We start from the raw sequence: 41,299 nt of genomic DNA on the forward strand, positions 1-41,299 counted from the left end.
CCCCTAAACGGAAACGACGTGCTGCTTGGGGCTTCAGAAAAACGCGGCCAAAAAGACCAAACCCACCTGAACACCCCCGCGACATTGATGAACCTGAATCTGCCGCGCGCCATCAAACCGACGCCGGAAGCCGATCCCGGCTTTCCCCCTTGCGTGGTTTCCGACACAATCATCGTATCTACTCCAGGGCAGCGCCCCGCAGGCAATGCAAGCCTACGTCTACAAAAGCCAACGCAAGCAGGACACCTACGTCTACCTCGCCGCCCGCGATGACTTCAACGCCGTCCCCGACGCGCTGAAAGCCACGCTGGCGCCGTTTGAATTCGTGCTCGAAGTCGCCCTGACCCCTGACCGTCGCCTCGCCCTGGCCGACGTCGGGCAAGTGCGCGCCAACCTGGCCGAGCGCGGATTCCATCTGCAGATGCCCCCGCCACCGGTCGCCCCGGTGCGCGTCCCGCGTCGCCGCGATGACTGATCCCCTGCGCAGCCGCGCCATGGCCATCGCGTTCGCCGCCGGCGTCCTGCTGGCCCTGGCGGCCGCGCTCGGCGGCGTGCCTGCCGCCCTTGGCGTGGCGTTGGCGCAGCCGGCGTTCGCCCTCGGCATCGCCTGGTGGCGACGTACCCGCCCCGTGCATGCGCCCCCGCAGTTGCTGCGGCAGGACCTGCCTGCGCTGCTGGTTCCCTGGCTGGCCGGCCCGCTGCTGCTGGCCGCGCTGGTGGCCTGGCCGTTGAGCGCCCTGCACGACAGCGGCAGCCTTGCCGCCGTGCTCGGCCTGAGCGTAGCCGTCAGCGCCGCCCTGCTTGGCGTCTGGCGCACGTGGCCGCTGTGGAATGAAATCGAACGCACCGATGGCAGCCTGACCGGCCACTGGCAGGCCCTGTCCGGCCGTGACCTCAGCGCCTGGCGTGGGCTGGGCGTGGCTGCGTTGGTGGTTGCCCTCTGCGCGCTGGTGGTGCTGCCTGCCTGGCCCGGCCTGGTATCGGACGCACTGCGCTGGCCGCTGACCGCCGCCGTGGTGGTGCTGTCGCCGCTGGCGCACCTGCTGCTGCAGACCATCGCCCCGGCCACCGCGCTGGCCGTGCGCAACCCCTTCGATGTGGACGGCCACGGTGCCGATGCGCTGGCCAACCACGACGCCGAACCGCAGCCGCTGGAACACCTCGGCCAGCACGAACACCTGCCAGCGCTGTATGACGCCGCCCGCAGTGGCCGCGTCGACCGTGCGCTGCAATTGCTGGCCGCCGGCGCCGATCCGCATGGCCTGCCCGATCCGGCCTGGCGCGACCAGCGCAACCTGCCGGTGCTGGCCGCCGTGCTGCCGGACCTGCGCCTGCTGCGCGAACTGATCGCGCGCGGGGTGGACGTCAATGCACCGCACCGGGGCATGACCCCGTTGCTGGCCGCCACGCGTGACAGCTGGCACGGCCGACCCGAGGCGGTGATGACCCTGCTGGCCAACGGCGCCGATTCGCGCGCGGTCGACAGCGATGGCAACACGCCGCTGCACCACGCCGCACGCAGTTCCGATCCGGGCGTGGCCGCGCTGCTGCGCGATGCCGCCGCCGAAGTGGACGCACTCAACCAGGAAGGCTGGTCGCCGCTGGCGGTGGCCTGCCAGGTCGGCAACTGGCGATTGGCGCGGTTCCTGCTCGAGCGCGGCGCCAAGACCGAGCCGGCCGAGGGCACCCCGGTGCTGCTGGCCGCCGCCGGTACCGAAGAAGATGATCCGGCCGGCGTACAGCTGCTGCTCAAGCACAAGGCGCGCGCCGACGCGCGCGACCGCCAGCGCCGCAGTGCCCTGCACGAGGCCGCGCTGGCCGGCCATGTGGACATCATCGATGTGCTGCTGGCCGCCGGTGCCAACCTTGAATCGCGCGATGCACTTTCGCGCACCCCATGGCTGGAAGCGGCCCGGGGCGGTCGCGCGGCGGTGATCGAACACCTGCTGCCGCACCATCCCGAGCGCAATGCCGTCGATGGGGAAGGGCGCAACGCGGTGCTGCTGGCCTGCATGGCCGACAACGTGTCGCCGCTGCTGGTGCGCCGCCTGCTGGAACTGGGCATCGCCGCCGACATTCCCGATCCGCAGGGCCGTCGCGCCGTCGACATCGCCGCCAGCGCCGGGCGCTGGACCATCGTGTCGCTGCTGGACCGCAACTATCCGCTGCCGGCATCGGTCACCGACGGGCTGGTCGCGGTCGATACCGAGGCAGGCCCGGGCACGCCGTCGCTGCCGGACCGGCCGCCGCTGGACCTGCTGCGCGAAGCGCTGGGCTTCGGCAATTTCGACGGCATGGCCGCGCTGGCGCGGCTGTGCGCGCCCGACGAACTGGGTGGCCTGCTGCACGACGCCGAGCTGGCACTGGATCCGCAGGCGGTCGATTGGCTGATCGCCAACGGTGCCGCGCCGGAAGTCCTCGATGCCTGCGGCGACACGCCGATGTTCGCGCTGCTGGCGCGCGGCATCGATGCCGTCCCGGCGTTGCAGGTGCTGCTGCGCCGTGGCCTGTCCCCGGCCGGTCGTGGCGGCCTGGCCCGTCTGCTCAGCGCCTGCGCCCAACACGATCACGCCTCGCGCGGGTTGGAGCAACTGGCGCTGGAACTGCTGGAACGTGGCGCCGATCCGTTCGCGCCGTCGCCGGCCGGCGATCCGCCGCTGTCGCTGGCCGTGCGCCTGGGCTGGCTGCGGCTGCAGCATGCGCTGCTGGTGCTTGGCGTGGACCGTGAGGCGCGCGACAGCCATGGCATGACCGCCCTGCACCTGGCCACGGCGTTGGCCCGCGAAGGCTCGCTGAAACTACTGGTGCTGCAGGGCGCGTCCCCGGAAGCCCGCGCGGCCGATGGCCAGACCCCCCTGGGCGTGGCGCTGTCGATCGGTCGCCGCGACCTCGCCGACTGGCTGGACTGGCGGGTGTGGCCGCTGCCGCGACGTGCGCTGCGCGACGGCGACCTGCCGGCCGCGGCCATGTCTGGCGATGCCGATGCGGTGCGTCGCCTGATCGACCTGGGCTTTGCCGTCGACGTGGTCGACGCGCAGGGCTGCACCGCGTTGCTGCGCGCCGCGGGCGGTGGCCACCTGGCCGTGGTCGACCTGTTGCTGGCGCGTGGTGCGAACCCGCAGCACGCCGCGGCGAGCGGCGCCACGCCGCTGTCGGCAGCGGTGAGCATGCGCCAGATCGACATCGTCTCGGCGCTGCTCGATGCCGGCGCCGAACTCGAATACCGCCTGCCCGGTGGCGTCACCGTGCTGATGCTGGCCTCGGCGCTGGGCCTGCCCGACATCGTCGCGCGCCTGCTCACCGCCGGCGCCAACGTGCATGCCGGCGACGCGCAGCAACTGGGCCCGCTGCACTGCGCGGCGCTCTACGGCTTCAGCGCCCGCGACCGCTCGCGCCTGCTGGCCCTGCTAGACACCCTGCTGCTGGCCGGCGCCGAGCCCGACCAGGCCGCGGCCGGTTCGGTGACGCCGCTGTTGCTGCTGCTGGGCGCGCGCGCTGAACCGGGCACCGCCTGCGATGAGCAGGTCGTGCTGGCCGCGGTCGAGCGCCTGCTCGACGAGGACGTGTCGCTGGAGGTGCGCGATCCGCGCGGTTTCGGTCCGTTGCACCTGGCCGCCCTGCATGGGCTGCCACTGCTGGTGCAGCGCCTGCTGCGTGCCGGTGCCGACCCGGACGTGCGCGATGCCCTCAACCGCAGCCCGCGCGAGATCGCGGTCATGCGCGGTTTCATCGACGTGGCCGGCGAGTTCGAGCCGCGCGTGCCGGGCGTGTCCTCGATGGCGCGGTTCCTGCGCGACAACGGCTGATCCGGCGGACCACCCCGCGTAGCGCCGACCGTGGGTCGGCTCCCTTTCATCCCGTCGCCGCCAGCGCTTCCATCGCGCCGGTTCAACCGTGGCGGTCGCGATCCGACGCCTTTCCATCGCTCTCCGCATCGGCCTCGAACAGCTGCATCAGATCCGCGCGCGCATCGCGTGAGGTCTGGATCACCGCCGTCTCGTCGTCGTACACCAGGTACTGGTCGCGCAGCAGTTTTTCGTCATGTTCGCGGAAGCGCTGTACATGGCTGCGCGCGGTGTCCTTCGGGATGCCCAGCGCGATCAGCATCCGTTCGCTCAGCTCCAGGCTGGTGCCGAACACCTCGCGGAACGGTTCGGCGGCCATGTCCATCAACCGCCACGCGTGCTGGCGGTTGCGGGCGCGCACCAGCACCGCCGCATCGGGATAGTTGCGCCGGATCAGGCGCGTCGCGCGCATGTTCGCGTCCGGGTCGTCCAGGGTCACCACGTACACGCGGATATGCTCGCCGCCGGCCGCGCGCAGCATCTCCGGCCGGGTCGGATCGCCGTAGTACAGCTTGTTGCCGAACCGGCGCAGATCCGAGACCGTGTCCGGATTGGACTCCAACGCGACGAACGGGATCTTCTGCGCGGTCAGCAGGCGCGCCACCACCTGGCCGAAGCGGCCCATGCCGGCGATCATCACCTGCGGTGGCGCGCCGTCGGTATCCACCTTGTCGGCCGGCCGTTCGTCTGCCTGTGCCGCATCCTCGCTGCCCAGCAGCCGCATCAGCGCGATCATCAGCAGCGGCGTGATCGCCATCGACAGGCCGACGATCGCCACCAGGCGGTCGTGGTTGGCATTGCCCAGCAGGTTCGCGCGCTGCGCCTCGTTGAACACCACGAAGGCGAATTCGCCGCCCAGCCACAGTACGCTGCCCAGCATCAGCGCGTGCCGGGTACGCAGCCTGGCCAGCTTGCCGATGCCGAACAGCAGCCCGAACTTCACCACCAGCAGGATCGCCACGCCCGCGGCGATCATCGCCGGCTCGGCCACGATGCGGTCCAGGTCGATGCCCATGCCCACCGCAATGAAGAACAGGCCCAGCAGCAGCCCCTTGAACGGCTCGATCTGCGATTCCAGCTCGTGGCGGAATTCCGAATCGGACAGCAGCACGCCGGCCAGGAACGCGCCCAGGCTCGGGCTCAGCCCGGCCTCCTGCATGAACCAGGCGGTGCCCAGCACCACCAGCAGCGCCATCGCGGTGAACACCTCGGGGCTGCGCGTGCGCGCGATGATGTTGAACAGGCGGCGCAGCACGGGACGCCCGCACAGGATCACCACCGCCAGCGCACCCAGTGCCACCGCCACGTCCTGCCACTGCAGCGACTCGTTCTTGGCCCCACCCAACAGCGGGATCGCCGCCAGCAGCGGAATGGCGATCAGGTCCTGGAACAGCAGGATCGCAAAGCCCAGCCGACCGTAGTCGCTGTTGATCCCCTTGTGCTCGGACAGCAGCTGCAGGCCCACCGCCGTGGACGACAGCGCCAGTGCGATGCCCACGATCAGCGCGCTCTTCCACTGGAAATGATCGAGCAGCAACAAGCTGCCCAGCACGATCGCGCTGAGCGCCACCTGCAATGCACCGGCGCCGAACACCGAGCGCCGCATTACTTTCAGTCGTGCCGGCGACAGCTCCAGCCCGATCACGAACAGCAGCATCACCACGCCGATCTCGGCCGCGCCGAGGATGCGGTCGGCATCCTGCACAAAGCCCAGGCCATCGGGGCCCAGCACCACGCCGGCGGCCAGGTAGCCCAGCACCGCGCCCAGCCCCAGCTTCTTGAACACCGGTACCGCGATCACCGCCGCCAACAGCAGCACCAGGGCCAGCTCGAGCGCGCCGCTATGCATGGAGGGACCTGCTCATGGGAGTGTCGCCGGGCAATATCGAGGCCCATTATGCGACGCCGGCGTTGGCCCAACGTCAATCGCGGCCCAACACCGCAGCCGGCCACGGGTTGACCCGCCCTGCGCCCGGGTCCAGACTGCCCGCCGCTGCCGGCACGTCCGGCAGTACACCCTTGCGGAGTCCCCAAACCCATGTCCAGCGACAGTAGAAGTCGACCTTGCTCGACGCCAGTGATGGCCACCGCCTGACGAGGGACGGTTCGCCACTGCTGGCGTCGCGCATGGCGATCCCCACAGGCGAACCCGATGAACCAGAAAGACCTGCTGCGCCCGGTGGCCGATGCCGCCGCCCTGAGCGAACCGCTGGAGCACTTCAACACCGCCGACGCGGTGGAGTTCCTCAACACCCTGGAGCTGTCGCGCGCTGCCGACACGCTGGCGGCGTTGCCGTTGCCGCGTGCGGTGAAGATGCTCGAACAGCCCGAGCTCAACCGCAGCGGCGAGCTGGTCGGCCTGCTGCCGGTGGCCCGCGCCGCCGCCCTGCTCGGGCTGATGGCCGATGACCGCGCGACCGACATCGTCCATGAACTGGACGAAGACGAGCGCGCCCGCCTGATCCCGCTGCTCAGCGCCGAGGCACGCCACTCCATCCAGCAATTGCTCAGCTATCCCGCGCATACCGCCGGCGCGCTGATGACCACCGAGTTCGTCAGCGTGCCCGCCGACTGGACCGTCGGCCGCACCCTGCAGCACATCCGCGAAGTCGAGCGCACCCGCGAAACCGTCTACGCCATCTACGTGCTCGACCCGCACGCGCGCACCTTGGTGCAGGTGGTGACCATGCGCCGGCTGATCACCGGCCTGCCCGACGAGCCCATCCTCGAGGTGGCCCAGGTCAACCCGCCGGTCACCGTCGATGCGATGCTCGACCAGGAAGAAGTCGCCCAGCTGATCCGCCGCCACGACCTGCTTGCCATCCCGGTGGTGGACGCCCAGCAGCACGTGCTCGGCATCGTCACYGTCGACGACATCCTCGACGCCCTGATCGAGGAATCCACCGAGGACGCGCACAAGTTCGGCGGCATGGAAGCGCTCGAAAAGCCCTACATGCAGATCGGCTTCTTCGACATGATCCGCAAGCGCGCCGGCTGGCTCAGCGTGCTGTTCCTGGGCGAAATGCTCACCGCCAGCGCCATGCAGCACTACGAAGACGAACTCTCCCGCGCCGTCGTGCTTACCCTGTTCATCCCGCTGATCATGAGCTCCGGCGGCAACTCCGGTTCCCAGGCCACCTCGCTGCTGATCCGCAGCCTGGCCCTGCGCGAACTGCGCCTGCGCGACTGGTGGAAAGTCGCGCTGCGCGAAGTCCCCACCGGCCTCACCCTCGGCGCCATCCTCGGCGTGCTGGCGATGATCCGCATCGTGTCCTGGCAGCTGCTGGGCCTGCACGACTACGGCGAGCACTGGAAGCTGCTGGCCCTCACCATCGGCGCGGCGCTGGTCGGCATCGTCACGTTCGGCTCGCTGTCCGGCTCGATGCTGCCCTTCATCCTCAAACGCCTGGGTTTCGACCCGGCCAGCGCCTCGGCGCCGTTCGTGGCCACCCTGGTCGATGTCACCGGCCTGGTGATCTACTTCAGCATCGCCGCGATGATTCTCAGCGGCACGTTGTTGTAGTCCAACACGGTGAGTGCCAGCCACGCATGGCGTGGCTCTACCGGAATGCGCCGCTGTCCGCACGCGCGGCGGCATGCCCGTCGGGCACGGATGCCATTCCCGCCGGGCACGGATGCCATACGGTAGTGCCGAGCCATGCTCGGCAGAACAAAGAGGCATCAGCGAAGCCACACCAGCGCGTGGCCACACCGGAATGCGCCGGTGTCCGCACGCGCGGCGGCATGCCCCGCCGGGCACGGATGCCATTCCCGCCGGGCATGGACGCCATTCCCGCCGGGCACGGATGCCATACGGTAGTGCCGAGCCATGCTCGGCAGAACGAAGCGGCATCAGCGAAGCCACACCAGCGCGTGGCCACACCGGAATGCGCCGCTGTCCGCACGCGCGGCGGCATGCYCCACCGGACATGGATGCCATTCCCGCCGGGCACGGATGCCACACGGTAGTGCCGAGCCATGCTCGGCAGAGCGAACCGGCACCGGCGAAAACCACACGAGCGCGTAGCCACACCGGAATGCGCCACTGTCCGCACGCGCGGCGGCATGCCCCATCGGGCATGGATGCCATTCCCGCCGGGCACGGATGCCATACGGTAGTGCCGAGCCATGCTCGGCAGAACGAAGCGGCATCATCGAAACCACACGAGCGCGTGGCCACGTGCGGAACACAACGGCGCCAGTGCGTACGGCGGCGCAGTTCAAGCCGTGTCTCGGCCGGGCAGGGCGGCGCTGTCCCGCACGAGGAAAGGAACTACCGGTGGACGCGCTGTCGAGCTGCCTTGAATCTCGATCCCGCACCTGCGCCAGATCATCACACCCACCACTCCAGCCGTGTACCGTGTCACCCATGACCCGGCGACTGTGCGGCCCATGAGCACCTACCACCTGCAATCCGTTTTCCGTCCGCAATCGGTCGCCGTCATCGGCGGCAGCCCGCGCGAACGCTCCGCCGGCCGCGCCGTCATGCGCAACCTGCGCGCCACCGGCTTCCCCGGCAAGGTCGCCTGGATCAACCCGCGCTACAGCGACATCGACGGCATCCGCACCGTCAAACGGCTCAAGGATCTCGACTGGGTTCCCGAACTGGTCATCATCACCGCGCCGGCCAGCATCGTCCCCCAGGTGGTGGCCACCGCCGCCGAGCGTGGCGTCGCCGCCGCCATCATCCTCACCGCCAACCTGGGCCAGGGCCCCGGCTCGCTCGCCGCCCAGGTCGAAACCGCCGCCCGCGCCAAAGGCCTGCGCATTCTCGGCCCGCACTGCCTGGGCGTCATCGCCCCGCATGCCCGTCTCAATGCCAGCATCGCCGCCCACTTCCCGCAGGCCGGCGACCTCGCCCTGATCTCCGAATCCAGTGCGATTGCCGCCGCGCTCGTGGAATGGGGCGTCGCCCGTTCGGTCGGCTTCTCCGCCGTGGTCTCGCTCGGCGACACCCTCGATGTCGACTTCGGCGACCTGCTCGACTACTTCGCCACCGACTACCGCACCCGCGCGATCCTGCTCTACGTCGAACACATCGGCGACGCGCGCAAGTTCATGTCGGCCGCGCGTGCGGCCGCCCGTGCCAAACCCGTCGTCGTGGTCAAGTCCGGCCGCCACATCCGCATCGATCCCGACGCCGACACCCATGTGCAGGCCCTGGCCAGCAGCGACGCCGTCTACGGCGCGGCGTTCAACCGCGCCGGCCTGCTGCGCGTCAGCGCGCTGGACGAGTTGTTCACCGCCGCCGAAACGCTTGGCCGGCTCGGCACCTTCCCCGGGCGGCGGCTGGCCATCCTCAGCAACGGTGGCGGGGTAGGGCGGCTGGCGGTGGACCAGCTGCTGGCGCTGCGCGGCAGCCTCGCCGAGCTGTCGCCGGCCACCGTCGCCCAGCTCGATACGGTGCTCCCGCAAGGCTGGTCGCGCAGCAATCCGGTCGACATCGTGGTCGACGCCGACGGCGAGCGCTACGCCGCCGCCATCGACGCGCTGATGTCCGACAGCGAAAACGACGCGGTGCTGGTGGTCAACGTGCCCACCGCGTTCACCTCCTCGGCCGACGCCGCGCAGGCGCTCACCCGCACCCTTGGCCTGCGCCCGCGCCACCACCGCGACAAACCGGTGTTCGCGGTCTGGCTGGGCAACGACGACCGCGCCACTGCCACCCTCAACGCGGCACGCGTGCCGACCTATCCCACCGAAGCCGAGGCCGTGCGCGGCTTCCAGCATCTGGTGCGCTACCGCGACGCGCAGGCCGCGTTGATGGAAACCCCGCCCAGCCTGCCCGAGGATTTCGTGGTCGACACCGTCGCCGCGCGGGCGCTGGTCGAGCGCGCGCTCGCTGCCGGCCAGCAGTGGCTGGACCCGATCGCCACCCACCAGCTGCTCACCGCCTACGGCATTCCCTCGGCGCCGGTGATGCAGGCGCGCGACGCGCACGAGGCGATGGACCTGGCCCAGCCGCTGCTGGAGCAGGGCGCCACGGTCGCGGTGAAAGTGTTCTCCGCCGACATCCCGCACAAGTCCGACGTCGATGGTGTGCGCCTCAACCTCGGCACGCTGCAGGCGGTGCATGCCGCCGCCACCTCGATCATCGCGCGGGCGCATGAAAAGCGCCCGGATGCACGCATCGACGGCGTGCTGGTGCAGCCGACCATCGTCCGCCCCAAGGCGCGCGAACTGATCGCCGGCATCGCCGACGACCCGACCTTCGGCCCGGTGATCGTGTTCGGCCGCGGCGGCACCGCGGTGGAAGTGATCGACGACAAGGCGCTGGCGCTGCCGCCACTGGACCTGCGCCTGTCGCACGAACTGATCGGCCGCACCCGCGTCTCGCGCATCCTCAAGGCGTACCGTGACGTGCCGGCCGCCGACGAACGCGCGGTTGCGCTGATCCTGGTCAAGCTGGCCCAGCTGGCCGYCGACATCCCCGAGATCCGCAGCCTGGACATCAATCCGCTGCTCGCCGACCGCGACGGGGTGATCGCGCTGGACGCACGCGTGGCCATCGCGCCCTCGCGCAAGCTGCACAAGGGCCGTGGCCATCCGCGTTTTGCCGTGTTCCCGTACCCGAAGGAGTGGGAGCGCACCATTACCCTGTCCGACGGTGCGCCCGCCTTCGTGCGCCCGGTGCGCCCGGAGGACGACGCGCTGTTCCGCGCGTTCTTCGCCCGCGTCACCGACGACGATCTGCGCCTGCGCTTCTTCCAGTCGGTCAAGCATTTCAGCCACGAGTTCATCGCCCGCCTGACCCAGCTCGATTACGCCCGCTCGATCGCGCTGGTAGCCATCGACCCGCGCAGCGGCGACATGCTCGGCGCGGTGCGCCTGCATGCCGACGCCGATTACGACCGCGGCGAATACGGCATCCTGATCCGCTCGGACCTCAAGGGGCACGGCATTGGCTGGCGCTTGATGAGCATCATGATCGAGTACGCGCAGTGGCTGGGCCTGAACATCATCGAAGGCCAGGTGCTGCGCGAGAACAGCACCATGCTGGCGATGTGCCAGAGCCTGGGCTTCAAGACCCGGCTCGATCCAGACGATTCCACCGTGATGGTGGTGACCCTGCCGGTGCAGGACGTGCAGGTGCCCGTGCCGCCAGATACCGCAACGCACTGAGCCGTTGGCGGCATGGCTCGTGCACGCCGGCGGGGCGACACTATCGCCATGACCGACCGCCTCCCCCTGCTTCTCCTCCCCGGCCTGCTCAACGACGCTGAACTCTGGCGGGCGCAGATCGCCGACCTGTCCGATATCGCCGACTGCAGTGTGGGCGACCAGACCCGTGGCGAGACGCTGCAGGCGGTGGTCGATGACGTGCTGGCGCAGGCACCGGCGCGTTTCGCCCTGGCCGGTTTCTCGCTCGGCGGCTTCGTCGCCCAGCAGATCCTGCGCACGGCACCGGAGCGGGTGCTGCGGCTGGCCCTGATCGATACGTCGATCCATGCCGATTCGCCCGAGCGCGCGGCCCAGCGCCGGTCGCAGCGCGCCAGCGTGCGCCTGCCCGGCACCTTCCACGGCTTTGGCGACACACTGATGCGCAGCTACATCGACGCCTCGCGGCGGGACGATTACGTGCTGGTGCAGCGCGTGCGCGACATGACCGCGCGGCTCGGTGCCGAGGTGTTCCTGCGCCAGAGCGCACTCGAACGTGGCGACGGCCACGACGCCCTGGCCAGCTACCGCGATCCGCTGCTGATCGTGTGCGGTGCCAACGACCGCATCACCCCGCTGGCGATCAGCGAGGAAATGCACGCGCTGGTGCCGGGATCGACACTGGTGGTGGTGCCCGATTGCGGGCACCTGGCGCCGATGGAGAAACCGGACGAGGTGAGCGCAGCGATGCGCGCATGGTTGCAGGCCTGATTCAATACTGTTGCCGCGGCCGCGGCCGCGGATGCTGGTAGGGCCGCATCCCGATCAACTGCCGTGAAATGCGCCAGGTTCCGGCAATGGCATGACCCGCGTCGACGCACGGGCTCCTGCAACGGCTCATGCGTTCGCCGCGCCGATCCACATGGTCGACGGTCGATACGGATCCGACCCTACCGCCGCCTATATCGGGAACACGGCCAGCAGGCGCGAAGGAAGAACACCACCGCGACTGCCGACCAGGCCCGCCTGCCTCAATCCCAGTCCGGCGCGATGCCTTCCGGGTTGGCCAGGCGCTGCCCACGGTCCAGCGTGGCGATCTGCGCCATGTCCGCATCGCTCAGGCGCAGGTCGGCGGCGAGCAGGTTGCTGGCCAGGTTCTCGCGCTTGGTGGAGGAGGGGATCACCGCGTAGCCCTGCTGCAATGCCCATGCCAATGCGACCTGCGCGGGGGTGGCCTGGTGGCGCTCGGCAATGGCCTGGATCACCGGGTCCTTGAGCACCTCGCCGTAGGCCAGGCTCATGTACGCGGTGACGTGGATGCCCTGTTCCTTCAGGAACGCGATCAGCGCGCGGTTCTGCAGGTACGGGTGCACTTCGATCTGGTTGGTGGCGATGGCATCGGCACCCAGGATCTCGATCGCCTGGCGGGTCTGGGCGATGGTGAAGTTGGAGATGCCGATCTGCCGGGTCAGGCCCAGCGATTTTGCTTCCGCCAGTGCGCCCAGGTACTCGGCCATCGGCACCGCATCCTTCGGCGAGGGCCAGTGGATCAGGGTCAGCTCGACATGGTCGGTGCGCAGCTTGCGCAGGCTCTCGCGCAGGCTGTCCAGCAGGGCATCGTGGCTGAAGCTGGCGATCCACACTTTGGTGGTCAGGAACAGATCGTCACGGGCCACGCCGGATTCGGCGATGGCCTGGCCAACCTCGGCCTCGTTGTCGTAGATCTGTGCGGTGTCGACGGCGCGGTAGCCCACGTCCAATGCGTTGCGGACCGAGTCGATGACGGTCTGGCCCTTGAGGCGGAACGTGCCGAGGCCGAATGCGGGGATGCTCATGAAAATTCCTTCAGGGGGGAGGCAGTGCAGGCTACGCCGTGCACCGTAAAGCGACGTAGAGCCGACCGTTGGTCGGCTGCTGTTGCGTGAAACGAACCGTTGGTCGGCTGCCGTTGTGGAGGTCCGCCACACGATCCATCAATGCGCACTCACCGCGATGCCGTCGGCGCGGTCGGCCACGCCATCGCGACGATCCAGGCGACCACTCAGCACGGTCAGACCCAGCGCGCCCAGTACCACCAGCGCACCCAGCCACGGGGTATGCATCAGCCCGAGGTGATCCACCACCAGCCCGCCCAGCGACGCACCGAGGGCGATGCCGACGTTGAAGGCGGCGATGTTCAGGCCCGAGGCGACGTCGGCGGCCTGCGGGGCGAAACGCTTCGCCTGCTTGACCACGTACACCTGCAGCCCCGGCACGTTGCCGAAGGCCACCGCACCGAGTGCGAGCACGGTCAGCAGCACCAGCCAGCTGTTGTAGGCGGTGAAGGTGAGCACGAACAGCACCGCGGCGAGCAACGCGAAGATCAACGTCAGCGCCGGGATCGGACCGCGACGGTCGGCCAGGCGGCCGCCCCACAGGTTGCCGATGGCCACCGACACGCCGTACACCAGCAGCACGCCGCTGACCGCGTTGGCCGAAAAGCCGCTGACGTCCTGCAGGATCGAGGCKAGGTAGGTGAAGGACAGGAACGTGCCGCCGTAGCCCAGCGCGGTAATCGCATACACCAGCAACAGACGCGGCTGCGCCAGTACCGACAACTGCTGGCCGAACGTGGCCGGCTCGCTGCGCTGCAGATTGCGCGGCACGAACAGCAGGCTGCCGATCAGCGCGATCACACCGAGCGCGGCCACGGCCAGGAAGGTCGCACGCCAGCCCAGGTGCTGGCCGATGAAGGTGCCCAGCGGCACCCCGGTGACCAGGGCCACGGTGAGCCCGGTGAACATGATCGCGATCGCGCTGGCGGCCTTCTCCTTGGGCACCACCGAGGTGGCGATGATCGAGCCGATCGAGAAGAACACGCCATGCGCCAGGCCGGTGAGTACCCGCGCCACGATCAGCGAGCCGTAGCCCGGCGCCATCCAGGCGATCACGTTGCCCAGCGTGAACAGCACCATCAGCGCCACCAGCAGGGTCTTGCGCGGCACGCGGCCGGTGAGGGCGGTCAGCACCGGCGCGCCCACCGCCACGCCCAGGGCGTACAGCGAGACCAGCAGGCCGGCCGAGGGCAGGGACACGCCGAGGTCGGCGGCGATGGTCGGGATCAGCCCGACGATGACGAATTCGGTGGTGCCGATGGCGTACGCACCAAGCGTGAGCGCCAGCAGGGCCAAGGGGATGCCACGGGACATGGTGGGTTACCGGTGGGAGGTGAGGCTGCGCAGTCTGCGCGCCGCACTCTTGCCGAAAAAGCGGCCTTCACGCCAATCACTCTTGCCCCATGATCAATAATAGGCCTCCCGCGTGCCGGCTCACCGCCATGAAAACCACCCTCGACGAAATGCAGGCCTTCATCGCGGTGATCGACAGCGGCTCGATCACCGCCGCCGCCGAAACCCTGGGCCAGACCACCTCCGGGGTGAGCCGGGCGCTGGCGCGGCTGGAGCAAAAGCTCGGTACCACGCTGCTGACCCGTACCACGCGGCGCCTGCAGCTCACCGAAGAAGGGGCCGCTTTCCTCGAACAGTCGCGCGCCATCGTGGCCTCGGTGGAGGCAGCCGAAGAGCAGATTGCCGCCCGCCGCGACCGTCCGGCCGGGCGCCTGCGCGTGGATGCGGCGATGCCGTTCGTGCTGCATGCGATCGCGCCGCTGGTCGCTGAGTACCGGGCGCGCTACCCGGACGTGCTGTTGGAACTCAACAGCAGCGAGCGCTACATCGACCTGCTGGAACGGCGCACCGACGTGGCGATCCGGATCGGGCCGCTGGCCGATTCCACCCTGCATGCACGGCCGCTGGCGCACAGCCGCCTGCGGGTCCTGGCCAGCCCGGCGTACCTGCAGCAGCACGGCACGCCCACACGCGTGGCCGAGCTGCGCGGGCACACGCTGCTGGGCTTCAACGAACCGGACTCGCTCAATCATTGGCCATTGCCCGGCGACACCGACGCACTGCTGCACGTGCGCCCGGCCATCGCCGTCTCCAGCGGCGAAACCCTGCGCGCGCTGGCACTGGAGGACGTCGGCATCGTCTGCCTGTCCGACTTCATGACCCATCGTGATCGCGACGCCGGGCGGTTGGTCCAACTGCTGCCGGAACTCACCGTGGAGGTGCGCCAGCCGATCCACGCGGTGTATTACCGCAACACGGCGGTGTCGGCGCGGATCAGCTCGTTCCTGGATCACCTGGCCGCCGCCATGGTCGGCGACCCCTACCTCAGGCCGCCTGCGGCAATCCGCTCCGGGCAGCCCTGCCGGCATCCAGCACGAACACATCCACCGCCTCGTTGAGGGCGATGGCCTGTTCTTCCATGCTGCGTGCCGCCGCCGTTGCTTCCTCGACGAGCGCGGCATTCTGCTGGGTAGCTTCATCCATGTGCACCACGGTCTGGTTGACCTGTTCGATGCCCGCGGACTRCTCCTGCGACGCGGCGGAAATCTCGGCCATGATGGCGGTCACCTGCTGCACGCCGCTGACGATCTCGCCCATGGTCTGCCCGGCCTGCTGCACCAGCCGCGCGCCGCTGGCGACATCGCCGACGGAGAGGTCGATCAAGGTCTTGATCTCCTTGGCGGCCCCGGCCGAACGCTGGGCCAGCGTGCGCACTTCGCTGGCGACCACGGCAAACCCGCGGCCCTGTTCGCCGGCACGCGCCGCTTCCACCGCCGCGTTGAGCGCCAGGATGTTGGTCTGGAACGCGATGCCATCGATCACCGAGATGATTTCGGCGATGCGCCGGGACGAGGTCTGGATCGCGCCCATGGTCTGCACCACCTGGCCGACGACCTCACCGCCCTCGGCAGCCACCGCGTGCGCGCCGATCGCCAGCTGGTTGGCCTGTCGCGCGTGTTCGGCGTTCTGGCGCACGGTGGAGGTCAGCTCTTCCATCGAGGCGGCGGTTTCCTCCAGGTTGGCCGCCTGCTGCTCGGTGCGCTGGGACAGATCGTTGTTGCCTGTGGCGATCTCCCCGGCCGCCGCCTGGATCGACTGCGCGGCGCGCTTGATGTCGCCGACGATGCCGGTCAGCTGGCCGGTGGTCAGCGCCACATCGTCGCGCATGCGGGCGAACACCCCGTGGAACTGGCCGTGCATGCGCGCGCTGAGATCGCCGCGTGCGATCGCCTGCAGCACGGTCGACACCTGCTCCAGATCCTGTTCGGTCGTCTGCATCAGCCGGTTGAGACCACCGACCATGTCGCGGAAGTCGTACTGGTAACGCGCTTCGTCGCCACGCTGGCTGAAATCGCCGGCCGCCGCTGCCGTGGCGAGGCGCTTGATCTCGGCATTGATCGCGCCCAGGTTGACCTTGGCGGTATCCAGCGCCTGGGTGATCACCGCCTTTTCGCCGGGCAGACGTTCCATGTCCAGCGACAGATCGCCCACCGCATAGCGGCCCATGATCTCGATCGCGCGCATCTTCACCTGGATATGCGCATGCACCAGCGCGTTGCTGTCGCGGACCATCTGGCCGTAGCCGCCAGGGAAGGCAGTGTCGTCCATGCGGTAGCTGATCTGGCCGGCGTCATGGCGCTCGGCCATGGTGGCCTGCGCGGCCAGCACCTCCTTGAGCGTGCGGGTCACCGCGCCCATCGCCTGGCCGAGGCGGCCGATCTCGTCGCGGCTGTGCACCTGCACGCTGTGGTCCAGCTCACCGCGAGCTACCGCACGTGCGGCCGCTTCCACCGCCACCACCGGGGCGATCACCGCACGACGCAGCCACACGGCCAGCACGCCCATCAGTACCGCGGCGGCCAACGCGGTCAACACGGCACAGAGCAGCAGCGTGCGGCGTGCCTGCGTCGAGCGCGATGTCACCGCCTGTTCGGCCACCTGCGCGGTCTGCTTGCCCAGCGCATCCAGCGTGGTGCCCAACGCACGGTCCTTGCCCCGCACCAGCGCATCGCCCTGCAACGGGCTGTAGCCGCTGGCGGCGAACGCCTCAAGTGCGCCGTGGTACTCCTTCTGCAGCGCGGCGTGCTGGGCCAGGAAGCGGGCGGCCAGTCGTGCGGTGTTGGCGTCGTCGCTGCCGGCCAGCGCCTTGGCCAGCGCGGCGGTCTTGCCGCCCTGGCTGTCGAACGCGGCCAGATGGCGCGTGCGCAGCGCTTCATCGCTGCCGCGGATCAGCACGTTCTTCCATTCCTGCACCTGCAGCCGGAACTCGCGCTGCAGCAATTCGGCCTGCGCGTTGCGCGCCACCGCTGGCGGAACGTCGGTGGACAGGTTCAACCAGGCCGAGGCAAGCCCGGCCAAGGCGCACAGCACCACGATGGCCAGACCGAGCGACAGCGCGCCCAGCAACTTGAACTGCAGGCTCAGGGCGCGCGTGGGCACGCTGGATGTCTTGTTCATGGGGAGGGAAAGTGAGGGAGGGCGATGCGGTATCGGTTCGCGGCAGCTCTTTCTGAAGTGGGATGTGCATCACATTTATGTCTCCATTTACTGAAATGAAAATGATGTGACAGTGCCCAACGGCATGCCCAGGCGGTGCTGGACACCCGGTCGATTTGTAACTATGGTTGTTACATGAAATCCAGCAACCAGTTCTCCGACGCCCTGCATGTGATGGCCCATCTGGTCGGTCAGGATGGCCCGCGCACTTCCGAGCAGCTCGCCATGTGCCTGCCCACCCACCCGGTGGTGATCCGGCGCCTGCTTGCCGCCCTGCAACGGGGCGGGCTGGTGCGCACGGTGCGCGGTCACGGCGGCGGCAGCCAGCTGGCACGTGAGCCGGCACAGATCACCCTGCACGACGTCTACATCGCCATCGGCGCGCCGGCCCTGCTGCACACCGGTGCGCGCGAGACCGGGCGTGGCTGTCCGGTGCAGCAGGTGGTCAACGAGGCGCTGGACGACAGCTACCGCCAGGCCCAGACCCTGCTTGAGCAGCGCCTGCGCGGCACCACCCTGGCCACCCTCGGCGAGGCCTTCGCCCGCCACCTGGCCCACCATGCAGCAGGAGTTCCCCATGCGATTTGACGCCGTGATCGTAGGCGGCAGTTTTGCCGGCCTGTCCGCCGCCCTGATCCTGGCGCGTGCGCGCCGCGACGTCCTGGTGATCGACAGCGGGCTGCCGCGCAACCGCTTCGCCGCGCATTCGCACGGCGTGCTGGGCCAGGACGGCATCGCCGGTAGCGAGATGCTCCGGCAGGCCAAGGCGCAGCTGCTGGACTACCCGACCGTGCGCTGGGTCAGTGACACCGTCACCGACGCACATGCCAGCGCCGATGGCTTCACGGTCACCACCGCCGACGGCGGCACGTGGGCAGCGCGCAAGCTGCTGCTGGCCACCGGTATCCGCGACGAATTGCCCGACATTGCCGGGGTGAGCGAACGGTGGGGCCACAGCGTGCTGCACTGCCCGTACTGCCACGGCTACGAGGTCGGCGGCGGCGCGATCGGCCTGCTTGGCGGTCACGCGATGTCGGTGAAGATGGCCGGCCTGCTCGCCGACTGGGGCCAGGTCACGCTGTTCGCGCACGGCATGGTCATCGACGACGACGAACGGGCGATGCTGCAGCGGCGCGGCGTCAGCATCGAAACCTCGCAGGTGGTCAAACTGGCCGGGCAGGCGCCGGACCTGAGCGGGGCGCTGCTTGCCGACGGCCGCCACATCGACCTGCGCGCGCTGTTTGTCGCGGCGCGCCAGCACATGGCCTCGCCGCTTGTCGAACAGCTCGGCTGCGTGCTGGAAGAAAGCCCAATCGGCGTGCTGGTGCAGGTGGACGCGCAGAAGCAGACCAGCGTGCCCGGCGTGTACGCCGCCGGCGATGCGAGCGTGGTGGGCAACATCACCCTGGCAAATGCCGAAGGGGTCCGCGCCGGGATCAGTGTGCATCACGCGCTGGTGGCCGAAGACAGCGCGGTGGCCTGAACGGAAACGGCCACCCGAAGGTGGCCGTAGCGTGTTGCCGTAACCGTTGATCGCCGGGCGTCCGTCACCGATGCGTCTGGCCGTCGGGGTAACTCAGCCCTGCTCGGCACTCGCTGCATCCAGCTGCGCCACATCTTCGGTCGACAGCGCGACCTGCGCGGCAGCCAGCACATCCTTCAGCTGCTCGACGCTGGTCGCGCTGACGATCGGTGCGGTGATGCCGGGGCGTGCGATCAGCCAGGCCAGCGCGACCTGCGCGGCCGTCGCGCCGTGCCCGGCGGCGATGTCATCCAGCGCGGCCAGGATGCGCAGCCCGCGTGGGTTGACGTACTTGCTCACCACGCTCTGGCCGCGCGCACTACTCTTGCCCGCATCTTCGGCACTGCGGTACTTGCCGCTGAGGAAGCCACTGGCCAGCGAGTAGTAGCTGATCACGCCAATGCCGTGTTCGCGTACCAGCGGCTCCAGCGCGGCTTCATAGCCGGCGCGGTCGTACAGGTTGTACTCCGGCTGCAGGGTTTCATAGCGTGGCAGCGTGTAGTCCGCCGACACCTTCAGCGCATCGGCCAGGCGGCGGGCACTGTAGTTGGACGCGCCGATCGCGCGCACCTTGCCCTGCTCGATCAGACGACCGAAGGCGGCCAGCGTGGTTTCCAGCGGGGTGGATTCGTCGTCTTCGTGCGCCTGGTACAGATCGATCACATCGGTCTGCAGACGGCGCAGCGAATCTTCCACCGCCGCGGCGATATTGTCGGCCGACAGGCCCGGGCGCTCTGCCCACTTGGCCACCTTGGTGGCCAGCACCACCTTGTCGCGCTTGCCGCTGTGCTTGAACCAGCGGCCGAGGATCGTTTCCGATTCGCCGCCGCTGTTGCCGGGTACCCACGCCGAGTAGACATCGGCGGTGTCGACCAGGTTGAAGCCGGCATCGACGAACGCATCCAGCAACGCGAACGAGGTCTTCTCGTCTGCGCTCCAGCCGAAGACGTTGCCACCGAAGGCGATGGGGGCGACATGGAGGCCGGAACGACCGAGTTCGCGTGTAGCAGTCATGGGTGATGTTCTCCCTGGGAATCGTTTCCACAGGATACGGCCGGCGTGGTGACAGCGTTGCGGCAGCAGGCACAAAACAGTGTTCCGGATTGCTGCGTCGCACTAACGTTTTGTGAACACCTGTGCACGCCTGGCTGCTAGTCTCGCGGCATCCCGCTACCGGAAGCTCCGCTGATGAAAGCCCGTTCGTTGACCTGTGCCTGCCTGTTCACCGTCTCCACCCTGATGCTCGCCGCGCCCGCGATGGCCATCAAGCCTGCCGGCCCGAACGCGCAGGTTGCCATTACCCCGGCCGTGCAGAAGGCCGTGCAGGACAGCCATCGCGATCCGGCCAACGTCAAGCGCGATGCGTATCGCCATCCTGCGCAGACGCTGTCGTTCTTCGGCGTGGCACCGGGCAAGACGGTCATCGAGATCACCCCCGGCAGCGGCTGGTACTCGGAAATCCTCGCTCCGCTGCTGCGCGGCAAGGGCAGCTACGTGGCCGCCGTGGTTGATCCGATGGCCGTGCCCGAGGGCCGTGGCCGCGATTACCAGCAGCGCAGCCGCGAGGGACTGGAGAAAAAGTTCGCCGGCAACGCGGCGGTGTACGACAAGGCCACGCTGGTTGCCTACAACCCGACCGCGCCGGTGTTCGGTGCGGCCAATTCCGCCGACGTGGTGCTGACCTTCCGCAACGTGCACAACTGGCGCAGCGCCAACCAGGCCGAAGGCATGTTCAAGGGCTTCTACAGCGTGCTCAAGCCCGGCGGCGTGCTCGGCGTGGTCGAGCACCGCGCCAAGGCCGACGTGCCCGCCGATGACAAGACCGGGTATGTGGGCCAGAAGGAGGTGATCGCGATGGCCGAGGCCGCCGGCTTCAAACTGGCCGGCAGCAGCGAGATCAACGCCAACCCGCGCGATACCAAGGACTACCCCAACGGGGTATGGACGCTGCCGCCGACCAACCAGCACGAMGCCGCCGACGAGGCCAAGTACCAGGCCATCGGTGAAAGCGACCGCATGACCCTGCGCTTCATCAAGCCCAAGGGCTGATACCGGTCGCGGCTGCGCACGTACCGATCGCAGGTCGGTACGTGCAGGTCGTCCCGTGCGATGCCTGCCGCGCCGCATCGTCGATCAGGCGTCACTGCCGCAGCCATGGCGGCACGCCCGCCCGAGGCTACGGGATGGGACAATGGCGGCTCCATTGCCGCCCGCTCCGCCATGCTGATCGCCTTCAACAAACCCTTCAACGTGCTGTGCCAGTTCACCGACCGCAGCCAGCCGCCGCGCGCGACACTGGCCGGATTCGGCCTGCCGCCGGCGGTGTATGCGGCCGGACGGCTGGACTACGACAGCGAGGGCCTGCTGCTGCTCACCGATGACGGTGGCCTGGCGCACACCCTCACCGATCCGCGGCACAAGGCGGACAAAACGTATTGGGTGCAGGTGGAAGGCACGGTCAGCGACGACCAGCTGCAGGCATTGCGGCGTGGCGTACCGCTCAACGATGGGCCGACGTTGCCGGCGGGCGTGGAGCGTCTGGACCCTGCACCGACGCTGTGGCCGCGCGATCCGCCGGTCCGTTTCCGCAAGACCGTCCCCGATGCCTGGCTGGCGATCACCCTGCGCGAAGGGCGCAACCGCCAGGTGCGGCGGATGACCGCGGCCGTGGGCCTACCCACGCTGCGGCTGGTGCGGGTGTCGATGGGCGCGCATGCGCTGGATGACCTGCAACCCGGCCAATGGCGCGAGATCCGGTAGCGCCACCCCATGGGGGKCTGCGCGCTGTGCCGGGCGTAAAACGCAGCCACCCATGGGGTGGCTCTACCCCGCCCCAAAAAAAACCGCCGGGCGTTGCCGGCGGTTTCGATGCGTCAACGCTGACCCGAAAGGATCAGGCGTCGCTGCCGATGTCGCTGTGTTCGTCCACCACGGTGCTGGCGCGACGGTTGCGGGCGCTGATGCGCTGCGCCTGGCCGTTCACCACCTCGCCGTTGGCGAGCTTCTTCTTCTGCTGCTTGCGGTACAGCGCGTAGCCCAGCAGGCCCACGCCGACGGCGGCAGCGGCGATGGTCACGGCCGGGTTGCGACGCACCACCTTGGCGGCCACCTTGCTGCCGGTCTTCACTGCGCCAAGCGCCGCGCCGGTCTTGATCCAGTCGGTCGCCTGCGGCCCGAAGTGGCGCAGGTTGCTGCCAGCATGCTTGAGGCCGTCACCGGCGGTGCTTGCCAGGTCCAGGGCGCGCTCGAGGGCGCGGTCGGTAATCACAGTCAATCTGCTCATGGGGGGTCCTTTGCCTCGGTTCTGGTCCAGTGTCGCCCTTGGGCCGTGTAGGGCGTGTTATCCGCCAGCCACGACCGGATGACGACTGTAGCCGCTCCTCAGGGCCACCGCCGTGGCACCGGATGACGCGGTCAGCCGCCAGCCATGAATGCGCCGGGCGCGTGAGGGCGCGCCGCCGGCGGCATCATGTCCCGCGCGGCTTGGCCCGATGGGTGGCGGTCGCCGTCCACGGATCGTCCGGCCACGGGTGCTTGGGATAGCGCCCCTTCATTTCCTTTTTTACGTCCGTGTAGGTGTTCGCCCAGAAGTTGCGCAGGTCCTGGGTGACCTGCAAGGGGCGTCCACCCGGCGAGAGCAGATGCAGGGTGAGCGGAATGCGTCCGTCGGCGATGCGCGGGGTGTCGGCCAGGCCGAACAGTTCCTGCAGCTTCACCGCCAGCACCGGAGGCTGCGGGGTGATGCCATCGGCATCGACGGCATAGTGGATCGCCCGCTCCATGCCCGACGGCACGGCGATGCGGACCGGCGCATGGCGATCGATCAACTGACGCTGCGCCCACGGCAACGGCGACTTCAATGCCTCGCCCAGGCTCGCCTCGTCCAGCGCATCCAGACGCGTCTTGCCGTTGAAGGCCGGCGTGAGCCAGCGCGGCAGGCTGTCCATCAAGGCCGCATCGGACAGATCGGGCAGTTCCAGCTCGGGCATCCACGCGCGTACCGCCAGCGCGCGCGCCTGCCACTGGCGCAGGCCGTCGGTCCACGGCAGCGCTTCGAGCCCCAGTTCGGCCACGGCCTCGGTCAGCGCCTGCGCGGCGTGGGCCGGATCCACGCGCCCGGCCGAACGGCTGTCGAGCACGATGCGGTCGAAGCGGGTCTCACGACGCGCCACCAGCGCGCGCTTGTCGGCGTCCCAGCGCACCACGTCTTCCTGTTGGAAGCGCTCGGGGAAATCACGCCGCAGCCGGTTTTCATCGACCGGCGCGGCGCGCAGCAGCAGCGCATCGCGTGCCTCGAAGCGCAGCTCCACCGCCACCAGCCACGGTTCGCCGCGCAGGTCGCTGGGATCGAACAGGCGCGCGCTGCGACCGTTGGCCAGCAGGTAGCGCAGCGGGTCGGTGGGGTGGCGCGCGGCGATGCGGTCGGGGAAGGCATGGGCGAGCAGATCGCCGAGCCGATGCGCCTCCACCGAGGCCGGCGGCGCGGTGTCGCAACGCAGGCGGCGTCGCCATTGTTTGCTGGCCGCATCGATGGCGGCCAAGGCGCCGCGGTTGGCGTCGTGCGGTGCGCGCCCCTGCCGGAACGCGGCCAGCGCACGCCAGCGGGCGGCCAGTGCATCGCCGCCCTGGCGCAGCGGATCGCGCGCTTCCACCAGTGCGGCCAGGTCGCAGGCCAGCGCCTGTTCGACGCCGCCTTCGGCTGCCAGCAGCATCGCCGCCAGCCGCGGGTGCGTGCCCAGGGTGAGCATGCGCCGGCCGAGCGCGGTCAGGGCGCCACCGTCGCGCATCGCACCCAGCCGCTGCAGCAATTCACGGGCGGCGGCCAGGGCGCCGACCGGCGGCGCGTCGACGAAGCGCAGGTCATCGCTGCCCCACGCGGCCAGTTCCAGTGCCAGCGACGCCAGTTCCACCTGCACCATCTCCGGCCGTCGCTGCGCTTCCAGCCGCTGCGACTGCGGCCACAACCGCCATGCCCAGCCGTCGGCAACGCGTCCGGCGCGTCCTGCGCGCTGGTCGGCCGAGGCCTGCGCGATGCTCACCACATCCAGACGCGCAAAGCCGCTGTTGGGGTCGTAGCGCGGTTCCCGCGCCACCCCGGCATCGATCACCACGCGCACGCCGGGCAGGGTGACCGAAGATTCGGCCACGTTGGTGGCCAGCACCACCCGGCGCTGGCCGTTCGGATCGGGCTGCAGCACGCGCGACTGCTGCTCCACCGGCAGCTCGCCGTGCAGCGGCAACACCTGCACCGTCGGCGGCAGCACCTGTTCCAGCGCCGCCTGGGTACGCGCGATCTCGCGCTGGCCGGGCAGGAACACCAGCACGTCGCCGGGATGTTCGGCCAACGCCTGCTCCACCGCGCGGCGCGCCTGCGCCTCCAGCGCTTCCTCGCGGCGTGCGGGGAAATGGCTGATGACCACCGGGAAGCTGCGGCCTTCGCTGCTCAGGCGCGGCGCCTCCAGGAACTGCGCCAGGCGCTCGCCATCCAGCGTGGCCGACATCACCACGATGCGCAGGTCCTCGCGCAGCTGCGCCTGCACATCCAGCGCCAAGGCCAGGCCCAGGTCGGCGGCCAGGTGGCGCTCGTGGAATTCATCGAACAGCAGCGCGCCCACGCCCTCCAGCATCGGGTCGTCCTGCAGCATCCGGGTCAGGATGCCTTCGGTGACCACTTCCACGCGCGTGCGTGCGGACACCTTGTTCTCGAAGCGGATGCGGTAACCGACGGTACCGCCGACCTCGTCGCCCAGCTGGCGCGCCATGAACTGCGCGGCACTGCGTGCGGCGACCCGGCGCGGTTCCAGCATGAGGATCTTGCGGCCCTGCAGCCATGGGGCGTCCAGCAGCGCCAGCGGCACCTGGGTGGTCTTGCCCGCACCGGGTGGCGCTTCCAGCACCAGCCGTGGATGGGTGGCCAGATGCGCGAGGATCTGCGGCAGCAGCGGGGAGATCGGGAAAATCGGCGTGCTCATGGGCCAAGGATACGGGCCGTGGGCGGGGGCGGCGAGACGTGTACGCCGGGGCCGTGCAGGCGGCACGCTAGAATGGACGGGTTCACTGTCCTGTAGCCCCCCATGCACCTGATCGATATCGGCGCCAACCTCACCCACGATTCCTTCGATCGCGACCGCGACGCCGTACTGGCGCGCGCGCGCGATGCCGGCGTGGTGCAGATGGTGATCACCGGCGCCAGCCGCGAGCACTCGCCGATGGCGTTGGAGCTGGCGCGCCAGCACCCGGGGTTCCTGTACGCCACCGCCGGCGTGCATCCGCATCACGCGGTGGAGTACACCGACGCGTGTGATGCGGAGATGCGTGCGCTGCACGCGCATGCCGAGGTGGTSGCGGTGGGCGAATGCGGGCTGGATTACTTCCGCGATTTCGCCCCGCGCCCGGCCCAGCACCGCGCGTTCGAACGCCAGTTGCAGCTGGCCAGCGACGTGCGGGCCGCCAATGGCGCGCGCAAGCCGCTGTTCCTGCACCAGCGCGACGCGCACGCCGATTTCATGGCGCAGATGAAGAACTTCGACGGCAAGCTCGGCGCGGCGGTGGTGCATTGCTTCACCGGCGAGCGCCAGGAACTGTTCGATTACCTGGACCAGGACTGGTACATCGGCATCACCGGCTGGCTGTGCGATGAGCGCCGCGGTGGCCACCTGCGCGAGCTGGTCAGGCACATCCCGGCCAACCGCCTGATGATCGAGACCGACGCGCCGTACCTGCTGCCACGCTCGCTCAAGCCGATGCCCAAGGACCGCCGCAACGAKCCGATGTTCCTGTCGCATATCGTCGAGGAGCTGGCGCGCGACCGTGGCGAGGAAGTGGACGTCACGGCAGCCAATGCGACGGCGGCCACGCGCACGTTCTTCCGCCTGCCCGACGCAGCCTGACCCGCCCCGGCGTCGGTAGTGCCGAGCCGTGCTCGGCAACCGCGCAACGCGCGGCCCAGACCAGGCGTATCTATTGCCCGATCCGGTAGTGCCGAGCCATGCTCGGCAACCGCGCGACGCGCGGCCTACACCGGGCGTATTTATTGCCCGATCGGGTAGTGCCGAGCCATGCTCGGCAACCGCGCGACGCGCGGCCCACACCGGGCGTATTTATTGCCCGATCCGGTAGTGCCGAGCCATGCTCGGCAACCGCGCGACGCGCGGCCCACACCAGACGTATTTGTTGCCGGCCACCCGGGTACCGGAACGGAGAGCAGCCGAGCATGGCTCGGCTCTACCGGTTCGCGGTGACGCGCCCGTCGCCGGCCGCCCACGCATCGGTCAAGCCTTCGCGGTAGGTCGGGAACCGCGGCTGCCACTGCAATGCCTCGCGTGTGCCGCGACTGTCGATGCGCTTGTTGCTGCTATAGAAGCGCCGCAGAGAAGCAGGGACGGCCGGATCATCCCAGGCCTGCGGCGCAGGCAGCGGCAGGCCACTCAGGGCCGCCGCATAGGCCAGCACGTCCTGCGGCGGAGCCGGCTCATTGTCGGCCGGCAGATACAGCGCGTTACCCCGCGGCCGGCGCATCGCTGCGAGCACCGCAGTGGCGAGATCTTCGACGTGCAGCCGGTTGAATACCTGGCCCGGACGCACAACCTGCCGCGCCTTGCCCTGTGCCAACTGCACCAGCGCGTTGCGTCCGCGTCCGTACAGGGCGGGCAGCCGGAACACCGCCGAGGCGAGGCCGTGCGCCCGCGCGAAGGCCTGCCACTGCTGTTCGGCGCGCAGGCGCTTCAGTGCGGTGTCGTCGGTGGCATCGGCCGTCGCGTGCGTGTCGATCCAGCCGCCATCGCGGTCGGCATACACGGCCGTCGACGAAAGGTAGCCCACCCAGCGCAGCGACGGTGCATCCTGCAGCGCCTCGCCGAGCAGGCGCAGGGCGGGATCGCCGTCGGCATCGGGCGGGACACTGCACAGGATCGCATCGGCGGTTCGGATCGCCTCACGCAACGCCGCATCGAGGGCGCATCCCTCGGCCAGACGATGGCGTGGCACGCCGTCGGCCGGCGTGGTGGCGGGATCGCGCACGGTGCCGCTACAGGCAATGCCGTGTGCCTGCAGCAGCGCGGCCAGATGTCGCCCGCCGTAGCCCAGGCCCAGCACCAGCACGCGTGCCGGCGCGGTGTCGGCGGCCATGCTCAGCCCTTGCGCTGCTGCTGGTAGGCCTGCAGGTGCGCATACGCCACGGCCAGCAGGGGCGCCGCCTGTTCGGCGGCACGCGCGCGGACCAGCATGTCGCCGACGATCTGCTCGGCCTCGACCTGCTGGCCGGCTTCCAGGTCGCGCAGCATCGAGGCCTTCAGCACAGAACCGGCCTGGGTGGTCGCGGTCAGGGCGATCTCGCGCGCCTTGGCGGGAATCGGCTCACCGGCGGCGTCGGCCACGGCCAGGCATTCGTCGTACAGCCCGCGCACGATCGCCGCGCCATCATCGGTGGCCACGATCGTGCCGACATCGGCGCGCATCAGGCAGGTCGATGCGGCCAGGGTGGTCAGGAAGGTGTACTTGATCCACTGCTCCTGGCCGATCGCATCGCTGGCCACATGGTCCACGCCGGCCTGCACGCAGGCCGCCGCCAGCGCCAGCACCCGCGCGCTGCTGCCGGTGCCGTCGCGCTCGCCGAAGGTGAGCTTGGCCGCAGGCGCCAGATGCAGCACCGCGCCATCGGCGGCCTTGGTCGCGCTGATGAAGCACAGCCCGCCCAACACCGCATCGCGGCCGAAGCGCGCATCCAGAGCGGCGTAATGGCGCAGCCCGTTGAGGATCGGCAGTACCGTGGTGCGCGGCCCCATCGCCGGCGCGATGGCCTCGATGGCGCTGTCCAGGTCATAGGCCTTGCAGCTCAGGATGACCAGGTCGAACGGCTGCGCCGCCGCCAGCGCGGGCAATGCCTCGGCGCTGACGTGCTGCACCGCGAACGCCGCATCGCCCAGCGGGCTGCGGATCACCAGACCCTCGGCCTCCAGCTGGGCTGCACGCGCCGGACGTACCAGGAAGGTCACGTCCACGCCGGCCTGCGCCAGGCGACCACCGAAATAACCGCCGGTACCGCCGGCGCCGAGGATCAGGATGCGCATCAGCTCCGCATCCCCACACCACGCTTCAGCAGCCACAGCGCGAGCGCGGTGAGCGCCACCACGAAGCCGAGCATCAGCGCGTAGGCCACCCACAGCGGCACGTCRCTGGTGCCCAGCAGGCCGTAGCGGAACGCGTTGACCATGTAGAAGATCGGGTTGGCATGGGTGGCCGCTTCGGCCCAGGTCGGCAGCAGCTTCACCGAGTAGAACACGCCGCCCAGATAGGTCAGCGGGGTCAGGATGAAGGTCGGCACGATCGCCACGTCATCGAACTTCTTGGCGTACACCGCGTTGATGAAACCGGCCAGCGAGAAGATCGTCGCGCCCAGCAGCACCGTGGTCAGCGTCACCAGCGGATGCGGGATGCGCACCGGGGTGAAGAACATGGCGATGATCAGCACGATCACGCCGACCATCAGGCCGCGCAGCACCGCGCCGGACACATAGCCCCACAGGATCACCCAGTTCGGCATCGGGCTCACCAGCAGCTCTTCGACATGGCGGCCGAACTTGGCGCCGAAGAAGGACGAACTGATGTTGCCATAGCTGTTCTGGATCACGCTCATCATCACCAGGCCCGGCACGATGAACTGCATGTAGCTGTAGCCGCCCATCTCGCCCACGCGCGAGCCGATCAGGCCGCCGAAGATCAGGAAGTACAGGGTCATGGTGATCGCCGGCGGCACCAGGGTCTGGCCCCAGATGCGCAGGATGCGCGCCACTTCGCGGCGCACGATGGTCATCAGCGCGATGCGGTTGCGCTGGCCGTCGGTCAGGACCGGGGTCGGGGTGCTGCTCATGCCACGTTCTCCTGGTTGCCGGTGAGGCGCACGAACAGCTCCTCCAGGCGGTTGCTCTTGGTCCGCATCGAACGCACCCGGATGCCGGCGGCGTTCAAGGCGTCAAAGACCCGGTTGAGGTCCATCGCGCGCGGCATGTCCACATCCAGCGTGTGGCTGTCGGTGGCGATCAGGATGGCGCCTTCGATTTCCGGCAGCTGGGCCGGCAGGCTGCCGTCGATGTCGAACAGGAAGCCTTCCACGTCCAGCTTGGCCAGCAGTTCGCGCATCGGGCCCTGGGTGACGATCTGGCCGTGGTTGATGATGGCCAGGTTCCGGCACAGGTGCTCGGCTTCTTCCAGGTAGTGCGTGGTCAGGATGATCGTGGTGCCGGCGGCATTGATCTCCTTGAGCACGCGCCACATGTCGCGGCGGATCTCGATGTCCACACCGGCGGTGGGCTCATCCAGGATCAGCAGGCGCGGGCGGGTCATCATCGCGCGGGCGATCATCAGCCGGCGCTTCATGCCGCCGGACAGGGTACGGCTCATCACCTGCGCCTTCTCCCACAGATGCGCGCGCTTGAGCTCCTCTTCGGCCATCTTCTCGGCCTCGGCGCGGGCCACGCCGTAGAACCCGGCGTAGTTGACCAGGATGTCGAAGGGCTTCTCGAACAGGTTGAAGTTGATCTCCTGCGGGACCAGGCCGATCAGGCGCATGGTCGCACTGCGGTTGCGCACCAGGTCGCTGCCGAAGACCTCGACCTGGCCCTCGCTGAGGTTCACCAGCGAGCTGATGATGCCGATCAGGGTGGACTTGCCGGCCCCGTTGGGGCCCAGCAGGGCGAAGAAATCGCCCGGGAGGACGTCCAGCGAGACGCCCTTCAGGGCCTGGGTGCCGTTTTCGTAGGTTTTACGGAGGTCGCGGACCCGCAGGGCGGGGGCCGTACCGGTCGCGGGAGTGTTCTGGGAAGCCAAGCTCTTGCCTTCGCGCCTGCGGGCTGGCGCTGGATAGGGGCGGGGAGCGGCTATTATAGAAGACCCCGAGGGCTTGCCCCGGCTACACACTGTCCCGAAAAGTCGTGCCTGCCCAATTCCCCCTCAAACTGGTCGACCGGCGCATGCTGGCCCCGACCGTCGGCCACTACCAGTTCCTGCGTGATGACGGCCAGCCGCTGGATTTCCAGCCCGGCCAGTTCATCCAGGTCCATTTCGAGTACGCCGACGGCACCGCCACCAAGCGCAGTTACTCGCTGGCCACCATTCACAACCACGCCCTCGGCGCGGGCGAAGCGGTCGATATCGCGGTCAGCTTCGTCCCCGGCGGCGCCGCCACGGCCCTGTTCGAGGGCCTGGACATCGGCGGCCACGTCACCGCCAGCGGCCCGTTCGGCCGGTTCTGCCTGCAGCCGGGCGACCACAACGCGCGCTACCTGCTGATCGCCACCGGCACCGGGGTCACCCCCTACCGCTCGATGCTGCCGCTGCTGGCCACCGCCATGGCCGAGCGTGGTGTCGACGTGGTGCTGCTGCAGGGCGCCCGCACGCCGGCCGAACTGCTCTACAGCGACGACTTCCGCGCCTTCGCCGACGCCCACCCGGGCTTCCGCTACGTGCCGTGCCTGTCGCGCGAGCTGCCCGACAACCCGCACCCGGACGTGCGCCACGGCTACGTGCAGCAGCACCTGGCCGAATTCGCGCCCAACCCGGCCACCGACATCGCCTACCTGTGCGGCAACCCGGACATGGTGGATGCGACGTTCGAGGCGTTGAAAGAGGCGGGGCTGCCGACGCCGCAGGTGCGGCGGGAGAAGTACGTCAGTAGCAAGTAGGCCGCTGCGCTGACCGGGGGCAGCCAACGCCGCCCCCGGTGGTGCACTCAGTACGGAATCCAGGCGTCGCGCCAGGCCGRTCCGGTCCCGGGGCGGTAGGCGTCGGCGTCGGTGTTGCACCAGGCGCCTTCCGGGAACGGCCGGCACGCATACAGCTGGCCATCGCTGCCCTTCACCACGGTCTGGCCCGGAATGTAGCGGCCGATACCGGCGGGGTAGACGAAATCGTAGTCACCCTCCGGCGGCGGCACTTCCGGTGTCCGTACATCGAGCTGGAACCGGTGGCCCGCCGAGAGGTACACGCGGTTGTCGGTGGCCGAGGCTATCGGCGTGACCACCCCATCGCGCATCACCCCCACCCGCGCGTGGGTGGCGCTGGCGTTGACCTGCCGGGCCAACTGCAGCGGCCACTGCGCAGGGGCGGTCTGGCCGCTGGCCAGCGTGGCCTGCACCGTTTCCACGTCCTGCCCGGCGGCAGTGAACACGCGCAGCGACAACACCGTTCCAACCGGCAGTTCGCCGCGTGCGGTAAGCGGACCGGCGTCCTGCCAGCCGGGCGGGGGCGTGCCGCCGTCGCCGTCGAAGCGCACGTCCATGCAGGTGTAGAACGCCTCGCCGGAATCGGCACGTTGCCAGGTGTTGTAGATCACATGCGGGCCAGTGCGCCTGGGCAACTGGCATTCCAGCGTGTAGGTGCCATCGGGCGACAGCGGCGTATTGCCCAGCGTGCAGAACTTCTCCAGGTCGCCCCAGCCCATCGGTGAACCGGGCTGCCAGCCCTCGCGCGTGACGAAGAACTGCCAGTCACGCGTTACATGCGGTGCCGAGGCCTTGAATACGAAGGTGAAGCGGCCATTGGCATCGGCCTGGATCGGCGTGCGCTGCCAGTCGCTGCGGTCCAGGTCCAGGCCACGGAAGGTGGGGTTGTTGCCACTGCACAGCGCCCCGTCCGGCACCACGGCCTGGTGATTGCCGTTGGCGTGGGCTTGGTTGATGCCCGCCCAGTCGTAGAACGCCTGGGCGCCACCAACCGCCTTGGCGGCGGCGCAGGCCGGGTTGGTCGGGTTTTCCGGATTGCCCTGGAAGCAGGCGTACACCCGGCTGATCGGCGTGGTCATGGTGCCGTGGGCGTGCGCGGTCGCGCCGGCCGCCAGGCCGCCCAGCGCCAGTGACAGCGCGATCAGGGAACGGGAATGTCGAGAGGTCATGGTGTCTCCGTAAGCAGGGATGAAAGGCGCGGCCGGCATCGGTGCGTCGGCGGGGGCGATGGGGCGCGCGCCGCCGAGTATCTGGCGCTGTCAGGAAATTCCTAATGGGATTTATTGCAGTGGATGCGCGTTGGGACAGTCATCAATGTGCGTCTGGGCAGCGCATCCCAGAACGTTGCGGAATGGCGTCGATACCGCGACGGCTTTGCCACGCCGCCGCGCACGCTAAACTGCGCGCCGTTCCGATGCCCGAGGCCGCATGTCCCTGGATTTCCCCACCGTCGCGGTCCTCGGCTACCTGCTGTGCCTGGGCATTGCGTTGGGCTTTTCACTCCTGCTGCTGGTCCTGCGCGGGCAACCGGCGCTGCGCCTGTGGACGGCCAGTCTGTGGCTGCTGGCGCTCAGCTTGACCTCGGTGGCGCTGCGTGCGCAGTTGCCGGTGGTGCCGCTGGTGATCTTCGGCAATGCGGTATTGGCGCTGTCGGCGGTGGCGATGCTGTACGGCGTGGCGCGCCACCTGCAGCGGCGACTGCCGAGCTGGCAGCCGGCGCTGCTGGCCGGTGCGTACGTAGCCGGCATCGTGGTGTTCGTGGTGCCGTTACCGAACCTGGCCGTCCGGCTCAACGTGGCCAGCCTGTTCTCTGTCCTGGTCAACAGCTGGATGGCCTGGATGCTGGTCCGACATGCACCGCCCGAGCAGCGCACCAGTTGCTGGCTGGCCGCGGCGATCTTCGGGGCTGAAGCGATGGTGTACCTGGTGCGGCTGTGGTTGCCGGTGGCGCCCGATGCCGGGCAGGACATCTTCCGGGCTGGCGCGCCGATGTTTGCCACTTACCTCGCGGGCATCTTCCTGGAACTGGCCCGCTGCTTCGCCCTGGTGCTGCTGCTGGTGGAGAAGATGCTGGTCGACCTGCGCCGCGCGGCACGCACCGATGGACTGACCGGCCTGCTCAACCGCGGCGYGGTGCTGGCCGATGGCCAGGCGTGCCTGCAGCAGTGCCAGCGGCAACAGCAACCGTTGGCCCTGCTGCTGCTGGACGTAGACCACTTCAAGCAGGTCAACGATCGCTGGGGGCACATCGCGGGCGACCAGGTCCTGCGCCACTTCGCCACGGTCCTGTCCAGCAGTCTGGCCGGGCAGCAGCCGTTGTTGGGCCGCTACGGCGGCGAGGAGTTCGTGCTGCTGCTGCCGGGCGCCGACCATGCCCGGGCCACGCAACAGGCCGACCACATCCGCGCGCAGCTGCAGGCTTGCCCCGCCTGCCTGGGCGATGTGCCGGTCATGGTCACCACCAGCATCGGGTTGGCTGTCGACACTGGGGCGCACGACCTGGCGGCCTTGCTGGCCGCCGCTGACCGGGCGCTCTACCAGGCCAAGGCCGACGGCCGCGACCGCACCGTCAGCGCGGTTCCAGTGACTGCCTGAGCCTGGCCGAGGCACGGCATCGGTACTCGCGGCAGTGTGCGCGTCACATCCAGCGCGCCCCGCCGTCATGGCATGCTGAGACCCTTCAATCCAGGATGCGATCGAACATGCGAGTTTCCTGCCGTCCCTTGGCGACCGGAGCAGCCTTGCTGCTGCTGGCCGCCTGCCAGGCCACCCCGGATACCCCGGCGGAGGGCGCGCAACGCCAGTACGGAACACTGACGTTCAAGCCGTGCACGCTGACCAGCACCCAGGCCAGCGACAACGTCGAAGCCCAGTGCACCACCCTGCAGGTGGCCGAGAACCCGGCCGCGCCCACCGGTCGCAAGATCGGCTTGAATATCGCGTGGCTGGAAACCAGCAACGAAGGCGAGGGCAAGCACGACCCGGTGTTCTTCCTGGCCGGCGGGCCGGGCCAGGCGGCTACTGAAGTGGCGGCGGTGATCAACCTGGCCCTGCGCGAAGTGCGCAAGCAGCGCGACATCATCCTGGTCGACCAGCGTGGCACGGGTAAATCCAATCCGCTGACCTGCGTGGGCGCCGACGGCAAGGAGATGGCGCTCGATGACGCCGCTACCCCGTCCACCCAGCTGATCGCCGATTTCGCCCGGCAGTGCGCCGCATCGCTGGCTGATCGCGCCGACACCCGTTTCTACACCACCACCCAGGCCATCGGCGACATCGATGCGGTGCGTGCGGCCCTGGGCGCGGACAAGATCAACCTGATCGGCGGCTCCTACGGCACCCGCGTGGCCCAGCAGTACGCCGCGCACTACCCGCAGCACACCCGTGCGGTGGTGATCGACGGCGTGGCCCCCAACGACGTGGTGGTGGGCGGTGATTTCGCCGACACCTTCGAAACGGCCATCGACCTGCAGGCCGAGCAGTGCCGCAAGGACGCCGCGTGCGCCAAGCGCTTCCCGGTCGATACCCGCACCCAGCTGAAGAACGTGATGACCGCGCTGGCCAAGGCCCCGGTCGAGGTCGAGTACCGCGACCCGGGCACCGCCGAGGCCAAGCGCGACGTGCTCACCGCCGACTCGGTCACCGGCCTGGCCTTCATGTTCTCGTACATGCCCGAGCTGTCCTCGCTGCTGCCGGTGGTGCTCGACGAGGCCGCGCACGCGCGCTACGCGCCGCTGATGTCGCTGAGCAGGATGGCCGGTCGCACGCTGGGGGTGCAGATGAACCGGGGCATGCAGTGGTCGGTGATCTGCGCCGAGGATGCCGACCGTTACCAGRAGCCGGCCGTCAATGATCGCCTGCTCGGGCCGGAAGTGGCGCGCATGTTCTTCGCCGCGTGCCCGGGCTGGAACGTCGGCACGCGCCCGAAGGACTTCACCGCCCCGCTGAAGAGCGACCTGCCGGTGCTGCTGCTGTCGGGCCAGTTCGATCCGGTCACCCCGCCGCGCTACGCCGAGCAGGTGCTCAAGACCCTGCCCAACGGCCGCCATCTGGTCGCCAAGGGCCAGGGCCACGGCACCCTCAACGCTGGCTGCATGCCGCGCCTGCTCGGCCAGTTCATGGACAAGGCCGACGCCACGTCGCTCGACGCCACCTGCCTGGACGCGCTGAGTCCGGTGCCGGCCTTCACTTCGTTCAACGGATGGGCACCATGATCGTCGCCGAGAACCTGCATAAAGCCTTCAAGACCAAGACCGGCCTGATCAAGGCGGTGAACAACGTCGGCTTCCATGCCGAGGACGGCCAGATCACCGGCCTGCTCGGSCCCAACGGCGCCGGCAAGACCACCACCATGCGCATGCTGTACACGCTGATGACGCCTGACGAAGGCCGGGTGATGGTCGATGGCATCGACGCGGCTGCCGACGCGGTGGCGGTGCGCCGCCGGCTGGGCGTGCTGCCCGATGCGCGCGGGGTCTACAAGCGCCTGACCGCGCGCGAGAACATCGCCTACTTCGGCCAGTTGCACGGCATGAGCGGGCCGCAGATCCGCGAGCGCACCCAGGTGCTGTCGCAGGCGCTGGACATGGAAGACATCCTGGACCGCCAGACCGATGGTTTCTCGCAGGGCCAGCGCACCAAGACCGCGATCGCCCGCGCGCTGGTGCACGACCCGCGCAACGTCATCCTCGACGAGCCCACCAACGGCCTGGACGTGATGACCACGCGCGCGCTGCGCGGCTTCCTGCGGGGTCTGCGCAACGAGGGCCGCTGCGTCATCTTCTCCAGCCACATCATGCAGGAGGTGGCCGCGCTGTGTGATCGCATCGTGATCATCGCCCACGGCACGGTGATGGCCGCCGGCACGGCCGATGAGCTGCGCGCACAGACCGGGGAAGACAACCTGGAAGATGCCTTCGTCAAGGTGATCGGTTCGGAAGAAGGATTGCACGCATGAGTTCGTTCGCCACGTTGTTGACCGTGATGCGCAAGGAACTGCGCGATCTTTCCCGCGACCGCCGCACCCTTGCGCTGACCCTGCTGCTCGGCCCGCTGCTGTACCCGATCCTGATCCTGGGCATGGGCAAGCTGGCCGAAAGCCGGGTCAAGACCCAGATCGACAAGCCACTGGACATCGCCACCATCGGTCGCGAGCACGCGCCCAACCTGGTGCGCTTCCTGGCCGCGCAGGGACTCAATGCGGTGGATGCCCCCAAGGACCTGACCGAGGCCATCCGCGACCAGCAGATCGACGTCGCGTTGCGGATCAGCCCGGACTTCGGCGAGGACTGGGCCGAAGGGCGTCCGGCGCTGGTGGAGATCGTCAAGGACAGCACCCGCCGCGCCGCCGACATCCCCAGCATGCGCCTGCAGACCGCGCTGGCCGGCTACAACCAGCAGGTGGGTGCGCTGCGCCTGCTCGCCCGTGGCGTGGATGCACAGGTGGCCCGGCCGCTGGAGCTGGCCACGCAGGACCTGGCCACCGCCGAGGCCAAGCGCGGTCAGGTGCTGTCCTACCTGCTGCCGGTACTGCTGACCATCACCTCGTTCCTGGGCGGCGCCTACCTGGTGATGGATACCACCGCCGGCGAGCGCGAGCGCCAGTCGCTGGAGCCGCTGCTGGCCACCCCGGCGCCGCGCAGTGCCATCGTCAGTGGCAAGATCGCCGCCGCCTGCATGGTGGGCATGGCCTCGCTGCTGCTGACATTGTTGGCGTTCAAGCTGAGTGCGCAGGTGTCCAGCAGCGGGGCAGGGCGACAGCTCAACATGGGCTTCCTGCCGATGCTGCAGATGCTGCTGATCATGCTGCCGATGCTGTTCATCGGCACCTCGCTGCTGACGTTCCTGTCGGCGGCGGCCAAGAGCATGAAGGAAGCCCAAAGCCACATGACCTGGCTGATGCTGCTGCCGATGCTGCCCGGGTATGCGCTGATGGTGTACCCGCTGAAGAGTGAGCTGTGGCAGTTCGCGGTGCCGTTCCTGGCGCAGAACCAGATGCTGCTGAAGATCATCCGCCATGAGCCGATCAGCGCGCAGATGTGGGGCGTGTACCTGGCCGCTGGCTTCGGACTGGCGGCGGTGCTGTGGTACGCGGCGGTGCGTCGTTACCACCAGGAGCGGTTGGCGATTTCGGGGTGAGTCGTGCGGGGCGATGGCGACGCTGCCATCGCCCCGCTATCGATGCTCGCGTTGGAGCCAAGGGCGCAATCCGCGGATGGGTTGTGATCCCCCGCCGATGGTTCAGGTGCTTGCGGTTGGTAGTGCAGCCACGCATGGCGTGGCTCTACCGGCCCCGAACCCGGGTAGAGCCACGCCATGCGTGGCTGCCTTGCAACGAGAAACACGGAACCAACAAAAAGCCCGGCGCACGCCGGGCTTTTTGTTACCGCGATCGGCCAGCGATCAACCGCCCGGCGCGAAGGCCAGCGTGCGACGCGTGGTCACCGGTGCACCGACCGGTTCGAACTTCCAGCGCTTGACCGCGTTGAGCGCTTCGCGATCGAACACGCGCGAGGGCGTGGCGCGCAGCACGCGGGCGTTGGTGACCGAGCCGTCGGTGCCGACGGTGATTTCCACCAGCACTTCGCCGGACGTGCCCGACCGCAGCGCCTCGGCCGGGTAGCGCGGGGCCGGGGTGCTGACCGGGCGCAGGCTGGGTGCGGCGGCGGCCGGTGCAGCGGCCTGGCGGGCAGCGGTGGCCTGCTGGGCGGCGGCGGCCTGCTGGCGCTGTTCGGCCTCGCGGCGGGTCGCGGCCTGGCGCTCGGCCTGGCGCTCGCCGTCGCGGCGGGCGGCATCCTGCTGGGCGGCGATGGTGCGGGCCGCTTCGGCTTCGGTGGCCTGCTGCTGGGCCTGGCGCTGCTGGTCGGCCAGCTGCTTGGTGCGGCTTTCGGCGTCCTTCTTGACCTTGTCGGTCTCTTCCTGGGTGCGCTTGAGCGCGGTCTGCATGCCGCCGCTGATGCCCTGCTTCAGGCGCGGCAGCGCCGGTGCGGTGGCGTCGACCTTTTCGATCAGCGCGACCAGCCGCTGCGATTCGGCGAAGTCCTCGCGGCCCAGGCTCTGCTCGGCCGCGATCAGGGTGTAGGGCAGCAGGTCGGTCAGCGCGCTCTTGACCGAGGCGTCATCGGGGGTCTTGTCGCGCAGCGCCAGGTAGTACTCGATGGCGTTGTCGCCGGCCGGGGCGTACATGCGGTTTTCGCGCAGGGCCTGGCTGGCCAGGTCGCGCAGCTGGTCGGTGCCCATCGACTGCACCTTGGCCGAGACCGCCGGTGCGGCCGGCGCCGCCGGCGTGGCGGTGGTGGCGGTCCCTGCGGCAGGCGCGGCCGGTGCCGGTTCGTCCTTGCCCGAGCAGGCGGCCAGGGCCACCAGCAGGGTCAGCGGCGCAAGCAGGCGCGCCTTGGCGATCGTGTTGACGTGCGACATCCAACTCCCCTTTGAAGACGACGATACGTAAGGCCCGATGCGGTCAGGCTGGCCGAGGCCCATGGACGTTTCCCGACGTCCACGGCAGTACTGCAGGTGTGCAATCTAGCACCCCCTCGCCCGGCCGGGGGCCGGGCGGCGAGGGCAGGCCGGCATCGTGACCGATGCCGGCGCCGCCGGGCAAGCGTCAGTGCGACAGCGTCTTGCTGGGCGTGCCGCTCATCAGCTTGTCGGTGTAGGCGATGCCGATCGCCGACAGGATGAAGGCGGCATGGATGATGGTCTGCCACATCACCCCGGTGGAGGTGAACGCGGTGCACTTGAAGGCCACTGCGGCGCTCGGGCCGGCGGCTGCAACGGCGCTGGCCACCGCCTGGATGTAGACATCGCTGTTGCACGAGGGAAGGCTGTCCAGGCTGCCGGCGGCGATGAAGGTCTTGAGCAGGTGGATCGAGGAGATGCCGATGATTGACAGCGCCAGCTTCACCTTCAGCACGCTGGCATTGACGTGGCTGAGCCATTCCGGCTGGTCGGGATGGTTCTCCAGGCGCAGGCGCGAGACGAAGGTCTCATAGCCGCCCACGATCACCATCACCAGCAGGTTGGAGATCATCACCACGTCGATCAGGCCCAGCACCAGCAGCATGATTTCCTGCTCGCCCATGCTGTTGGCCTTGTGCAGCAGGTGCCACAGTTCCTTGCCGAACAGGAACACATACACGCACTGCGCCAGGATCAGGCCCAGGTACAGCGGCAGCTGCAGCCAGCGCGAGGCGAAGATCAGGGACGACAGGGGGCTGATGGGCTTTTCGGGGGCGCTCATGCTGGAATGCTGCGTTGCGGGGGACGCGGCAGGTTAACGGGTCCGCCGTGACCCCGCCACCCAACCGACGCACTAGACTCCAGACTTACCCATCCGCGAGTGCGCCGCCATGATCGACCTGTACTACTGGCCCACCCCCAACGGCCACAAAGTCACGCTGCTGCTGGAAGAGCTGGGCCTGCCGTACCAGATCAAGCCGGTCAACATCGGCGCCGGCGACCAGTTCAAGCCCGAATTCCTGGCGATCTCGCCCAACAACAAGATGCCGGCCCTGGTCGACCACCAGCCCGCCGACGGTGGCGCCCCACAGAGCGTGTTCGAGTCCGGCGCGATCCTGCTGTACCTGGCCGAGAAGACCGGCCGCTTCGTGCCATCCGATGCACGCGGCCGGGTGGCGGTGCTGGAGTGGCTGTTCTGGCAGATGGCCGGGCTGGGCCCGATGAGCGGGCAGATGGGCCACTTCAACGTGTATGCGCCCGAGCAGATTCCCTATGCCATCGAGCGCTACAACAACGAAGTGCGCCGCCTGCACGGGGTGATGGACAAGCGCCTGGCCGACAGCGCTTTCCTCGGCGGTGCGGAATACAGCATCGCCGACATGGCCAGTTACCCGTGGATCGGGGCATACGAAAAGCTGCCGGTGGATTTCGCCGCCTTCCCGCACCTCAAGCGCTGGCACGAGGCCATCGCCGCGCGCCCGGCCACCCAGCGCGCCTATGCGCTGCGCCAGAAGGTCAACCCGGACGCCGGCAAGCCGCTGAGCGAGGAAGAGCGCAGGCACCTGTTCGGCCAGCGCTGAGCCGGGACTACCCGCCGCCGCCCCGCTCCAGACATCCCCACCGACCCAGAGGGTAGTGCCGGCCGCTGGCCGGTTCCCCAAAACGCCCGCCGCAGCCGCACCCCGCCCAACCGCCGGCACGGGCGCAAGGCTTTTGGTTAGGATGAACTGCTCCCCGTCCGCCCCGCGCGGGCGGGGAACGTCCAGACGCTGCCGGAATCCTTCATGCGCCACCTGTTTGCTTCACTTGCCCTCATGCTCGCTTCGACCACGCTCGCCCACGCCGAAAAGCTGACCCTGGAGGCCATCACCGGCCCCTTGCCGTTGTCCGGCCCGACCCTGATGAAACCCAAGGTCGCCCCGGACGGCTCGCAGGTCAGCTTCCTGCGCGGCAAGGACGCCGACCGCAACCAGCTGGACCTGTGGGCCTACGACATCGCCAGCGGCACGACCCACCTGCTGGTCGACTCCAAGGTAGTGCTGCCGGGCGAAGAAACCCTGAGCGATGCCGAAAAAGCCCGCCGCGAGCGCCAGCGCATCGCCGCGATGACCGGGATCGTCGATTACCAGTGGTCGCCCGACGCACGCACCTTGCTGTTTCCGCTCGGCGGCGAGCTTTACCTGTACGACCTGAGCAAACAGGGCAAGGCGGCGGTACGCCAGCTCACCCACGGCGAAGGGTTCGCCACCGATGCCAAGCTCTCGCCCAAGGGCGGGTTCGTCAGCTTCGTGCGCGCGCGCAACCTGTGGGTGATCGACCTGGCCAGCGGCAAGCAGATCCAGCTCACCGGCGACGGCAGCGACACCATCGGCAACGGCGTGGCCGAATTCGTTGCCGATGAGGAGATGGACCGCCACACCGGTTACTGGTGGGCGCCGGACGACTCGGCGATCGCCTTTGCGCGCATCGATGAAAGCCCGGTGCCGGTGCAGAAGCGCTATGAGATGTATGCCGACCGCACCGAGATGATCGAGCAGCGCTATCCGGCGGCCGGCGACCACAACGTCACCGTCAAGCTCGCGGTGATCGCGCCGAAGGCCGATGCCGCACCGCGCTGGATCGACCTCGGCCGCAACCCGGACATCTACCTGGCACGGGTGGATTGGCGCGATCCGCAGCGCCTGACCTTCCAGCGCCAGTCGCGCGACCAGAAGCGCCTGGAACTGATCCAGGCCGATCTGGCCAGCGGCCAGCAGCACACGCTGGTCACCGAAACCTCCAGGACCTGGGTGCCGCTGCACAACAGCCTGCATTTCCTGAAGCAGGGCGGCTTCGTGTGGTCGTCCGAGCGCAGCGGTTTCGAGCATCTGTACCGCGTCTCCGACGACGGCAAGACCGTCACCGCGCTCACCAGCGGTCACTGGCCCGTCGATGAACTGCTGGCCGTGGACGAAGCCGCCGGCAAGGTGTACTTCCGCGCCGGTGTCGATTCGCCGCGCGAAAGCCAGATCTACGCCGTGCCGCTGCAGGGCGGCACGCTGCAGCGCCTGTCGCAGGCACCGGGCATGCACAGTGCCAGCTTCGCCAAGAATGCCAGCGTCTACGTGGACAGCTGGTCCAACACCTCCACCCCGCCGCAGATCGCCCTGTTCCGCGCCAACGGCGAGAAGATCGCCACCCTGGTCGAAAACAATCTGCGCGATCCGCAGCACCCCTACGCGCGCTACCTGGATGCGCAGCGCCCGGTCGAGTTCGGCACGCTTACCGCTGCCG

32 protein-coding genes are annotated in these 41,299 nt (G+C 69.0%); 18 read left to right on the forward strand and 14 right to left on the reverse strand.

What is annotated here, in order from left to right:
* The first annotated feature begins 205 nt into the window (after positions 1–205).
* Together ACXJKH_RS00110 and ACXJKH_RS00115 are read left to right on the forward strand one after the other, a co-directional pair.
* A complete protein-coding gene (locus tag ACXJKH_RS00110) occupies positions 206–475 on the forward strand; it encodes a YcgL domain-containing protein (protein WP_457317817.1) in 270 nt (89 codons plus the stop codon).
* Complete coding sequence (locus ACXJKH_RS00115) at positions 468–3,806, forward strand: ankyrin repeat domain-containing protein (RefSeq protein WP_457317818.1); 3,339 nt, start codon at positions 468–470, stop codon at positions 3,804–3,806. The genes ACXJKH_RS00110 and ACXJKH_RS00115 overlap by 8 nt, the downstream gene beginning before the upstream one ends.
* Positions 3,807–3,888: 82 nt before the next feature.
* On the opposite strand, the gene ACXJKH_RS00120 is transcribed toward ACXJKH_RS00115, so the two are convergent.
* Positions 3,889–5,694, reverse strand: a complete 1,806-nt coding sequence (locus ACXJKH_RS00120; RefSeq protein ID WP_457317819.1) for a monovalent cation:proton antiporter-2 (CPA2) family protein — start codon at positions 5,692–5,694, stop codon at positions 3,889–3,891.
* 303 nt (positions 5,695–5,997) lie between these two features.
* Here ACXJKH_RS00120 and mgtE point away from each other — a divergent pair, with 303 nt between their 5' ends.
* The 3 genes from mgtE to ACXJKH_RS00135 all read left to right on the forward strand — a co-directional run bounded on the left by mgtE (position 5,998) and on the right by ACXJKH_RS00135 (position 11,714).
* Positions 5,998–7,368 carry a magnesium transporter gene (gene mgtE / locus ACXJKH_RS00125; protein ID WP_457317820.1) on the forward strand — a complete coding sequence of 457 codons (1,371 nt, stop codon included), beginning with the start codon at positions 5,998–6,000 and terminating at the stop codon, positions 7,366–7,368.
* Positions 7,369–8,237: 869 nt separating this feature from the next.
* Complete coding sequence (locus ACXJKH_RS00130; RefSeq protein ID WP_457317821.1) at positions 8,238–10,967, forward strand: bifunctional acetate--CoA ligase family protein/GNAT family N-acetyltransferase; 2,730 nt, start codon at positions 8,238–8,240, stop codon at positions 10,965–10,967.
* A gap of 48 nt (positions 10,968–11,015) precedes the next feature.
* On the forward strand, positions 11,016–11,714 hold the full coding sequence (locus tag ACXJKH_RS00135) for an alpha/beta fold hydrolase (RefSeq protein WP_457317822.1): 699 nt from the start codon (positions 11,016–11,018) through the stop codon (positions 11,712–11,714).
* Between the two features lie 260 nt (positions 11,715–11,974).
* On the opposite strand, the gene dkgB is transcribed toward ACXJKH_RS00135, so the two are convergent.
* Positions 11,975–12,778, reverse strand: a complete 804-nt coding sequence (gene dkgB, locus ACXJKH_RS00140) for a 2,5-didehydrogluconate reductase DkgB (RefSeq protein WP_457317823.1) — start codon at positions 12,776–12,778, stop codon at positions 11,975–11,977.
* A gap of 138 nt (positions 12,779–12,916) precedes the next feature.
* Positions 12,917–14,131 carry an MFS transporter gene (locus ACXJKH_RS00145; RefSeq protein WP_457317824.1) on the reverse strand — a complete coding sequence of 405 codons (1,215 nt, stop codon included), beginning with the start codon at positions 14,129–14,131 and terminating at the stop codon, positions 12,917–12,919.
* A 128-nt stretch (positions 14,132–14,259) separates the two neighbouring features.
* Here ACXJKH_RS00145 and ACXJKH_RS00150 point away from each other — a divergent pair, with 128 nt between their 5' ends.
* Positions 14,260–15,228, forward strand: coding sequence for a LysR substrate-binding domain-containing protein (locus tag ACXJKH_RS00150; protein ID WP_457317825.1), 969 nt, complete (start codon positions 14,260–14,262; stop codon positions 15,226–15,228).
* Here ACXJKH_RS00150 and ACXJKH_RS00155 read toward each other — a convergent pair.
* Positions 15,155–17,287, reverse strand: a complete 2,133-nt coding sequence (locus ACXJKH_RS00155) for a methyl-accepting chemotaxis protein (RefSeq protein WP_457317826.1) — start codon at positions 17,285–17,287, stop codon at positions 15,155–15,157. The genes ACXJKH_RS00150 and ACXJKH_RS00155 overlap by 74 nt on opposite strands.
* A gap of 174 nt (positions 17,288–17,461) precedes the next feature.
* On the opposite strand from ACXJKH_RS00155, the gene ACXJKH_RS00160 reads away from it, so the two are divergent.
* Together ACXJKH_RS00160 and ACXJKH_RS00165 are read left to right on the forward strand one after the other, a co-directional pair.
* Positions 17,462–17,914: an Rrf2 family transcriptional regulator gene (locus tag ACXJKH_RS00160; protein WP_457317827.1), complete on the forward strand. Its 453-nt coding sequence runs from the start codon at positions 17,462–17,464 to the stop codon at positions 17,912–17,914.
* Positions 17,904–18,809 carry an NAD(P)/FAD-dependent oxidoreductase gene (locus ACXJKH_RS00165; RefSeq protein WP_457317828.1) on the forward strand — a complete coding sequence of 302 codons (906 nt, stop codon included), beginning with the start codon at positions 17,904–17,906 and terminating at the stop codon, positions 18,807–18,809. The genes ACXJKH_RS00160 and ACXJKH_RS00165 overlap by 11 nt, the downstream gene beginning before the upstream one ends.
* Positions 18,810–18,902: 93 nt before the next feature.
* On the opposite strand, the gene ACXJKH_RS00170 is transcribed toward ACXJKH_RS00165, so the two are convergent.
* Complete coding sequence (locus ACXJKH_RS00170; RefSeq protein ID WP_457317829.1) at positions 18,903–19,862, reverse strand: aldo/keto reductase; 960 nt, start codon at positions 19,860–19,862, stop codon at positions 18,903–18,905.
* A gap of 171 nt (positions 19,863–20,033) precedes the next feature.
* Between ACXJKH_RS00170 and ACXJKH_RS00175 the strand changes: the two genes are divergently transcribed.
* Both ACXJKH_RS00175 and ACXJKH_RS00180 read left to right on the forward strand, forming a co-directional pair.
* Positions 20,034–20,897: a class I SAM-dependent methyltransferase gene (locus ACXJKH_RS00175; RefSeq protein ID WP_457317842.1), complete on the forward strand. Its 864-nt coding sequence runs from the start codon at positions 20,034–20,036 to the stop codon at positions 20,895–20,897.
* Between the two features lie 171 nt (positions 20,898–21,068).
* The gene (locus ACXJKH_RS00180; protein WP_457317843.1) at positions 21,069–21,608 is read left to right on the forward strand and encodes a pseudouridine synthase; all 540 of its coding nucleotides are present in this window, start codon (positions 21,069–21,071) and stop codon (positions 21,606–21,608) included.
* Between the two features lie 133 nt (positions 21,609–21,741).
* Here the strand turns inward: ACXJKH_RS00180 and ACXJKH_RS00185 are convergent, their stop codons facing one another.
* Complete coding sequence (locus ACXJKH_RS00185) at positions 21,742–22,131, reverse strand: hypothetical protein (RefSeq protein WP_256774846.1); 390 nt, start codon at positions 22,129–22,131, stop codon at positions 21,742–21,744.
* A 184-nt stretch (positions 22,132–22,315) separates the two neighbouring features.
* A complete protein-coding gene (hrpB, locus tag ACXJKH_RS00190) occupies positions 22,316–24,820 on the reverse strand; it encodes an ATP-dependent helicase HrpB (protein ID WP_457317830.1) in 2,505 nt (834 codons plus the stop codon).
* 102 nt (positions 24,821–24,922) lie between these two features.
* Here hrpB and ACXJKH_RS00195 point away from each other — a divergent pair, with 102 nt between their 5' ends.
* The gene (locus tag ACXJKH_RS00195) at positions 24,923–25,738 is read left to right on the forward strand and encodes a TatD family hydrolase (RefSeq protein WP_457317831.1); all 816 of its coding nucleotides are present in this window, start codon (positions 24,923–24,925) and stop codon (positions 25,736–25,738) included.
* 334 nt (positions 25,739–26,072) lie between these two features.
* On the opposite strand, the gene ACXJKH_RS00200 is transcribed toward ACXJKH_RS00195, so the two are convergent.
* Genes ACXJKH_RS00200 through ACXJKH_RS00215 form a run of 4 tightly spaced genes read right to left on the reverse strand, consistent with a single transcriptional unit; the run spans position 26,073 to position 29,672 of the window.
* Positions 26,073–26,975 (reverse strand): NAD-dependent epimerase/dehydratase family protein, encoded by a 903-nt coding sequence (locus ACXJKH_RS00200; protein ID WP_457317832.1) that lies wholly within the window; start codon positions 26,973–26,975, stop codon positions 26,073–26,075.
* A 2-nt stretch (positions 26,976–26,977) separates the two neighbouring features.
* The gene (gene panE, locus ACXJKH_RS00205) at positions 26,978–27,916 is read right to left on the reverse strand and encodes a 2-dehydropantoate 2-reductase (RefSeq protein ID WP_457317833.1); all 939 of its coding nucleotides are present in this window, start codon (positions 27,914–27,916) and stop codon (positions 26,978–26,980) included.
* Positions 27,916–28,716 (reverse strand): ABC transporter permease, encoded by an 801-nt coding sequence (locus ACXJKH_RS00210; RefSeq protein ID WP_256774841.1) that lies wholly within the window; start codon positions 28,714–28,716, stop codon positions 27,916–27,918. The genes panE and ACXJKH_RS00210 overlap by 1 nt, the downstream gene beginning before the upstream one ends.
* Positions 28,713–29,672: an ABC transporter ATP-binding protein gene (locus ACXJKH_RS00215; protein WP_256774840.1), complete on the reverse strand. Its 960-nt coding sequence runs from the start codon at positions 29,670–29,672 to the stop codon at positions 28,713–28,715. The genes ACXJKH_RS00210 and ACXJKH_RS00215 overlap by 4 nt, the downstream gene beginning before the upstream one ends.
* Before the next feature lie 104 nt (positions 29,673–29,776).
* Here ACXJKH_RS00215 and ACXJKH_RS00220 point away from each other — a divergent pair, with 104 nt between their 5' ends.
* The gene (locus ACXJKH_RS00220; RefSeq protein WP_256774839.1) at positions 29,777–30,526 is read left to right on the forward strand and encodes a ferredoxin--NADP reductase; all 750 of its coding nucleotides are present in this window, start codon (positions 29,777–29,779) and stop codon (positions 30,524–30,526) included.
* A 47-nt stretch (positions 30,527–30,573) separates the two neighbouring features.
* Here the strand turns inward: ACXJKH_RS00220 and ACXJKH_RS00225 are convergent, their stop codons facing one another.
* A complete protein-coding gene (locus ACXJKH_RS00225; RefSeq protein ID WP_457317834.1) occupies positions 30,574–31,734 on the reverse strand; it encodes a lytic polysaccharide monooxygenase auxiliary activity family 9 protein in 1,161 nt (386 codons plus the stop codon).
* A gap of 259 nt (positions 31,735–31,993) precedes the next feature.
* Here ACXJKH_RS00225 and ACXJKH_RS00230 point away from each other — a divergent pair, with 259 nt between their 5' ends.
* The 4 genes from ACXJKH_RS00230 (at position 31,994) to ACXJKH_RS00245 (ending at position 36,703) form a co-directional block, all read left to right on the forward strand.
* Entirely contained in the window at positions 31,994–33,160 is a 1,167-nt protein-coding gene (locus ACXJKH_RS00230; protein WP_457317835.1) for a GGDEF domain-containing protein, read from the forward strand.
* Positions 33,161–33,267: 107 nt separating this feature from the next.
* Complete coding sequence (locus ACXJKH_RS00235; RefSeq protein ID WP_457317836.1) at positions 33,268–34,779, forward strand: alpha/beta hydrolase; 1,512 nt, start codon at positions 33,268–33,270, stop codon at positions 34,777–34,779.
* Positions 34,776–35,522, forward strand: a complete 747-nt coding sequence (locus ACXJKH_RS00240) for an ABC transporter ATP-binding protein (protein WP_457317837.1) — start codon at positions 34,776–34,778, stop codon at positions 35,520–35,522. Before ACXJKH_RS00235 ends, ACXJKH_RS00240 begins: the two co-directional genes overlap by 4 nt.
* A complete protein-coding gene (locus ACXJKH_RS00245; RefSeq protein WP_256774834.1) occupies positions 35,519–36,703 on the forward strand; it encodes an ABC transporter permease in 1,185 nt (394 codons plus the stop codon). The genes ACXJKH_RS00240 and ACXJKH_RS00245 overlap by 4 nt, the downstream gene beginning before the upstream one ends.
* Positions 36,704–36,967: 264 nt before the next feature.
* Here ACXJKH_RS00245 and ACXJKH_RS00250 read toward each other — a convergent pair whose 3' ends face one another.
* Positions 36,968–37,984 (reverse strand): energy transducer TonB, encoded by a 1,017-nt coding sequence (locus tag ACXJKH_RS00250; RefSeq protein ID WP_457317838.1) that lies wholly within the window; start codon positions 37,982–37,984, stop codon positions 36,968–36,970.
* Positions 37,985–38,171: 187 nt separating this feature from the next.
* The gene (locus ACXJKH_RS00255; RefSeq protein ID WP_457317839.1) at positions 38,172–38,807 is read right to left on the reverse strand and encodes a TIGR00645 family protein; all 636 of its coding nucleotides are present in this window, start codon (positions 38,805–38,807) and stop codon (positions 38,172–38,174) included.
* A 109-nt stretch (positions 38,808–38,916) separates the two neighbouring features.
* Here ACXJKH_RS00255 and ACXJKH_RS00260 point away from each other — a divergent pair, with 109 nt between their 5' ends.
* Positions 38,917–39,606, forward strand: coding sequence for a glutathione S-transferase N-terminal domain-containing protein (locus tag ACXJKH_RS00260; protein ID WP_457317840.1), 690 nt, complete (start codon positions 38,917–38,919; stop codon positions 39,604–39,606).
* A 204-nt stretch (positions 39,607–39,810) separates the two neighbouring features.
* The coding region (locus tag ACXJKH_RS00265; RefSeq protein WP_457317841.1) for a beta-propeller domain-containing protein at positions 39,811–41,299 on the forward strand (1,489 nt) is incomplete at its 3' end.

The sequence above is a fragment of the Stenotrophomonas sp. P5_B8 genome (assembly GCF_054049855.1).

What these genes read in the sequence shown, in the direction of transcription:
- ACXJKH_RS00110 (WP_457317817.1), top strand. Translation starts at nt 206, where the DNA reads ATGCAAGCCTACGTCTACAAAAGCCAACGCAAGCAGGACACCTACGTC.
- ACXJKH_RS00115 (WP_457317818.1), top strand. Translation starts at nt 468, where the DNA reads ATGACTGATCCCCTGCGCAGCCGCGCCATGGCCATCGCGTTCGCCGCC.
- ACXJKH_RS00120 (WP_457317819.1), bottom strand. Translation starts at nt 5,694, where the DNA reads ATGCATAGCGGCGCGCTCGAGCTGGCCCTGGTGCTGCTGTTGGCGGCG.
- ACXJKH_RS00135 (WP_457317822.1), top strand. Translation starts at nt 11,016, where the DNA reads ATGACCGACCGCCTCCCCCTGCTTCTCCTCCCCGGCCTGCTCAACGAC.
- dkgB (WP_457317823.1), bottom strand. Translation starts at nt 12,778, where the DNA reads ATGAGCATCCCCGCATTCGGCCTCGGCACGTTCCGCCTCAAGGGCCAG.
- ACXJKH_RS00150 (WP_457317825.1), top strand. Translation starts at nt 14,260, where the DNA reads ATGAAAACCACCCTCGACGAAATGCAGGCCTTCATCGCGGTGATCGAC.
- ACXJKH_RS00160 (WP_457317827.1), top strand. Translation starts at nt 17,462, where the DNA reads ATGAAATCCAGCAACCAGTTCTCCGACGCCCTGCATGTGATGGCCCAT.
- ACXJKH_RS00165 (WP_457317828.1), top strand. Translation starts at nt 17,904, where the DNA reads ATGCGATTTGACGCCGTGATCGTAGGCGGCAGTTTTGCCGGCCTGTCC.
- ACXJKH_RS00170 (WP_457317829.1), bottom strand. Translation starts at nt 19,862, where the DNA reads ATGACTGCTACACGCGAACTCGGTCGTTCCGGCCTCCATGTCGCCCCC.
- ACXJKH_RS00180 (WP_457317843.1), top strand. Translation starts at nt 21,069, where the DNA reads ATGCTGATCGCCTTCAACAAACCCTTCAACGTGCTGTGCCAGTTCACC.
- ACXJKH_RS00185 (WP_256774846.1), bottom strand. Translation starts at nt 22,131, where the DNA reads ATGAGCAGATTGACTGTGATTACCGACCGCGCCCTCGAGCGCGCCCTG.
- hrpB (WP_457317830.1), bottom strand. Translation starts at nt 24,820, where the DNA reads ATGAGCACGCCGATTTTCCCGATCTCCCCGCTGCTGCCGCAGATCCTC.
- ACXJKH_RS00200 (WP_457317832.1), bottom strand. Translation starts at nt 26,975, where the DNA reads ATGGCCGCCGACACCGCGCCGGCACGCGTGCTGGTGCTGGGCCTGGGC.
- panE (WP_457317833.1), bottom strand. Translation starts at nt 27,916, where the DNA reads ATGCGCATCCTGATCCTCGGCGCCGGCGGTACCGGCGGTTATTTCGGT.
- ACXJKH_RS00245 (WP_256774834.1), top strand. Translation starts at nt 35,519, where the DNA reads ATGAGTTCGTTCGCCACGTTGTTGACCGTGATGCGCAAGGAACTGCGC.
- ACXJKH_RS00250 (WP_457317838.1), bottom strand. Translation starts at nt 37,984, where the DNA reads ATGTCGCACGTCAACACGATCGCCAAGGCGCGCCTGCTTGCGCCGCTG.
- ACXJKH_RS00255 (WP_457317839.1), bottom strand. Translation starts at nt 38,807, where the DNA reads ATGAGCGCCCCCGAAAAGCCCATCAGCCCCCTGTCGTCCCTGATCTTC.
- ACXJKH_RS00260 (WP_457317840.1), top strand. Translation starts at nt 38,917, where the DNA reads ATGATCGACCTGTACTACTGGCCCACCCCCAACGGCCACAAAGTCACG.